This is a genomic window from Acrocarpospora catenulata, assembly GCF_018476525.1.
GTDB classification, from domain to species: domain Bacteria; phylum Actinomycetota; class Actinomycetes; order Streptosporangiales; family Streptosporangiaceae; genus Acrocarpospora; species Acrocarpospora catenulata.
Genome location: NZ_JAHCST010000032.1, coordinates 1 through 53,728, shown reverse-complemented (window position 1 = coordinate 53,728; position 53,728 = coordinate 1). Strand labels below are relative to the sequence as shown.

The window sequence follows — 53,728 nt, the reverse complement described above, 5'->3', positions numbered from 1 at the left end:
CGGTCAGCCACAGGGCCGAGCAGCCGGCGTCCTCGAACGCGGCGGCTGCCGTGACCGCGTCGGCCTCTCCGCGCAGCCGGAGGCCTGAAGACCAGACTCCCCAGGTGCCCACGGGCAGCGTCATGCGTTTCCCTCCTCGGGAGAGAGCACCGATCCATGCGCCAGGTCGGCGATCCAGGACACGAAGCGCCAGCCTTCCGGTGTCCTGCGGAAGCGGCCGACGTAGGTGCCGATCACGATGTGGCTGCCGGCGTCACGGCGGTAGTAGGCGACTCCCTTGAACCGTCCGTCGGCGGTGTCGCCGTGGACCTGGATCTCGGTGTTCATGAACGTGTGGAAGATCCAGGGCATGGACGTCCGGAGGCGCAAGAACTGGGCTCGGATCTCCTCATGGCCCTGACATGGCGGCCTCGCGGCGTTGATGCTGTAGACGCCGTCGGGTACCCACAGGGCGACGAGTCCGTCGAGGTCCTCGTGGCTGGGGCCCGACCATCCGCCGTCGCAGAGCGAGTGGTAGCGGGCGGCGAGAGCCTCGATGTCCCGGACCGCCTCAAGCTCCGCGAGCCGCTGGACAAGGGCGTCGGACGTCATATGGCCCCCTCACGAGCGCTCGTGCGAACCGCGCGACAGGCCCAGGTGTCGCGCGTGCCTACCTTCCGTCGCGACGATAGTCCCAGCATCCTTGTCAAGCAAGTGCTTGATTTATTGCTCAGGCCGGTCCAAGCAGGTCCCAGCGGTTGCCGGCAATGTCCAGGAACACGGCGACCTGCCCGTACGGCTCCGTACGCGGTGAGGTCACGAACTCAACACCGGCAGCCACCATTCGTCTGTGGGCGGCGTCGAAGTCGCCCACCTGGAGGAAGAACCCCACCCGCCCGGCGACCTGGTTCCCGACGACGGTGGATTGATGCTCCCCGTCCGCACGAGCGAGCAGGATGCCCGTTTCGGCACCAGGCGGCCGGACGACAACCCACCGTTTGGGACGACCGTCGTTCGTCAACGACGGTGAGTCCTCAGCCAGATCGAAGCCGAGAGCGTCGACGAAGAATTCGATTGCCGCGTCGTAGTCGTCAACGACGATGGTGACCAGGTCAATTCGCATGACTGCTGAATATAGGTAGAAGTGCGCCCCGGCCGGTCGTACCGGCCGGGGCGAGGCGCTCAGGTTGGGTTGATGAAGGCGTTGAAGTCGGGGATGAACAGAGGGGTGAGGTCGACCTCGCGTGGGAGGAGGCCGGCCTTGACGAAGGTGGGGACCTGGGACTGTTCCTGCTTGAGGAACTCGGCGTCCTGCGGGATGAGCTTGGTCGAGCCGCGGGCGTAGCCGGTCTTGATGGCGGCTTCGGAGAAGCCGAGTTTGGGAGAGAGCAGTCTGGCCTGTTCGTCGGGGTTGGCGTGGATCCAGGGGATGGTCTTGGCGACCTCGCCGATGACGGCGCCGATGGCGGCGGCCTTCTCGGCCACGGCCTTCTTGGTGGCGGTGTAGACGTAGTAGTTGTTCTGGTAGCCCTCGCCGTCGAGCAGCAGCCGGGCGCCGCTGCGGTTCTGGACGTCGGCCATGTTGGGGTCGATGGTGTAGTACGCGTCGACCTGGTCGGTTTCGAAGGCCTTGTTGGCGTCGGGCCCGGCGATCTGGACGATCGTGAAGTCGGATTCCTTCAGACCCGCCTCCGCCACCTGCTTGAGGAACTGGGTGTAGGTGTTGGTGGTCTTCAAGAAGATGATCTTCTTGCCCTTCAGGTCGGCGAACGACTTGGCCGGGCTGTCCTTGGGCACCAGGAGGGGTTGTGCGGGTTCGGCTCGGTGGTCGCCACGGCCACCACCTGGCCGCCGTTGGCGTACGAGCTGATCGCGCCGACGTCGCCCACTTCGGTGAGGTCGATCTGGCCGGCGTTGAGCGCGGCCAGCATGTCGGAGAAGACCGGGAAGTACTTGTACTCGATGCGCACGCCGGGCACCTGCGTGTCACGCGCCCACAGGGTGCTGAGGTACCCGAAGTTGCGGGGCACGCCGACGGTCACGGTGATCGGGTTGGCCGGGTCGAGTCCTTTGGACAGGTCGGCCTTGGCGGGCGCGTCCGCGGCACCGGACCCGCCTCCGCAGGCGGCGACCGAGGCGAGCAGGACGGCGGTCAGGAGGGTGATCAGGGGTCTGCGGAGAACTCGGGAAGACATGGTGGAACCTCAGTCGTTTTCGATCAGTTCTTGGGCGCGGCGCAGCGGCTCGGGGTCGATCCACTCCCGCACGTCGAAGTCGGTGGTGATGAACCCGTTCCTGAGCAGGAAGTCCTTCTGGGACTCGACCGCGGCGATCAGGTCCTCGTCGAGGGACGGGGTGAGCCGGGAGTGCAGGTCCAGGGGGTGGCCGTGGTCCACCCACTCCTCGGCCGAGCCGACCTCGGCGGCGATGATGCGCCGCGTCTCGTCGGCGTGTTCCTCGGCCCAGCGGGCGGCGCGCAGCGTGCTGGCCACGTACCGGGCGACCAGGTCGGGGCGCTGGTCGAGCAGGCCGCCGCTGACCGTGAGCGTGGCGGGGGTGATGTTGTTGACGCGCTGCGCGCGGTCCGGCAGTGCCGCGATGTCCACCACCCGTACCGCACCGAGGAACGCCTCGAAGTCGGCGCCGCGCGAGCCGGACAGGTAGACGGCGTCCACCTCGCCGCGGAGCAGGGCGATGATCTCGGCGCGGTTCAGGGTGCGCTGGTTGCGCGCGCCGAAGAGCGACCCGGTGGGGGATCCCGCCTGGCCCAGGAACGTCTCCGGCACGGCGATGTCGACGAACTTCACCTCGTCCTCGGCCAGTCCGGCGAGCGCCAGCGCGGTGTGGTAGCCGCGCAGCGCGGTCGCCCTGGTGAAGTCGATCTGGTCGTTGACCCGGTGCGGCAGCGCGAGCCGCCGGCCGCGCAGGTCCTCGGGGCCGGTGATGCCGGACTCGGGCAGGGCGAGGATCGCCTGGTATTGCTCCGCCCAGGACAGGCCGATCAGCCGGAGGTCACGGCCTTTGGACCGGGACCAGATGGGCGGGATGTTGCCGCCCTGCCGGAAGGAGTCGGCCCTGGTGTGGTCGAAGTGCGACTCCCGTACGGCGGAGTCCGCCGATTCGAGCAGCGAGGAGACCTCGATGCCGTCGGGGGCGAACTCGGCGGCGAGCAGGCCCCGGCTGATCGCGATGCTGGAGGCGGTGGGGACGGGGCAGCGGGTGTACCAGAGGCGGGTGACGTCGGTGGGGGCCGGCGGGGAGATGGTCATGCTGTTCCTCTTCGTGGTGTGATTCGGCCTTCAGCCGCGTACGGGCTCCAGGAGCCGGACTCTGGGCAGGACTTCGGTGGCGAAACGGTCTAGTTCGGCCTCCAGCGGCTGGAACTGGAGCATGAACAGCTCCACCCCGGCGTCGGCGAAGGCCCTGAGCCGCCGGGCGACGGTGTCGTAGGAGCCGACCAGGCCGGCGGCGGTGCCGCCGTTGGTGCCCACCCGGGGGACGTTCTGGTTGACCTTGAACATGGCGGCCTTTGGGTCCACCCCGGCGGCCAGCGCGGACCGGTCGTCGAGGGTGGACAGTTCCAGTAGCCGTTGGTGTTCGGTCGTGGCCTCCTCGTCGGTCGGGCGGGCGATGACGAAGGCGGCCAGGCCGGCAGGGTCCGTAGGAGGCCCTTCGGCGTCACACCTTTCATGGTGACGCATGGCCATTGGGGATGTTTGCAGCCGTCCAGATCGGCCGTCTCCCGAATCCTTTTTTTGCGCTCTCTTGCGCAGGCACCTGGCGTATAGCGGCCTATGGACAGGTATCACCTAAGCCTGTACAGGAGCGGAAGAAAGGGGCGAGCGTGGCCGCGAAAAGGATCGACGCGGTCCCCGGATTTCCGGCTGCCCAGGCGGTCGCCGATGCGATTCTGTACGAGGGCTATCTGCTGTATCCGTACCGCCGTTCCTCGGTCAAGAACCGGGTTCGGTGGCAGTTCGGGGTCCTGCTGCCGGAGCCTTGGGCGAAGGCGCAGAGGCTGGACGAACTGGTGGGCACGGGTGTGGCGGGCTCGGCCGAGTCGTGGTGGCAGCAGACCGAATGCCTGGTCAAGGCCGGGACGGACGCCACGGTCCACTGCCGTCTCCGGTTCCTGCGGCTCCGCCGCCGGACGGTGGAGAAACGCCTCCCTGACGGAACCCACCGCGAGGTCGACCAGGTCGAGGCGGGCGACCGGATGCTGCTGGGCTTCGATGAGGCGGTCCCCAAGGAATTCGATTTCCAGGTCTCCATTGGCGAACTCCTCGAAGGGGAACGCCGATTCGACATACAGATCGCCGGCTCCGAGGAGATGGAGTCGTTCACGGAAGGCCGGATTCGACGGAAAGGGTGGCCGCTGAAAGCCTCCCTCGTCATTTCGGCGGTCATCTGTGATGCCCCGTCTCTGGTCAGACTTCGCGTACGAGTCGAAAACCTAGGTAAGCAAGCCGACACGACGCGGGACGAGGCGCTACGGCACGCGCTGATCGCGTCCCACCTGCTGCTGGCCGTACCGGACGGCTGCTTCGTCTCGCTCCTGGAGCCGCCCGACTGGGCGGAGGCGGCCGCCCGCGACTGCTCGAACGTGCGCACCTTCCCGGTACTGGCGGGTGAGGTGGTGCTCTCCTCCCCGATCCTGCTCTACGACCACCCGCAGGTAGCTCCGGAGAGCCCGGGCGACCTGCACGACGCGGCCGAGATCGACGAGATCCTGTCCCTGCGCACGCTGACCCTCACCGACGCCGAGAAACGGGAGGCCCGGGCGACCGACCAGCGTGCCGCCGCGATCCTCGACCGAGTCGAGACGATGCCGCCGGAGGTGCTCACCCGCCTGCACGGCGTCGCACGCACGGTGCAACCAGCCACGCTGACCGCACCGGCGTGGTGGAGTCCCGAGGCGGACGCGGCCGTCGCTCCAGAGCACAACAGCATCGTGGTCAGCGGGAAGCCGCTGCGCCGGGGCAGCAGGGTACGGCTCCGCCCCCGGCTACGGGGCAGCGACCCCCAGGACATGTTCCTCGACGGCAGGACGGCCCGGGTCGAGGCGGTGCTGCTCGACGTCGACGGCGCCTACCACCTGGCCGTGACCTTGGAGGACGACCCGGGAGCCGACCTGAACCAGTGGTACGGACGATTCCGCTACTTCGCACCGGACGAGGTGGAACCCCTGCCCGGGAACGACGAGACCGAAGGGGACCAGGAATGAAACGGGTGCTTGTGGCGGGGATCGGCAACGTCTTCCTGGGCGATGACGGTTTCGGTGTCGAAGTCGCCAGAAGAATGGACAGAAGCACCCTCCCCCCTACCGTCGATGTCGCCGATTACGGCATCCGCGGCGTGCACCTGGCGTACGAGCTGCTCGAGGGCCGCCACCACACCTTGATCATGGTCGACGCCGTCCCGATCGAAGGCCCCCCGGGCACCCTGGCCGTGATCGAGGTGGACATGAGCCTCGACGGCGAGGACCTGCCGGGGCCCGCCCCGGTGAACGGGCACGGCATGCATCCACAGGCCGTGCTCGACCTGCTCCGCGCGCTGGGCGGCGAGGTCGAGCGGGTGCTGGTCGTGGGCTGCCACCCCGGGGTGATCGACGAAGTCATGGGCCTGTCCGCTCCCGTGGCCGCCGCCGTCGGTGAGGCGGTCCGGCTGGTGACGGAGCTGGCCAGGGAGGCGGCGGACTTCGCCGCGCAGGGGATCCAACAAATCGACGCGGAGTGTGCTGATGCATGAGATGGGGATGTGCGACGCGATCGTCCAGGCGGTCCTGAACCGGGCCGAGGGCCGGCGCGTGAGGTCGGCCCGCGTCCGCGTGGGCGGGCACCTGGGCGGGCACGAGGTCGATCCCGCCCTCATCGACCAGGGTTTCCGGGTGGCCGCCGCCGGGACACCCGCCCAGGACGCCGAGATCGAGGTCGAGGTCGTCGCCGACGAGCTGTCCATCCGGTGCCGGGACTGCGGCAACCGGGGCGGCGCCGCGGACGCGACGATGCTGGTCGCCTGTCCCCGCTGCGGCGGTGTGGACATCGAGGTGACGGGCGGCGGTGAGGTCGAAGTGGAGTCGATCACCTTCGACGAGCGCGACAGATTCGACGATGCCCCGGCCGAGCAATACGGAGGTACGCGATGACCGTCCCATCCACCGGTTTCGACGAAATCCACATCCTGTGGATATCCGAGGGCATGAGCTGCGACGGTGACACCGTCTCGGTGACCGCGGCCAAGCAGCCCGCGATCGAGGACGTGGTCAACGGCCTCATCCCCGGCCTGCCCAAGGTCCACCTGCACAACAAGGTGCTCTCGCCCAGCCTCGGCGGCGAGGACTTCCTCGCCCCGTACCGAGCCGCCGCCGGCGGCGCACTGGAGCCCTTCATCTTCGTGGTGGAGGGCTCCATCCCCAACGAGAACATCAACGGCGACGGGTACTGGACCTCGTTCGGCAACGACCCGGCCACCGGCCAGCCGATGACGCTGAACACCTGGATCGACCTGCTGGCCCCCCGGGCGTGGGCGGTGGTGGCGATCGGCACCTGCGCGACGTACGGCGGCATCCACGCCATGGCCGGCAACCCGACCGGGTGCATGGGCCTGGCCGACTACCTGGGCTGGGACTTCGTCTCGACCGGCGGCCTGCCGATCGTCAACGTGCCCGGCTGCCCGGTCCAGCCGGACAACTTCATGGAGACCCTGACCTGGGTGCTCTACCACGCCGCCGGGTCCGCGCCACCGCCCCCGCTGGACGAGCTGCTGCGCCCGCAGTGGCTGTTCGGCAAGACCGTGCACGAGGGCTGCGACCGGGGCTCCTACTACGAGCAGGGCGACTTCGCCAAGGACTACAACTCGCCCAAGTGCCAGGTGCGGGTGGGCTGCTGGGGCCCGGTCGTCAACTGCAACGTGCCCAAACGCGGCTGGATGGGCGGGCTCGGCGGCTGCCCGAACGTGGGCGGCATCTGCATCGGCTGCACCATGCCGGGCTTCCCCGACAAGTTCATGCCCTTCATGGACATGCCGCCCGGCGGCAGCCTCTCCACGATGCTCATCAAGCCGTACGGCGTGATCATCCGGCGGCTACGCGGCATCACCAACCACACGGCCAACAGAGAGCCCCGGTGGCGGCACAACCGTGAGGCGCTGACCAGCGGCTTCAACCCGCGCTGGCGTCCGTAGCGCAGTCCTCGCAGCGAGAGAAGGAGTTCGGGGGATGGCCATAGAGGAGCAGGAAGGCGTCGAGGAGGCCGCGCGCCTGGTCGAGATGTCGTGGGATCCGATCACCCGGATCATCGGCAACCTCGGCATCTACACGAAGATCGACTTCGCCAACCGGCGGGTCGTGGAGTGCCACAGCACGTCCTCGCTGTTCCGCGGCTATTCGGTGTTCATGAGGGGCAAGGACCCGCGGGACGCCGGATTCATCACCAGCCGGATCTGCGGCATCTGCGGGGACAACCACACCACCTGCTCGGTGTACGCCCAGAACATGGCGTACGGCATCAAGAGCCCCAAACTGGCGGATTGGATCATCAATCTCGGCGAGGCCGCCGAGTACATGTTCGACCACACCCTCTTCCAGGACAATCTCGTCTTCGTCGACTTCTGCGAGGCGATGGTCAGGGACACCAACCCCGGCCTGCTCAAACGGGCCAGGAACACCGAGGCGCCCAACGCCGCCATCCACGGCAAACGCACCATCGCCGACATCATGGAGGCGTTCAACCCCTTCGAGGGCGACATCTACAAGGAGGCGCTGAAGGTCAGCCGCACCACCAGGGAGATGTTCTGCCTGATGGAGGGCAGGCACGTGCACCCGTCGACCATCTACCCTGGCGGGGTCGGCACGATGCCGGGGCCGACGGTGTTCACCGACTACCTGTCCCGGCTGCTCGGCATCGTGGACTTCTTCAAGAAGGCCGTCGCGCTCAACGACGACGTCTTCGACTTCTTCTACGAGGCCCTGCCCGGATACGAGGAGGTCGGCCGCCGCCGCGTGCTGCTGGGCTGCTGGGGAGCCTTCCAGGACCCCGAGGTAGTGGACTACCGCTACGAGACGATGAACGAGTGGGGCAAGGCGATGTACGTCACCCCGGGCGTCGTCGTGGACGGCAAGCTGATCACCACCAACCTGGTCGACATCAACCTGGGCATCCGCATCCTGCTGGGCAGCTCCTACTACGACGACTGGGTGAAGGAGGAGCCCTTCGTCACCCACGACCCGCTCGGCAACCCGATCGACATCCGGCACCCCTGGAACCAGACCACCCTGCCCGCCCCGCAGCGGCGCGACTTCAACGGCAACTACAGCTGGGTGATGAGCCCACGCTGGCTGGACCAGCGCACCGGGGAGCACCTGGCGCTGGACACCGGCGGCGGCCCGTTCGCCCGGCTGTACACCACCGCGCTGGCCGGCGTGGTGGACACCCCGTACGTCAAGGCGACCGGCTCGGCGGTGCGGATCTCGCTGCCGAAGGGGGAGAGCCTGCCGGAGACCACGCTGGAGTGGCGCATCCCGCAGTGGTCCAACGCGATCGAGCGCAACCGTGCCCGGGTGTACTTCACGGCCTACGCCGCCGCCATGGCGGTGTACTTCATCGAGCAGGCGCTGGCCCGGGTACGCGGCGGGGACACCAAGGTCTTCCAGGACTTCGACGTGCCGGACGAGGCGATCGGCTGCGGCTTCCACGAGGCGGTGCGCGGGGTGCTCTCGCACCACCTGGTGATCAGGGACGGCAAGATCGCCAACTACCACCCGTACCCGCCCACGCCGTGGAACGCCAGCCCGCGTGACGAGTTCGGCACGCCGGGGCCGTACGAGGACGCGGTGCAGGACATGCCGATCTTCGAGGAGAACGGCCCGGACGACTTCAAGGGCGTGGACATCATGCGCGCGGTGCGCAGCTTCGACCCGTGCCTGCCCTGCGGGGTGCACATGTACCTCGGCAAGGGCCGCACGCTGAAGAAGCTGCACTCCCCGATGTTCGGAGCGGGGGCAGGCAATGTCTGACCGGACCCGCCTCGACGACCGGGACGTGGCCGGGCGGCTGGAGGTGCTGGACGAGCTGCTCGCGGAGCTGGAGGCGGCGCCCGTCGAGACCGCGCTGGACGCGGTGACCCTGCTCACCGAGGTGTACGGCGAGGCGCTCGCCCGCATGGTGGACCGTGCGGAGCCGGAGCTGCGCACCGCTCTGGCGGGGGACGTGCTGCTGGCGCACCTGTTCGCGCTGCACGGCATTGCGGCAGGGCAGCCCGCCACGGCCGGGCAGGCGTTCATCCCGGCCGACGCGCTGCTGCGCCGCCCGAGCTGAGGAGCGTCTGGTGCTGGAAAGGGTGATCAACCGGACGGTGACCCGCCGGCGGCGGGCGGCCGAGCCGTGCGAGCTGTGCGGCGCGCCGCTGGCGGACGCGCACTCCCACCTGCTCTCCGAGCGGGACGGGCAGCTGCTCTGCGCCTGCCGGGCGTGCAAGCTGCTGTTCGAGCGCGGCGGGGCCGGGCTGGGGCGATTCCAGCTGGTGCCCGACCGCCGGGTACGGCTGGCCGGTCCCCCACCCCAGGATCTGGGTATTCCCGTAGGTCTGGCGTACTTCGTGAAAAATCCGGACGACGTGGTTGTCGCGCACTATCCGAGCCCGGCGGGCCCCACCCGATGGGAGCTGGACCCCGCCACCTGGGAGCGCCTGACCGGCCAGTACGAGCCCCTTCGGGCGATGCGGCCACGCCTGGAGGCGTTCCTGGTGGCCGTGGTCCGGGGCATGGACGAACGGTGGCTGGTGCCCATCGACGACTGCCACCGGCTGGTCGCCCTGGTACGGGCGGAATGGAAGGGCATGTCCGGGGGCCAGGAGCTCTGGACCCGGCTCAGCACGTTCTTCGCCGAACTGGACAAGGACAAGGGAGGACGACATGGCACAGATCCGAGTGGGCAAGCCTGACGTGGCGCCCGACACCCCTTCACACACCAAGGGCGTACGCATGGGCAACGAGCGGCACGCCCGCTTCCCGCGCGGGCACCACAAGGACGGCACCGCCGACGCGCGCCGCTCCACGGGCGTGCGGCCCAAGAAGGAGAACCCGATCCTGTCCGTCATGCCGAACCTGCCCCCGGGCTGACCGATGCGAAAGGAGGTGACAGGAAACATGCGGCATCGCAAGAAGGTGCTGGGCATGCTCGCCGGCGCGGTGCTTCTCGCGCTGTTCTGGCGGGAGCTGCCGGCGATCAAGCGCTACATCAAGATCGAAAGAATGTGACACGACCATGTGCCTGGGCATTCCCGGCGAGATCATCGAACTCATCCCCGGACCGGCCGACCTGGCCACGGTGGACGTCGTGGGCGTCCGGCGGGCCATCAACATCGGCCTGCTCGGCGAAGGGGAAGTCCGCCCAGGCGACTGGGTGCTGGTCCACGTGGGCTTCGCGATGTCCAAGATCGACGAAGCGGAGGCGGCGGCCACGCTCGCCCTGCTGACCGGTCTTGGACAGGCCTACACCGACGAGCTCGAAGCGCTCGCAGAGTCAGACATCACCTGAAAGGCCGACATGCGGTTCATCGACGAATACCGCGACGCGGACAAAGCCCGGATGCTGGCCTCCCAGATCCGGGAGCTCTGTGAGCCGGGCCGCACCTACACGTTCATGGAGGTGTGCGGGGGCCACACGCACACCATCTACAAGCACGGTCTGGAGGACTATCTGCCGGAGGCCGTGACGCTGGTGCACGGCCCCGGCTGCCCGGTGTGCGTGATCCCGATGGGTCGGATCGACGACGCCATGGCCATCGCCCGCCGGCCCGAAGTGATCATGACCTCGTTCGGGGACATGATGCGGGTGCCCGGCGGGCAGGGCTCGTTCCTGGACGCCAAGGCCGCCGGCGCGGACATCCGTATGGTGTACTCGCCGCTGGACGCGTTGAAGATCGCGCGGACGAATCCGGACCGTGCCGTCGTCTTCATGGGCATCGGCTTCGAGACGACGGCGCCGTCCACGGCGATGACCGTGCTGCGGGCCGCCGCCGAGGGCATCGCCAACTTCTCCGTCTTCTGCAACCACGTGACCATCATTCCGGCCATCAAGGCCATCCTGGACTCGCCTGACCAGCGGCTGGACGGCTTCATCGGCCCCGGCCACGTGTCCACGGTGATCGGATGCCGGCCGTACGAGTTCATCGCCCGCGAGTACGGCAAGCCGCTGGTCTGCGCGGGCTTCGAACCGCTTGACGTGCTGCAGTCGATCTACCTGCTGCTCCGGCAGCTGGCCGAGGGCCGGGCCGAGGTGGAGAACCAGTACACCCGGGTGGTGCCGTGGGACGGCAACCGCCGGGCGCTTGAGGTGATCTCCCAGGTGATGGAGCCCCGGCCGTACTTCGAGTGGCGGGGGCTGGGGTTCATCTCGCACTCGGCGCTGCGCATGCGGGAGGCGTACGCGGCCTTCGACGCCGAACGGATCTTCGAGGTGCCCGGAGTCCGGGTGGCCGATCCCAAGGCGTGCCAGTGCGGGGAGGTACTCAAGGGCGTGCTCAAACCGTGGGAGTGCAAGGTCTTCGGTACGGCCTGCACGCCCGAGACGCCGATCGGCACCTGCATGGTCTCCTCGGAGGGGGCCTGCGCCGCGTACTACAACTTCGGCCGGTTCACCCGGCGCCGGATCAAGGAGACGAGCCGTACATGACCGTCAATGGGGCCGCGCATCCGTCCCGGGAGGAGCAGGTGCTGGCGCGGATCGAGCGCGCCCGCCGCCGCAGGCCCAAGGTCAGGGAGGAGCGGATCACGCTGGCCCACGGCGCGGGCGGCAAGGCGACCCGGGCGCTGGTCGAGGCCGTCTTCGTGGACGCCTTCCGCAACCCCGCGCTCGAGCCGCTGGCCGACGGCGCCGTGCTCGACGTCAAGGGCGGGCGCGTGGTGTTCACCACGGACTCCTTCGTGGTGAACCCGCTGTTCTTCCCCGGCGGGAACATCGGCGACCTCGCGGTGAACGGGACGGTCAACGATCTCGCGGTCTGCGGGGCGCGCCCGCTCCACCTGTCGGCCGGGTTCATCCTGGAGGAGGGCTTCCCCGTCGCCGAGCTGCGCCGGATCGCCGAGTCCATGGCGGAGGCGGCCGCGCTCGCGGGCGTGCAGGTGGTGACCGGGGACACCAAGGTGGTGCAGCGCGGCAAGGGCGACGGCTGCTACGTGACCACCTCGGGGATCGGGGTGCTGGAGCGGGAGATCACGCTGGGCGAGCCGACGGTACGGCCCGGCGACGTGGTGATCGTCTCCGGGCCGATCGGCGAACACGGGATCACGGTCATGGTGGCCCGCGGCGAACTGGACATCGAGGCGGACCTCGCCTCGGACACCGCGGCCGTGCACGACCTGGTGGCGACGCTGCTGGACGCCGTGCCGGTCCGGGTGATGCGGGACGCCACGCGCGGCGGGGTGGCGACCGTGCTCAACGAGATCGCCCAGGCCGCCGGGCTGACCGTCGTGGTCGACGAGGCGGCGGTGCCGGTGCGTCCCGTCGTGACCGGGGCCTGCGAGCTGCTCGGCCTGGATCCGCTGTACGTCGCCTGCGAGGGCAGGTTCGTGGCCGTGGTGGACGGTGAGTACGCCGACGCCGCCGTGGACGCGCTGCGCGGGCACACCCTCGGCGAGGGGGCCGCCGTGGTGGGCGTGGTGGAGGAGGATCCCGCCGGGCTGGTGCTGCTCAGGACCGCGTTCGGGGGGACCCGGATCGTGGACATGCTGGTGGGGGATCCGCTGCCCCGGATCTGCTGACGGCGGCGGCGACCACCGCCTGACCAAGGGAGATGCCGCCATCCCCCGGCGGCACCCTTGAGTGCACGAGCACCCGCAGGCCGTGCTGTTCCAGTCCGGACACCGTGCGTTCCAGCAGCAGGACGTTCTGGAAGACGCCGCCAGAGAGCGCGATCGTGGTCAGGCCGGTCCGTTCGCTCAGCGTTCGTACCGCGCGGACGACCGCGGCGGCCAAGCCGTTGTGGAACCTCGCGGCGATCTGCCCGACAGGGACCCCCTTCAGCACATCCTCGGCCGCGGCCTGGACCAGATCGCTTCCCGCGATGATCAGCTCGTCCACCCGTGCCGGGTAGGCGCCCGATTCGCCGAGGTCCACCCGTGCTTCCAGATCGGCCGCCGCCTGGCCTTCATAAGAGATGGTGTCGCGCACACCCGCGACCGCTGCCACGGCGTCGAACAGGCGGCCGGCGCTGGAGGTGAGCGGGGAATTCATCCCGGTTCGCGCAAGGGTGACCACCGCCGCCCATCGATCGCGATTCCGCCGCACGACCGGCAGTTCCGGCACGGCGTCCCCGTAGATCTGGTCCAGGTAGGCGGCGGCCATGCGCCAGGGCTGGCGGATCGCCGCGGTCCCGCCCGGCATGGGTACCGCCGCCAGATGACCCGCCCGGTGGTAGCTCGTGAGATCGGCGACGAGCAGTTCCCCGCCCCACAGCGTGCCGTCCTCGCCGTAGCCGAGGCCGTCGAAGGCCACACCGATCACCTGGCCGTCGTACCCGTTGTCGGCCAGGCAGGCCGCGATGTGGGCGTGATGGTGCTGGACTGCCACCAGGTCTTCCTGCCGTTCCCGGGCATACTTCGTGGACAGGTACTCCGGATGCAGGTCGTGGGCGATCACCGCCGGGCGTACGCCGAAGAGCCGGCAGAAGTGCTCGATGCCCTCGGTGAACGACCGCAGGGTCTCGTAGTTCTCCAGGTCGCCGATGTGGTGGGACAGGAACGCCCGCGTCCCCTTGGCCACGCAGAAGGTGTTCTTCAGCTCGGCCCCGCAGGCCAGCACCGGCCTCGGGAACGGCCACGGCACGGTGACCGGGGACGGGACGTACCCACGGGAACGGCGGATGGGCAGCTCCCTGCCACGGAAGACCCGCACCAGCGAGTCGTCGGCGCGCACCTGGATGCGCCGGTCGTGCACCAGGAACCCGTCGGCGACCCCCGACAGCCGCTTCCTGGCGTCCACGTCCTCGAAGACGACCGGTTCGTCCGAGAGATTGCCGCTGGTCAACACGAACGGCCGGGCCAGCTGATCGGCGAGCAGGTGGTGCAGCGGCGTGTACGGCAACATCACCCCCAACTCCCGGCTACCCGGGGCCACCCCCGCGGCCAGTACCGCGTCGGTACGGCGGGCGGCCAGCACGATGGGACGGCGGACGCTCGTGAGCAGCCGTTCCGCCGCCGGTTCGAGGTGGACCAGTTTCCTGGCCTCCGCCAGATCAGGCGCCATCACGGCGAACGGCCGGTCCTCCCGGCGTTTACGTCCCCGCAGCCTGGCCACCGCCCGTTCGTCGTCGGCGAGTACAGCCAGGTGATAGCCGCCCAGCCCTTTCACCGCCAGGACGCGCCCTTCCCGCAGCCAGGCCGCCGCGGTGGTGATCGCATCCCCCGGCAGGGCCACCCCATCGGCTCCCACCAGGCGCAACACCGGCCCACAGGCCGGGCAGCAGACCGGTTGCGCGTGGAACCGCCGGTCTCCCGGATCGTGGTACTCCGCCGCGCAGTCGGCACACATCGCGAACTCCCCCATCGTCGTGGTGTGCCGGTCATACGGAACGCCGGTGACGATGGTGAAACGCGGCCCGCAGTTCGTGCAGTTGGTGAACGGATGGCGGTAACGGCGGCAACCGGGATCGGCGACCTCGGCCAGGCACTCGGCACAGGTCGCCGTATCGGGGGCGACCAGAACCTCACGGACGGCTCCCGGCTCGCTGCCGACGATACGGAACCCCGTCTCCCCGATCGGTTCCCTCACCTCGACGGCCACCTCGGCCACCACGGCCAGGGGTGGCGCCTGCCGCCGCAGGTCCGACACGAAACCGTCCAGCGCCGGGCGCGGCCCCTCGGCCTCGATGAACACGCCCCCGGCGTCGTTGCCGACGAAACCCACCAGGTGGTACGCGCTCGCGAGGCCGTACACGAAGGGGCGGAACCCCACCCCCTGGACCAGCCCGTGGACCCGCACCCGGATTCGCTCCGGGTGGGTCATTCCGTCAGCGCCTGCTGCGTCAGCTCCCACAGCACGTGATAAAGCGTGATCTGTGCCTCCTGGATCCGGTGCACCGACGCGGACGGCACCACGAACAGATGCTCAACCCGCCCGTCCCGCGCCATCTTGCCGCCGTCATAGCCCACCAGACCGACGGTGATCATGCCTCGCCGGCGTGCCTCCTCCAAGGCGTTGAGCACGTTGGGCGACCCGCCGCTGGTCGACAACCCGACCGCGATGTCCCCCGGGCGGCCGAGCGCGGCCAGTTGCCGGGCGAACACCAGGTCGTAGCCGACGTCGTTGGAGAGCGCCGTGAGCACGGCCACGTCCTGCGCGAGCGCCAGCGCCGGAACCGGCTGCCCGGCCGCCGGAGGACGGGCGAAGGTCTGCGCGAGATCCTGGGCGTCCGTGCTGCTGCCCCCGTTGCCGAACGCGAACAGCCGCGCGCCCGCTCCGAACGCCGCGGCCATCGCCTTGGCGCAGGCCGCCAGGCCTTCCCCGTGCAGCGCGGCCATCGACCGGCGCAGCGCGACGATCTCGGCGATCTTCTCCTCGGTGGACGCGCGGGCCTGCGCGAGCACGTCCGCGCCGTTGGCGGTGCCGTACAGGAAGGGGTAGAGCATGGCGAAGTCACTGGTCATCGCAGTGCGCCCCCGTGACCGCGATGGCCTCCTTGGCGTGTACGAGCACGACGTCACCTGGCCGGGCGTCCACCAGGGCCACGCTGACCTCCTCCGTCCCGCACCCGGTCTCGACCTCGGCCAGGCCGTCCCCCAGCAGCCGCAGCACGCGCGCCGGCACCGCCTGGTCGGAGCAGGTGAGGCAGACCTCGGGCTGCTCGGTCATCGGGCGCCCTCCGGTTCCGGCTGCTCCAGGAAGACATGCGTCAGCTCCCACAGCAGGTGATAGATCGTCATATGAACCTCCTTGACGACCAGCGGATCGTCGGACCGCACGACCAGCAGGTGATCCACCGGCTCCGCCGGAACATCCCGCTCGCCGCGAAGCCCCACGGTGAGCAGGCCCGACTCCCTCGCCACCGCCAGGCCGCGCAGCACGCCGGCGCACTGCCCGAACCCCATGGCGATGTCCTCCGGGGAAGCCAGCAACCTTAGCTGACCGGCGAAGATGTCATCCAACCCCGTCGAACCGGCGATACCCGTCACGATCGCCACATCGTTGGTCAACGAGACAGCCGGAAGCGCCTGCTTCCCGACGATGACCGGATGAACGAACTCCACCGCCACATGCTGGGCATCGGTAACGGCCCCACCGCTACCGAACACGATCAGTTTGCCGCCCCGCCGGAACCGCACCGCCATGTCCTGGCAAGCCCGCAGCACCTGATCCACGTCCTCGACCAGCACACTCCCAGGCCCCACCCGCCGCTCCAAGGCGGCAGCAACCTCGTCCATTTCCCGTCCTATGAGCCGCACTGCCAAGGACGGTAGGTGCCTCGACGTCGGAACGGACGGCGCACGCGCGGCAATTACGAAAGCATCGGCTGACAGGGGTGCAAAATTGCCGAGAGATCTCCGCCACCCGAGTCCTGGGGCGCTAGTGTCCGCCTCATGGAGCGGTCTCCGCGTATCACACACATCTCCTGGGGCCGGATGGAAGTGGAAGGCCTGGGGGAGGGCAAGGACTTCAAGCTCTATCCCGGTGGAGGGCGGCCCTGGGACTGGAATGAGACGGGAACCCGGCATGCTCCGGGTATTCAGCCCGCTGACGTGGCCGAGTTGCTGGAGCACGGCAGCAAGGTGATCGTGTTGTCCCGGGGGATGGATCTGGCGTTGCTCACCTGCCCTGAAACGCTGGATCTCCTCCAGGAGAGGGGCGTCGAGGTCCTTATCGAAGAGACGAAGGCGGCCGTGGAGAGGTACAACGCCCTGACCGAGACGACCGCGGTCGGCGGCTTGTTCCATTCCACCTGCTGATTCCGGAGGGCCGACCATTGGATCGACTGCGCTTACGGGTCACCTTCGACGAGGACGCCGGACTGTACGACCGGGCACGGCCCGGCTACCCGGCGGCGCTCTTCGCGGATCTGGCGGAGTTGGCCGGGGCCGGGCCGGGGTGCCGGGTGCTGGAGATCGGGTGTGGGACCGGGAAGGCGACCGTTCCGCTGGCCGAGCGCGGCTGTCGCGTCACCGCCGTGGAACTTGGTCCGGCGCTGGCCGGGGTGGCCCGGCGGCGGCTGGCGGCCTTCCCGGAGGCCGAGGTCGTGACCGCCGATTTCGAACATTGGCCGTTGCCGGCGGAGCCGTACGACCTGGTGGTGGCGGCGACGTCGTTCCACTGGCTGGATCCCGCCATGCGGGTGGCCAAGTCGGCCGCCGCCCTGCGGCCCGGGGGGAAGCTGGCGATCGTCCGGACCCACCACGTCAGAGGGGGGACGAGCGAGTTCTTCGCGCAAGCGCAGGAGTGCTACCTGCGCTTCGATCCCGACACACCGCCTGACCTGCGGCTGGAGGAAGCCGACGAGATCCCCAGGGACAGCGCAGAGGTGGACGGTTCCGGCTTTTTCGCACCCGCCCTGTTCCGCCGGTACGAATGGGAGCTCACCTACACCGCGGCGACATACCGGGACCTGCTGATGACCTACTCGAACCACCGCGCCCTCGACTCCGAGGCCCGGGAGGGGCTCCTGGCCTGCATCCGCCACCTGATCGACTCGGCCTACGACGGCCGCATCACCAAGCGGTTCCTCACTGAACTCCAGCTCTCGGAGAAGCTCACCGAGCGGTGACGCGGGCGAGGGTGTCGGTGGCCAGCAGCCGGCCCACCAGGAGCCAGTAGGCGCCCACGACCAGCCCGCCGCCGAACTGAGCATTCCGAGGGATATATCTAGATAGTTTCATGGGTGGTGGCACGTACCTCGGGAAGCTGAGGCGGGTACTCCAGCTGGCTGACGACTCCGGCCAGGGCGGGCAGTACCTTCGGGACGTGGATCCCCTCGCGCAACTGGCCCAGGCGCCCCGGCGGCCACCCCGGTCGGATGTCGCGCTCGCGGGCGCGCTCGCCCTCTGGGGCGTGGCCGAGGCGATCCCGAGCTGGCCCGGCGCGGTGTTCGCCGTGGTGACCTCGGCTCCCCTGGTGGTACGGCGCCGCCTGCCGCTGCCCGTGCTGGCGGTCATCGTGGCGGCGCTGCTGATCCGGGCGGTGACCGTGGACGGCCCCCCGGCCACGGTGGCGCCCTTCCCGGCGATCCTGGTGGCGGCCTTCTCGGCGGCGCTGCACCTGCGACGGCTCTGGCTGGCGGCCGGGGCGTGGGCGGTGGCCGTGGGCGGCATGGTGGGCGCGATCGCGCTGCGGTTCTACGACGACCGGCCGGACCCGGGCTCGGCGCTGGTCATGGTCTTCTTCGTGACGGGGGCGTGGACGGCGGGGCGGCTGCTGCGCCGCCGGGAGGTGCAGTTGCGCCACGCCGAGGAGCGGACGAAGGAGCGGGCCAGGGAGGCGGTGGCCGCCGAGCGGCTCAGGATCGCGCGGGAGCTCCACGACGTGGTCGCCCACTCGCTGTCCATCATCGCGGTGAACGCGGGCGCGGCCAGGGAGCTGAGCACACTCGACCCGGACCGGGCGCGGGATCACATGGACGCGGTCGCCGGCACCGCACGGGAGGCGCTCATCGAGATGCGCCACCTGCTGGAGGCGCTCCGCGACGAGGAGGACGACCCGCTCGCCCCGCAACCCACCCTGGACCGGCTCCCCGACCTGATCGACCAGGTCCGTACGGCCGGCCTGCCGGTCCGCCTCACCGAGCACGGCGACCGGCGGTCCTTCCCCGCGGGCTTGGAGCTGACCGCCTACCGCATCGTGCAGGAGGCCCTGACCAACGTCCGCCGCCACGCCGGTCCAGCGGACACGGAGGTGCGCGTGACCTACCACCCCGCCGAACTCGGCATCGAGGTGATCAACGGTTCGCCCCAGGCCGGACCGGACCTGGCGGGCGTGGGAGCAGGCCACGGCCTGGCGGGCATGCGGGAACGGGCCCGCCTCTACGGCGGCTCCCTGGACGCCGGCCACTCCGGCGACGGCGGGTACGCGGTCCGCCTCCGGCTGCCGGCGGGCACCCCGTGATCCGGGTCCTGGTCGCCGACGACCACGCGCTGGCCCGGTCGGGACTGGCCGCGATGCTCGGCGTGCAGTCGGACATCGAGGTGGTGGGCATGGCCGCCGACGGCGTGGAGGCGGTGGCCGAGGCCCGGCGGCACCGTCCCGACCTGGTGCTGATGGACATCCGCATGCCCCGGCTGGACGGCATCGAGGCCACCCGCCGCATCCGGGCCGAGGCCGCCGCCCCGGCCGTCCTGGTGCTGACCACCTTCGACCTCGACCAGTACGTCTACGAGGCGCTCCGCGCGGGCGCCGGCGGCTTCCTGCTGAAGGACGCCCCGCCGGGCCAGCTGGCCGAGGCGGTGCGGACGGTCGCCGCGGGGCAGGCGCTGCTCGCCCCGGCCGTCACCCGGCGGCTGATCGAACGGTTCCTCAGCGTGCCCCCGGAGTCGGGCACCGCCCTGGAGGGCCTGACCGAGCGGGAGCGGGAGGTGCTCGTCCAGATCGGCAGGGGCCGTTCCAACGCGGAGATCGCGGCGGCGCTGCATTTGTCCGAGGCCACGGTGAAGACGCACCTGTCGCGGGTGCTGACCAAGATGGGCCTGCGTGACCGGGTGGCGGCGGTGGTGTTCGCGTACGAGCAGGGGCTGGTCCGGCCGGGACAGGCCGAAGGTCAGTAGCTGAAGGTGGTCGCGCCCTCGTCGCCGATCCACTGCCACATGGGGATGGTGCCGCCCATTTCAGCGCCCTCGATCAGCTGGGACTTGTCCAGCTTGCGGGCGTCGAAGCAGATCGGGCAGACCATGTACTTGCCGCCCGCCTTGGCGTACCGCTCCACCAGATCGGCCAGGGGCGGGCAGCCCTCACACGCGACGCCGGTGGCCACGCCGTCGAGGGCGAGGCGGGCGGCCTCCTTGGTGAGGAACATCAGGGTGGGGCGGCCTACCTCGGCGGCGCCGACGGCGACAAGGAAGGCCACGGTGACGCGCTCGGGGTCCTCCAGTCCGGTGGTCAAGCTGATGACGGCCTTACCGGCCATGGGTGTCTCCTTGATGGTCGTGAGATGGAACCTGTCATCAGAACCATCCGCCATCGTCGTGTGAGACCTCGTGTGACCCGGCGCCGGGTGCGGCGCCGGGTCATCCGGTCGCGGCCCGTACTACGCCAGAACCGTGCCGCGACGCCGCAAGCGCAGCGTGGCCATACCCGCGACAGTGGCGCCGGCCAGGCCGAGGCCCAGGTAGAGGCCCGCACTGGAGTCAAGCGGAACCGGTGGCGGCGCGTCCAGGTCGGCGGGGCCGCACCGCGCCTGACCGGCGATCACTTCGCCCGTGCCGCCGACGGTGGTGATGTGGATGCCCTGCACGGTGAGTCGGTCACCGTCGGCGACCTGCCGGTTCAGGGTGACCGTGAGCGCCGGCAGCAGCGCCGGAAAGGAGATCGTCGTGTTCGGCGCCGGATCGCTCGCCAGCGGCGTGCCGGCCAGGTTGCCGCCGGTGATCGTGGTGGAGCCGGTGGAGGTTGCGCCGCCGGCCGCGTCACACTGCACGTCCACCGAGGTGGCGGTGAGCCCGATGCCCGCGATGGTGGCGCCCAGGTTGGCCACGGTGGCCTCGGCGTGCTCGGTGCCGGCGGCGGTGTCCTGGTTGATGTCGGCGGTGGCCACGCCGGTGCTGATCTGGTTCGCCCCGGACCCCGCGCGGATGCTCGGTGTCGAGGCCGACGGCGTGCCGAGGTTGGCCAAGCGGGCCGGTCCCACGGTCAGCACGGCCAGCGTGGCCTGGACTCCGAAGGCTTCGATGTCAGCCGCCGCCGAGGCACGGCCGGCCGGCATGAGCACGCACAGGACGCTGGTGAGTGACACGGTGAACGCACTTTTTGCAAGCGTTGTCATCCATTCCCCCTGGGGTGTTTACGCCGCAAGTCGCCTGTTCCCAGAGGTTATGTCGGAAGCGGAATGGCAACGACACATATTCCATCGTTACTCACCCTACGGAGTGACCAATACTTGATTATTCACTCCAGGGGATGAGTGTTATTCCGGGTCCGGACCGGGCGCCGCACTACATTGATGACCGGGTCAGCCTCCCAGGTCATTTTGACGGTTGTGCGGTGAAAGGCTGAAAGGGGTCTCCTTTGGTTACCGACACAAGGACGCAGGAATACCGTGTTGTCCTGGTAGATGAATCAAAACTCACCCATATCGCGCTGCATGCGGTCTTCGCCAAGTCGGGACGCTTCCGCCTGGCCGCCGCCGCCACCTCCGTGCACGAGGCGCGGAACCTGGTGCTCCGACAGCGGCCGGACCTGGTGCTCTGCGAGGCGGAGGTGGCCGGTGAGAGCGGCCTGGAACTCTGTGCGTGGATCCGTCTGGCCAGCCCCGCCACCGTGCCCGTGGTGCTCAGCGGCGTGAACGACGACACGCTGGCCGCCTCGGCGGTCGGCTGGGGCGCCGCCGGATACCTGTTGAAGATCTCACCTCCCGAGGACTTGATCTTCTATTTGTCCGGGGTGCTGGCCGGTCAGCAGGTCATCGACGACCGGCTGACCACCCGCTCCTGGCGCCCCGGCGAGGAGAACCCGCTCTCCCGGTTCGGCCTGAGCGCCCGCGAGCGCGAGGTCCTGGAAGAGGTCCTGCTCGGCTACGACAACCGGTCGATCGCGGTCCGGCTGCGCATCTCCATCGACACCGTGAAAAGCCATATCAAGGCGATCCTCCGCAAGACCGGCGCCCGGGACCGGGGTCACGTGATCGCCATGGCCCTGGGCCGCGGCCGGGCCGACTCCCCCATCCCGGTGCAGAAGCGCCAGAGGGGGGGAAGCGTTGCCTAGGCGGCGGATCGCGACCGTGGTCGGGACCCGGCCGGAGGCGATCAAGCTGGGCGTGGTGGTGGCGGCGCTCCGCGACCGGCCCTGGGCGGAGGTGGTCGTGGTCGGCACCGGCCAGCACGGCGCCGTGGTGGACGAGGCGCTCGGCGGGTTCGGCGTCGCGGTGGACCACCGGGTGGCCGAGCGGGCCGCCGACGGCCTGGCCGGGCTGGCCGGCGGGCTGCTCTCCGGCCTGGGCGCGGAGTTCGACCGGCTCCGGCCCGACCTGGTGCTGGTCCAGGGGGACAGCACCTCCGCGCTGGCGGGGGCGCTGGCCGCATACCTGGCCGGGATCCCGGTCGCACACGTGGAAGCGGGGCTGCGCAGCCACGACCGGCTGCCGTTCCCCGAGGAGGCCAACCGGCGGCTGATCGCACCGCTCGCCGACCTGCACCTGGCGCCCACCCCCGAGGCGCGGGGGAACCTGGTGGCCGAGCGCATCCCGGCTGAGCGGGTCCTGGTGACCGGGAACACGGTGATCGACGCACTGTTCCAGGCGGCGGACGGCCCGGCCCCGGCGCCCCGGGAGCGCCCGCTGGTGGTGGTGACCGCGCACCGGCGGGAGTCGTGGGGGGAGCCGATGCGCCGGGTGGCCCGGGTGGTCACCCGGCTCGGCCGCGCCCACCCGGAGGTGGACGTGCTGGTCGCCACCCACATGAACCCGGCGGTCCAGGCGGTCTTCGCGGAGGAGACGGGCGGCCTGGCCAACCTGGAGTGCGCGCCGCCGCTCGGCTACCGGCGGTTCGTCCGCACGCTGATGGCGGCCGACCTGGTGATCACCGACTCCGGCGGCGTGCAGGAGGAGGCGGCGGCGCTCCGGCTGCCGTTGCTGATCACACGGGAGACCACCGAGCGCCGGGAGGCCCTGGCCGGTCCGCAGGTCCACCTGGTCGGCACCGACGAGGAACTCATCTTCAAGACCGCCGCCGGGGTGCTGGACCGGCTCGCCGCTCCCGGGGTGCGCCGCCCGCGCCCCTGCGTCTTCGGCGACGGCCGCGCGGCCGACCGTACGGCGCTGGCCTGCGGCTGGCACTTCGGCCACAACGACCGTCCCACGGAATTCCACCCCGAGGAGTTTCGCCCCGAGGAGTTTCACCCAATGGAGTGAGAGGCTCCAGGCCCGACGCTTGTTCGACCCGCTCCTTATCCGCTCGGTCCGGATGCGCAGGGCGCATAACGGAAAGGCCCAGACGAATTATCGTCTGGGCCTTCCTGCTTTTTCGTTCTCGGGTTTCACCCGTGGGTTGACGGGCCGCCTCTCACCCCGTGGGAGGAGGCCGGGGCGCGCCCCCGTTCCCCGCGTCGGCGGGCCAACTAGCGTTCGGCGACGTCTACTCGAAAGGGGGTACGGAATGCCGCTTCGCCACTGCCTGGCGGCACTGTTGCCGGCGCTCACCGCGTCCTGCGGGCTGGAGCACGCCACCGCCGTCGGGGTGCTGAGCGTGAGCGCGGAAGTGGGCTCCTGTCACCGGATGGCCAAGCCAGAGGAGCTCTACACCGGCAGCGACACCGCGCCGCCGGTACCGTGCACCGAACCCCACCAGAGCGAGACGTACCTGGTGACCGGGTTCACCGGCGAGCTGGCCGCGGCCAGTGAACGGCCCGGCCAGGAACAACTGCTCCCGGCCGTCACCAAGGCCTGCGACTGGCGGCCGATCCGGCGCTACCTGGGGGCCGACGACCGGGACATCCAGTGGGGGCTCCAGATCTGGGGCAAGTTCCCGACCCGGGCCGAGTGGGCGGCGGGGGACCGGACCATCCGGTGCGACCTGCTGGCCCCCACGGTCCAGGACGGGGCCGGGCCCGAGATCGCGGTGCCGCTCGCCGGGATCATGCGCCGCCCCTGGTCGGCCCTGGTCCGGCGGTGCCGGCTCGGCGCGCAGGACACCATCTGCGCCCGGCCGCACGACAGCGAGCTGATCGAGCCCCGGGTCTACCTGACCTGGCACAGGTTCCCGCAGGACGACCAGGCGCACCGGCGGGTCACCCGGCTCTGCCGGGACGCGGCCCGCGCCTACGCCAGAGGGCCGATCAAGGGCATGGGGGTGCGGTTCGACCCCGTCACCCGCGCCAACTGGCGCGACCGCCAGGTCAGCTGCTGGATCACCCATCCGGTCTCGACTACCACGCTGCGCGGAGGGCTGGCATGAAGACCGCATTCTGGACCGGCCTGACCTGGGCCGGCATCATGCTCATCCGGCTCTTCGCCGGCGGCACGGTCGGGCTCGCCGACCAGGGGGACGGCAACCGCCTGCTCTGCGGGTTCGGCGCGGCCGTGGACCGGCCGTGGCAGGCCAACGTGTGGGAGCACGTCTACCCGACCTGGCTGGCGCACTCCTGGTTCGGCGAGACCTGCGGCGTGGAGGGCACCGGCGAGGCGTACCGGTCCACCCAGCTCTGGCTGCTCTGGCTGGCCGGGAAGATCACCCCGCTGCTCGGGCTGCCCGGCGTGATCGATCTGCGGGCGCTCGGCGTGATCTGCGCCGTCCTGGTCGGGGTGGTGGTCGGGCTGCTGGCCTGGGTGCTTCCTGGCCAGTGGTGGGTGCGGACGCTGGCCGCCAGCGCGGTCGGCCTGGTCTACGCGGACGCGGCCTTCGCCGGGTTCTTCGTGTCGCCGTACGCCGAACCCGCCTCCCTTCTCGGGGTCGGGCTGTTGCTGGTGGCGTTGCTGACACTCTGGCGGATGGGCCGTGCCACCGTGCCCCGCGTGCTGTTCGTGTCCGCCGCCGCCCTGTTCGCCATCGGGTCGCAGATCCAGCTGGCCGCCCTCCTGGTGCCGGTCTGCCTCGCGCTGCTCTGGTTGCCGAATCGGCGGCTGTCCTGGTGGCGGCCGCGCTGGTTCGGCCGCACGCTGCGGCGGCTGCCCGCGATCGTGGTGTGCCTGGCGTTGCTGGCGGCCACCGGGTACCACCTGGCGCGGCAGCCGGAGCGGCAGCTGGAGGTGGCGCTCTACGACGCCGTGTTCGGCTCGATCCTGCACGACAACCCGGGGGCGGCCAAGGACCTGCAGGACCTCGGGTTCCCGCTGGCCATGGCCGAGGAGCTGGCCAAGGCGGCGGACACCACCCTGCTGTCGGACAACTCGGCCGCCGCGACACCGCTCTACACCGAGTTCCGCGCCCAGGTCACCCTGCCGAGCCTCATCGGGTTCTACGCGGGCCATCCCGCCCACCTGGTGCGGACCGTGGGCTGGGGGCTGGCCGCGATCGGCCGGCTGGCGCCCGACTACCTGGGCTCCTATCCGCCTGACGCCGGGCAGCCGTCGGGGGCGCGCGAGCACCGGATCGCCGTCTACAGCTGGCTCTGGGGGATCTTCCGGCTCGCGCCCGTGCTGCTGGTGCTGCTCTGGGTGGCCACCTTCGCCGTCGGCCTCTCGACGGTACGGCGCCGCCGCCTGAAAGCTCCGCGGAAGGCGGTCGGGATGCTGGCGGTCACGGTGCCGTTGATGATCGTGATCCAGTTCGGGGTGGCCATGCTCGGCGGCCGGGTGGACGCCGTGCGCCACCTGACCACGGTCAGCTTCCTCAGCGCGATCTGCCTCCCGTTGCTGGCGTTGACCCTGTGGGTACGGCTGCGCGGCGTCCGTCCTCGGGCACGGTTGCGCGAGGCCCCGGGCTTGCCCGCCGTGGCCGCCCCGGACCTCGCCCGGCGCTAATCCCCCGGCGCTAGTCCCCCCGGTGCCGGTCCCCCGGTGCTGGTCCCCCGGGCTGTTCCCGCCGGCTAGGTCAAGGTGAAGGCGGCGGTGGCCCGGGGCGTGCCGTTGACGATGATCTCCAGGGTGCGCGGGCCCGGGGGCTCGCTCCGGGTGGTCACCGGGCGGAACGAATGGGACTTGGTGAGGGTGAACCGCTGGCCGGGCGTCTCGGCCGAGCGCTCGCCCAGATGGAAGACGCGGCGGGAGCCGTCCCGGACGATCGCGTATTTCAGCACCAGCGGGCCGGGGTGGTCGGCGGCCAGGGTGACCGTGAAGTGGAGCCGGTCCCCCGTGGCCACCCGCTCGTCGTCGAGGGCGAGCAGGTCCACCGAGCCGCTGCCCGGGGTGGCGCCGAGCAGGGTCAGCGCACCCGGGTGACCGCTCCTGACCAGGCCGCGGGCCGCGTGGCGGAGCACCTTCTCGACGTGTGAGCCGCCCTCGGCCCGCCAGCGGGCGAGCAGCTCGACCGCGGTCTCCGGGTGGTCCTTGGCCAGGTCGTTGACGTGGTTGGCGACCGAACGGCGCACGTACTCACTGGGGTCCTCGCGCAGGGCCGCCAGGATGGGGAGGGTCGGGCCCGGCTCCATCAGCCAGCGGACCCTGGCACCCCACGGTAACCGGGGGCGGGAGCCCTCCGAGGCCAGCCGGCGCAGGTGCTCGTTCTCGTCGTGGGCCCAGCCGTACATGATGTCCAGCGCGCCCGACCGGTACCGCTCCAGGAACGGGCGCACCGCGAACTCGCCCGTCGCGAACGGCGTGAGCGTGGCGAGGGTGGTCATCGACTCCTCGAGGTGGTCCACCCCGTAGGTGCCCACGTGCTCGGTGGCTGGCCAGCCGCTCCACATGTCCAGCCGGACCTTTCCCGCGGCCTCCCTGAGCACCTCGGCGGCGGCGGGGAACGGCAGCGACAGGGAGACGTGCAGGGCGGCCGCCACCCGGCGGACCCGGTCCTTCAGCTCCAGACCGGCCAGACCGTCCAGCGCGGCGCGCACGAACCTGTCCCGCTGGAACGGCCGCCAGACGGCGGCGATCCCGTCGGCCAGCACCCCCACGGAGACGGCGTTGATCATGTCCTTCAACGGTTCAGCCACGCCGTACACCCTGCCATCCGCCACCGACAGTTTCCGGGGCGGTCAGGCCGGCCGTACCCCCGCGAACGGGCTCAGCAGCACCCAGCCGTCCAGCGCCTGCTCCAGCCACGGGGGCCCGGTCAGGAACGGGCCGATCGAGCCCAGCCCGCGGTGCCAGCGCACCAGCGACCCGGCGTCGGCGATGATCACGCCGTCCTCCGCGAAGCCGGGGTCGCGCAGGCAGACCTCGTTGCCCGACACGCTCAGCACCAGCCAGTACCGGTCGGAGCGGTCGGTGAGGTCGACGCGGACCACCACCCGGGGACGGGGCAGGAAGGCGGGTTCCACCAGCCGGGACAGGGTCCAGAGCACCAGGTGCGGGTCGTGGTGCTCCGGGCGGACCTCCCGCCAGCGGGCGCCCCAGGTGCCCAGGGCCAGGCAGACCTCGGTGAGCTCCCGGCCCGCCGGGGTGAGGTGATACTCGTTGTCCCTGTGCTCGATCACGCCGTCGTGTTCGAGGCTGCGCAGGCGCTGCGCGAGCACGCTGCGGGGCAGGCCGGGGGCGCCTTCCAGGATCGCGCTGAACCTGTGGCAGCCCACCATGAGATTGCGGAGAATGATCGGGGTCCAGCGCTCGGCGAAGATCTCGGCGCCCAAAGCGATCGGGCAGTACTGCCCGTATCCCTTCTTCACGCTGACACCATGCCAGGTGACAAGTCATCAGTTAGGGCAAACCCGAATACTTCTGATCACAAAGTAAGGCCAGACCCCTGTAAGGAATCTGGCCCTACTCCTTGCACTCTGACTACGCCTCGGCGACGATCTCCGCGACCCGGACCGGCACCGCGAAGTCCCCGGTGAGCTTGTTCTTGGTGACCGCCACCACCAGGCCGGTCGCGGTGTCGGCGTAGGCGTAGCTGCCGCCCGCCCCCGCCATGCCGAAGGCGGTCGGCGTGTCCGAGGAGGGGCCGCCGAGCGCGTACCCGAGACCCCAGGTGCTGGGCATGCCGAACACCTGGTCAGGCCCGCTGAAGGAGACCGCCGTCATCTCGCTGAGCCGCTCGGGGGAAACCAGCCGCACGCCGTCCATTTCGCCCAGCAGCGCCGCGTACATCCTGGCGATCGCGCGGGCGGAGGTCTTGCCGCCGGCCGGGATGTCGGCGGCCAGCACGTCGGTGCGGTTGCCCAGCGTGGCCGACGGGAACAGCGTCATCGGCCCCGCCCGGAACATCGGCAGGTCGGTGGGCATGTCGCCGAAGGCGTCGGCGGTCACCGGCTCGTCCTCCAGCACGGCCAGCCGCCCGTGCTCGGCCACCGGCATGCCGAAGTAGAGCTCCTCGCCCACGCCGAGCGGCCCCGCCACCTCCTCCAGCAGCACCTGCGAGATCGGCTTGCCGGTGGCCCTGCGGACCACCTCGCCGACGATGTAGCCGAAGCTGTAGGCGTGGTAGCCCATCTGGGTGCCCGGCTCCCACCAGGGCTCGGCGTCCGCGATGGCCGCGCACATCTTGTCCCAGTCGCAGATGTCCTCGACGGTGCTCTCCACCGGGATACCGGGCACCCCGGCGGTGTGGTTGAGCGCCTGCCGGATGGTGACGCCCTCCTTGCCGTGGGCGCCGAACTCGGGCCACAGCTCCGCGATCGGGGTGTCGTAGCCGAACAGACCACGCTCGGCCAGCACGTGGGCCACGGTCGCGGTGGCGCCCTTGCCGATCGAGAAGTTGTAGAAGAGGGTGCCGGAGGTCACCTCGCGGCCGGTCTCCGGATCGGCCACCCCGGCCACGGCGTCCACGATCTGCTCGCCGTTCCGGTAGACCGCGACCTGCACGCCACGCTCGGCCCCGGACTCCACCAGCTCGTCGATGGCGGCCTGCACGTTCTTCTGAATATCGCTCATGGGGTTCCTCGCAAGGGGATGCGGTGGCCGGTCCGGAACAGATCGGCCGGGTCGTAGGCACGTTTCACCTCGCCGAGCCGCCGGAAGTCCCCGCTGGTGTACGCGGTGGCCGTCCGGCTGGTGTCGGAGAGGAAGTTCAGGAAGGCGCCCCCGTTGGCGAACGGCGCGAGCGCCTCCGCCACGCCGGGGACCTGGGCGTTCACGATCACCGAGAACCGGGTGTCCCGGTGGCTCACCGGACCGCCGGGCAGGGCCAGCGCCCCACCCCAGTGGCGGACCTCCACGGTAGCCTGGCGGCCCGCCTGGACCAGCGCGGGGATCGCGGCGTCCGGCAGCTCCGGGAGCAGGTCCAGGTGCTGGGCCGCGGTGCCGCCCATCGCGGCGCGGCCGAACGGCATGGTGGTCAGGGTGTCGGTGATGGAGCTGGCCAACAGCTGGCGCACGGCGCGCTCCGCCGGGGCCGCGCACATCACTTTGACGGTCACGGCCTGCGGGGTCAGCACCAGCGCGGTGCTCACCTCGTCGGGGGCGCTCGCACACCAGTCGCGGTAGGCGGCCAGGGTCTCGGCCGCCCGCTCCACCGGGAAGGTGGCCGTGCCCGCGGTCACCTGGGCGACCGGGTGGAGCTGGAACTCCAGCGCGGTGACCACGCCGAAGCCGCCCCCGCCCCCGCGGATCGCCCAGAACAGGTCCTCATGCTCGTCCGGGGACACCGTGATCAGCCGTCCGTCGGCGGTGACCAGTTCGGCGCGGAGCACGCTGTCGGCGGCGAAGCCGTACCGGCGGGAGAGCCAGCCGAGGCCGCCGCCGAGGGTGTAGCCGGTCACGCCGACGTCGGGGTGCGATCCCGCGAGCGGGGCCAGGCCGTACGGGGCGGCGGCGGCGATCACCTGCCCCCAGCGCGCGCCGGGGCCCACCCGGGCGACCCGGCGCGCCGGATCGATATGGACCTCGTTCATCTCGGTCGTGGTGACGCGTAAGACATCGTCACCCAGGGTTTCGTGGCTGCCGTGGCCGGTGGCCCAGACGTTCAGCGCCAGACCGCGCTCCGCGGCCGTCCGGACCGCGCCGATCACCTCGGACGCGTGCCGGGCCTCCACCACGTAGTCAGCGAGCTGGATCATGTCGCGTACCTCCTCATCTCTACGTCGGACGGGACCCGACGTTTTCGACATTCATTCAGGCCGGTACGACAAAATCGCGACGCCGGTGGCCAGGACCTCGGTGGAGACCAGCTGGAAGGTGGCCTTCGTGCCCTCCGTGAAGAGCCGCTGCCCCTCGCCGACCACCACGGGGTGCACCCAGATGCGGTACTCGTCGAGCAGCCCGTGCTCGCGCAGCGCGTCGGTCAGCCGGCCGCAGCCGTAGATCAGGATGTCCCCGCCTGGCTGCTCCTTCAGCCGGGTCACCTCGGGGATCAGGTCCTGGCGCGGGATGATCGAGGTGTTCTGCCACTCCGCCTTCTCCAGGGTGGAGCTGACGACGTACTTCTCCATCGTGTTGATGCGGTGGGCGAACTCGTCGGCGTCCGCGCGGCCCGGCCAGGCGGCGGCGAAGCCGTCGTAGGTCACCCGGCCCATCAGCAGGATGTCGCTGGCGAACAGCTGGTCACGGGCGAAGACGCCGGCCTCCTCGTTCCAGTAGTTCAGCGACCACAGCTGCGGGTTGTCGATGAAGCCGTCGAGGGTGGCGTAGGTGGACGCGATGATCTTGCGCATGGGTCATCTCCAGTCGAATTTGTAGGGGCGCCGGGCGCGGGCGTCCCGCAGTGCGTGGGCCCACCAGGAGAGCTGCTCCAGGGTGGTCAGGACGGCGGCGTTGCAGGCCGCGGTGGGCTTGGGCCAGCTGCCGTCGGCGGCGAACTGCTCCCAGTAACAGGGCAGCGCGATCCCGTCCCTGATGGCCACCGCGTGCAGCTCGGCGAACACCTGGCGGAGCTGGTCGGTGGCGTGCCGGCCGCCGGACTCCCGGCCGTAGGAGACGAAGGCCACCGGTTTGGCCTGCCACTCCTCGTAGAACCAGTCGATGGCGGTCTTCAGCGAGGCGGGAAAGCTCCGGTTGTACTCAGGGGTGACGATCACGAAGGCGTCGGCGGCGGCCAGGCGCGGGGCGAGCAGCCGTACCGGCGGGGGTAAGGGCTCGTCCTGGTCCCCCAGCACACCCGGCAGGCCGGCGGCGGCCAGGTCGATCGTGTCGATCTCCCAGTCGGTACGGCGGCGTGCCCTGGCGACGAACCATTCGGCCACCGTGGGCCCGAACCGCCCGTTGCGGGTGCTGCCGACGATGACCGCCACCCGCAGCTTCTCCGCCATGTTCGCCTCCGTTCGCCGTGGTCCTCGCTGGCAGGTCCCACGGTGCCGGGGGTGGCTTACGGTCTTCTTCCGCTCCGCTTTCTGTCGGGCTTACCGGCTACCTTGGCGTCATGCGCTTTGGGGTGCTGGGCCCGCTGGCGGTGTGGACCGACGGCGGTGGCGTGGTCACGATCCCGGGTCTGAAGGTCCGGGCCCTCCTGGCCGACCTGCTCGTCCACGAGGGCCGCCCGGTCTCGGTGGACCGGCTGGTGGCCGACCTGTGGGGGGACGACGCCCCGGCCAACCCGGCGGGCGCCCTCCAGGTCAAGGTCTCCCAGCTCCGCCGCGCCCTGGAGGATGCCGAACCCGGCGCCAGGAACCTGGTCGTCTCCCGTCCGCCCGGTTACGCCCTGGAGGCCGCCCCCGACACGGTCGACGCCTGGCGGTTCACCGCACTCACCGCCCGCGCCCGCCAGACCCCCGACCCGCGCGCCGCGGCCACCCTGCTCGCCGACGCCCTCGCCCTCTGGCGCGGTGCGGCTTTCTCCGACTTCGCCGACGAGGAGTTCACCCAGCCGGTGCTCGCCCGCCTGGCGGAACAGCGGCTGACCGCCCTCGAACAGAGCGCCGAGGCCCGGCTGGAGCTGGGGGAGCACCACGCGCTCGCCGGGGAGCTGGCCGACCTGGCAGCGCGGCACCCGCTCCGTGAACGGCTGCGCGCCGCCCACATCCGCGCCCTCTACCTGGCAGGACGGCAGAGCGAGGCGCTGGCCGCCTACGCCGAACTCCGGGAGCGGCTGGCCGAGGAGCTCGGCCTGGACCCCAGCCCCGACCTGGCCGCCCTCCACCAGGCCATCCTGGCGCAGGACCCGTCGCTGAACACCGCGCCTCCCCCGGCCGTGCGCGGCAACCTGCCGGAGTCGCTGACCGAGCTGATCGGCCGGGAGCGGGCGGTCACCGAGATCCGCGCCCTGCTGGAGAAGAACCGGCTGGTCACCCTCACCGGGTCCGGCGGCGTCGGGAAGACCCGGCTGGCCCTGGAGACCGCGCGTGGCCTGGCCTACCCCGACGGCGTCTGGCTGGTGGAGCTCGCCGCGCTCAGCGGCCCCGGGCTGGCCGAAGCCGTGATGGCCATCCTGGACGTGCAGGACATCGGGGGCTCGGGCGAGCCGCTCGACCGGCTGGTCGGCGCCGTCCGGTCCCGAGAGCTGCTGCTGGTGCTGGACAACTGCGAGCACCTGGTGGACGAGGTGGCCAGGCTGGCCGACACCCTGCTCCGGGCCGCGCCCGGCCTGCGCGTCCTGGCCACCAGCCAGGAGGCACTGGCGCTGCCGGGGGAGTCGGTCTGGAGCGTGCCTCCGCTGGAGGTCCCCGACCTGGCCGCCGACCCGGCCACCCTGGAGCAGTCCAGCGCGGTCCGGCTCTTCGTGGCCAGGGCCAAGGCCGCGGCCAGGGACTTCACCCTCGACGCCGACACCGCCCCCGCCGTGGCCGTGCTATCTCGGCGGCTGGACGGCATCCCGCTCGCCCTCGAACTGGCCGCCACCCGGGTCCGGGCGCTCGGCGTACACGGGCTGGTCGCCCGCCTGGACGACCGCTTCCGGCTGCTGGCCACCGGCCACCGCGGCGCGCCGCCCCGGCAGCAGACGCTGACCGCGATGATCGACTGGAGCTGGGAGCTGCTCTCCGACCCGGAACGCGCCGTCCTCCGGCGGCTGGCCGTGCACGCCGACGGCTGCACGCTGGAGGCCGCAGAAGCCGTCTGCGGCGACGCGGACACCCTCGACCTGCTCGCCCGCCTGGTCGACCGCTCCCTGGTCGTGGTCGCCCACACCCCGGAGGGCCCGCGCTACCGGCTGCTGGAGTCCGTCGCCGCGTACTGTGTGGACCGCATGCGCGAGGCCGGCGAGCTCCGCGAGATCCAGCTCCGCCACCGCGACCACTACACCACGTTGGCCGAGCAGGCCCAGCCCTGCCTGTACGGCCCGGCCCAGCGCGAGTGGCTCCGGCGGCTGGACGCCGAGGCCGCCAACCTCCGGCTCGCCCTGGCCGCCTGCGAGACCGCCTCCGACGCGCTCCGGCTGGTGAACGCGCTCGCCTGGTACTGGTTCCTGCGCGGCCGCCTCACCGAGGCCCGGCGCGCCCTGGAGACCGCGCTCGCCCTGCCCGCCCGTGCCGAGCCGTCCGGTCGGCTGGCCGCCGGGCTGGCCTGGCAGGCGGGCATCGCCCTCCTCTACGGCGACACGACCGACCGCTACCGGCGCCGCGACGCCGCCCTGCACGCCTTCGACCGCGCCGGAGATCCGGCGGGCCGCGCCAGAGCCCAGTGGTTCCTCGCCTACGCCGGCACCGACACCGGCGACCTGACCGGCGCCGCCACCCTGCTGGACGAGGCCCTGGCCACCTTCCGGGAGACCGGCGACCGCTGGGGCGAGGCAGCCGTGCTCAGCACCCAGGCCAAGCTGGCGCACGTACGCGGCGACCTGGCCGCCCTCGGCGAGGGCGCCCGGCGCAGCGCCGCGATCTTCGGCGAGCTGGGGGACCGCTGGGGCCAGCTGGAGGCCACCGGCTGGCTGGGCGCCCTGGCCGAGCTCACCGGTGACTACGACCAGGCCGAACGCTGGCAGCGGGACGGCCTGGCCATGGCCGAGGAACTCGGCCTGTGGGTGGAGGTCTCCACCCGCCTGTCCTGGCTCGGCTGGATCGCCTTCCAACGCGGCCAGTACGGGGAGGCCCGCCGCTTCTGCGAACGCTCGCTCCGGCTGGCCGTCGAGCAAGCCCACCTGCCCGCCCTGGTCTTCGCCGAGATGACCCTCGGCTTCGCCGCGCGCAAGGAAGGGCTGCTCGACCTGGCCGAGACCCACCTGCGCAGCGTGCTGGAGCGCTCTGCCGAGGTGGACGAGTCGGCCCCGCCGCCGCATCTGCCCATGGTGCTGCGCGAACTCGGCTTCATCGCCGAACAGCGCGGCGCGGTGGCCGAGGCGGTCGTCCTGCACCGGCGGTCCTACGACCTCTCCCACGCCTTCGAAGTACCGCGCGACCACGCCATGGCCGCCGAAGGGCTGGCCGGGGCGCTGGCGCTGGCGGGGGAGCATGAGCAGGCAGCCAGGCTGCTGGGCGCGGCCGCACGGCTCCGTGCCGGCAAGGAGTTGCCGCTCGCGCCCGCCGAGCAGTTAGACGTGGAGCGCATCACCGCCGCCACCCGGGCCGCCCTGGGCGAGGAGCGGTTCGCCGCCGAGTTCGCGGCCTCCCCTGCTTTCTAACTGTTGCTTGAACGCGGGCCGCCGGCACCGCGTACCTCCAGGCAGGCGGAGAAGCACAGGAGGCTGCACACCATGGCAAGGGCACGGACATTCGCCGTGTTCCTGGCCCTGCTTCCAGCCCTGTTCCTGGCCTTGGGCTGCTCGGGCGCGGCCGATCTCGATGACCCGGATGTCCAGTTCTCCATGGAGATGATCCCCCACCACCGGCAGACCATCGAACTGGCCAACCTGGTCCCCGGCCGGAGCACCGACCCCTACGTCACCGGGCTGGCCCGGCAGATCAAGATCGATCAGGCCAACGAGATCGACATGATGTCGACCTGGCTCCAGAACTGGGGGCTCCCCCTCCCGCCCGCCAATGCCGCGCGTCAGCTGCCCGGCATGCTGAGCAACGTCGAGATCTCCGCCCTGAAGAGCAGGAAAGGCCGGGAATTCGACCGGATCTGGCTCACCACCCTGGCCAAGCATCTGGGCAACAGCGTCACGATGGCGCAGGTCGTCCTGGCCACCGGCGATCACCCACCCACCACCGGCCTGGCCCGGAGAGTGGTCGACAAGGAGCACGAGCAACTCGCCGAGATCGACCGCCATCTCGCCTGAATCCGGTGTGCTTCGTCCGCTCTGACGGGTAGAGGGGAGAAAGCACGGAAAGGTGGCGAGAAAGAGTGTCAGGAATCCTGCTGAGCCTGGAGTTCGATCAGAAAGCGATCACCGATATCCGCCATCTGGTGCGACGCACCGCCAGCGGGTACGGGCTGGCCGGAGACGCGCTGGACGACTATGTGCTGGCCGTCCACGAGGCGGTCACCAACGCCGTCAGGTACGGCAGGGCCCCGCACAGCATCGCGATCTGGGAGCAGTCCGGCGCCGTCTACTGCGAGGTCCAGGACAGCGGCCCCGGCATCCCCTACCGGATCCTGAAAAGAGACGAACTCGCCGAGCGGCTCCCGCTCGGCGGACGAGGGCTCTGGCTGATGCGCCGCCTCGCCCGCATCATCATCCACACCGGCGCCGACGGCACCACGGTCCGACTCGCCGCGATCCTGCCGTAGGGTTCGCTGAGAGCGGAGTGATCCTGGTACGGTGCCTGCCCCAAACCTGTCCGAGATCGGATGAGATGGACCGGTTATCGCCAGATATAACCTGGCTACGATGGCCTTGAACCCGGTTCACTATCGTCAGATTAGGTACAACCGGTTATCCGGCTATCCGGGGTGTCCGTCGATCCCTTGCTAGGCTTCAGGAAACCTGTTGGAACCGGGCGTTGTCTCACCCGGCTGGTGAGACCGTTGGGAAGTGGGGGTCACACCATGAAGAAGCTGCTCATTCTGGCTCTGGTGGCCATTGGGGGGCTGCTCGTCTGGCGTAAGGTGCAGTCCGATCGCGCCGAGCTGGACCTGTGGACCGAGGCAACTGGCAGCGAGAACTGACCGACCATCCGGAGATGGGTCTTGCTTGATCGTGGCGAAGGTGCGGGTATGACCCCCGTCAGGCTGGCCTGCCTGGACTTGGCGGGCACCACGATCGGCGACATCGCCATGGTCGAACGGGCGTTCGCCGAAGCGATCGCCACCCAGGGCATCGTTCCCGGGACCAGTGCGTACGCGCGCGCCATGGTTCACGTCCACCGGTCCCGGGGTTGTCCCAAGATCGATATCTTCCGGGGCATCTTCCCTGACAACGAGGCCCAGGCCCAGGCCGCCAACCTGACCTTCGAGCGCTCGTACGAGGGGGCCATCGAGCGCTCCGGCCTCGTCCCGCTCCCCGGGACCGTGGAGGCACTCGACAAGCTCCGCGCCGCCGACATCAAGATCGCCCTCATCACCGGCTTCAGCCGCGGCACCCTCGGCCGCGTACTGGCCGCCCTCGGCTGGGACGACAAGCTCAACCTCGCCCTCTGCCCCGAGGACGCCGGCCGCGGCCGCCCCTACCCCAACCTGGTCCTCACCGCCGTCCTCAAACTCGGCATCGAGGACGTGCGCCAGGTCGCCGTCGCTGGCGACTCCGACAACGACATGCTCTGCGCCCGCCGCGCCGGCGCCGGCATCGCGGCCGGCGTCCTCACCGGCGTCCACAGCCGCGAACGCCTCCTCAGCGGCGGCGCCACCCACATCCTCGACTCCATCGCCGACTTCCCCACCCTCCTCCTCGGCCACCCCCACGCCCTCCCCACCGCCGTCCGCTGACGTCCCCTTTCCAAGTGGCGCGAACCCCGCCCTGTTGCTACCGTGTACAAGCCAGACAGCAACCTTGATCCACGCTGTTCACGCACTTCAAACCGCTCACGGGGGCCTTAGCTCAGCTGGCAGAGCGCCTGCTTTGCAAGCAGGATGTCAGGAGTTCGAATCTCCTAGGCTCCACCTGCCAAAACGCCCCGCTCTCGATCATGAGAACGGGGCGTGAGTGTCTAACTGAGTGACTAAGCCTGCCGCTCGTCTCCGAACAGGTCATCCATGGCCGAGGCACCCTGCACTCCGTGAGAAGCGACAGACGCTGTAACAGCGCATACGCGCATTCGTATGGCCAGCGGTGGCCGTGACGCGTACGGCCTGGGCCAACGTGAGTGCCTTTGATTGTGGCTCCCCGACCATTGGACTCCATGGACTTCGAGCAGTTCGGGGGTCGGACTTGCCACCTTCGGGAGGGTTCCTACTCGGCAGTCGAAGAGCTCCCATCCTGGGGGTTCTGTCCCGAGGACGACAGTTCCTCTAGGAGCCGAGAAACCTCAAACGGCACACTGAAGTAGGACGCCTTGACCCCGTCGGGATAACTGGCGACGAAGATCGGTGAGACGTTCTCCGGGATTGCGCCTTCCTCCTGAAGGGCCGACGTCAACCTGCGGAAAGGCCGGGTGAAGCCACGCAGCATTCGGTCGTCAGCGTAGCCACCAAGCTCGTAGACCTTCTCACGGCTCACGCGACCACCCTGCGTCGGTGTAGCGAGTCGGAGAGCCGCAGCCTGAACCGGGGCTTCCCGGTCTAGGCGCTCCAAGAGCGCGGACAACGCCTCCAGCGTCCAGAGCTCGGTGATCGGCTCTTCCTCGCGCTCCGCGACTCGGACAGCGTCGGCGGGCGATGCCTGATCAACTTCGACCTCAAGAACGGAAGCGCGCGACAGCAGATCAGCCGGGCGTAAGAGGAACAGGCGTCTGCCAGTCAACTGGCGGTACTCATAGGTGAGCTCCGGGCGAGGTCCAAGGAAGTTCGATCGCTGGCGCCACCACCAGTCCTCCTTCTCATCGCGAGTCACGATTACCAAGTCGCGATCCCGTTCTTTCGCGTACCGGGTGGCCTGGTACCAGATCAGGTAGTCGCCAGCGCCGCCCTCAGGCGAGTCGCCGTCCTGCTTATCAGCGTCCTTGTATCCCGGAGGCTCCTCAGCTTCGATTCGGCGAGTGGCCTCCGCGAGGCATTGCGCCCACTCCTCCTCATTCGGTGCCGAAGTGACCCGTCCAGCGAGAAGCTCTTCCAACTGATTCAAGATTGGGTCTCCACTCCGCTCCGCATCTGAGTCATGCAGAAGCCGCTGGAGCTCATCCTTGAGTGCCGTGACAAAACCCTCTAGCCGAGCGATCAGGTCGGACTGCTCCTCCTCATCGACCCCGACCGCCTTCGCCCACGTGGCCAGGGCATCCCCCATGGATCGACCAGATTTGTCAAGCGCATCGCTAGCCGTCTTCGTGGCCCCATCGGGACTGCCGTGTGAACGCTGCCGATGACGCCAGAACTCGCGAACCGCCTGATGCGGGACTACTAGTCGATCGCCCAAGCCCTTGAGAGTCTTGATGAGGTCCCGGGACGTCTGAGGCCTGAACCTGTACAGATCCAGCAAGACGTTCGCGTCGATCGCAACGATGGCCTCGCGCAGAGCAGTGTCAAGCTCCTCCTGCGAAGCAATCTTGTAACCAACGAACTCTCCGTCATACAGCCCGTGCATGAGGAGATTCTGCCCGATCGACGACTGGTGCTGGATCAAGATGTGGTGACACCCGCCTTCTCTCTCGGCAGATGTCATCAAGATCTACTGACTATGGATCAGCAGCCCAGCATCCATTGCTGGGACGGCCGTGGCCAGAAGGACGCCCCGTTCTCGATCATGAGAACGGGGCGTGAGTCTCTACTGAGTGACTAAGCCTCCCGCTCGTCTCCGAACAGGTCATCCATGGCCGTGGCGCCCTCCTGCATCACGGGGCGAATCTGGAGACGGTAGACGGTCTCGGTGACCACGGTGTTGGCGTGGCCCACCAGGCGAGAGATGTGCTCGATGGGGACGCCGGAGTCAGAGAGCAGAGACACAAAGCTGTGGCGCATCTCTCGGGGTGTCCAGTCCTTGTCGATCAGACCGGCATCCTTGATGACCTTCCGGAAGTCGCGACGTACGTTACCAGCGCTCAATGCCGTCCCGTTCTTCGTGCAGAACACCAACCTGCCGACATCAGCGGTTCCTTCCTCGTCGTGCTCCCAGAGCAGCCGAAGCACGTCGACGCACCTTTGAGGCAACTTGAGGGTTCGCCGAGACTTGACGGTCTTCGTGTCGCCGCTACGCCGGACTGACCTCCAGACGTAGATCGCGTATTCAGTGTGATCCCAGCCCGCCTCGGCGACGGGAACCCACGCCTTGCGCGTCTCGTCGAATGCCACGAGGTGCGACCAATGCAGCTCCCGGAGTTCCTCGGTGCGTACTCCCGTGAGTAGTGACAGGACGACGTAGCAGCGCATACGCACGTTGGCTCGGTCGGCGGCGGCCATCACGTTCACGGCCTGGGCCAAAGTGAGTGCCTTTGACTTGCGACCCGATCGACCTTGCGGTACCTCACAAAGGTCCACGACGTTCCGCTTGACCTTGTCGCGGATCATGGCGTTCTTCACTGAACGGTTGAGGATGCCGTGAATCATCTTGAGAGTGCGCGTGCTGAGTCCCTGGGCTTTGTTCGCCAGCCACCGATCAACGTCTTCCACCGAGAGATCACGCAGCTTGCGCGCACCAAGCGCAGAGATGATGTGGTTCTCGGCGAACTCGGTGTAGAGGCTGACCGTGTTGTCTCCGCGCCCCTTCAGGCCATGCTGAAGCCAATACCTGACGGCATCAGCCACGGTGTAGCTACTCGGCTCGATGGCCAAGCCGTCTTCGTAGTCACGGATGAGCTTCTTGAGCTTGGTGTTGGCCTCAGTCTTGGTCTCCCCGCTGGCCTTCTTCACGATTCGCTTTCCGGCCGGGGTATAGCCGACAGTGAGCGAGGCGATCCACCGCTGACGATTCTCGTCCCAGTGCAGGCCGCCGTCTCCCCTGCTACGTCGCTTGGTCATCGGGCAGCCTTCCCTTCCTGTTCCAGCAGCGCGACGTAGTCGGTGATCGCCGACGCGGGGATGAGACGTACGCGACCTTCCTTGACCGAGCGAAGCCGCTTCCCGCGGATCAGCTCGTAGACCTTGCTCCGCCCCAAGCCGAGAACCTGGGTGGCCTCGGTAACGCGGTACATCTGGCGATTCATCGGCGTTAGACCTCCTCACGGGTGATCTCGAACCGGTCTGAGCCATCAGGCGAGACCAACGCGAGAGACGGGCAGGCGGGGGGCGGATCGTTGGGCGGGCCACTGGCGAGGCCGGAAGCCAAGGCGAATTCGCCGGGCGTGTAGCCCTGGCCCGCGAACTTCCAGTGCGCGAGAACGAGCGTGGTGTCAGGGTCGAACGCCCGCTCGTGGTTGGCCCGCTGGGTGAGGCGGTAGTCGGCACGGGCTTGGCGGAGGGCGCCCAAGGTTGTGGAGTACGCGCGGGACCGGGTCGAGAAGTGGCCTCGGAAACCGAGCATGTGAGCCCAGTCCCGCAGTCGGAGGTGGGCGAGGTCCGGCCGGGAGAGGGCGTTGCCGAGGTGCCAAGCCGTACGGATAAGCCGAACGGCATGGTCGGGGATGCCCATCGTGTGGAGCCGGGGTATCTCGTGAGCTCTGACGGCCCGGTCGAGGGTGCCCGATGTCTCGGCCGACTTGGTGGCGTACTTGGCTACGTATCCGGCCACGGCACGTTCACTGAGCGCGGTCCCGTGATCGAGCGCGCCGGGGCTGATCGTAGCGACGTCGATTTGCTGGCCCCAGGCGAGCGGCCCGTACTCGGGCGCATCGACGCGCACGGCGGCGACCGCCGACCTGATGGCATCGCTCAGCAACTCGACGGTGGCCCAGGGGGGCGGAGCGGCGAGCGAGGTGCCGCAGGACCTGCCGTCGAGGCGGATCACCGCGTGGAAGTGCACGACACCTCGGGCTTGATACTCGGCCACTTTGGCGAACGACAGACGTACAACCCCGTTGAACACCTTGCGGGTAAGCCCGGCAGCAGCGGCCATATGCCGCCGCAGGTAGATCGTGAAGCGCCGCCACAGGTCGCCCGCGTGGGCGTTCCACAGGACGTGTCCGGTGTAGTCGTACGTCTCTGGGTCCAGAGGTTGGCCGATACGCGGGTCGCCGGTCTTGTGCCAGGTGAAGCAAGCCGGGTCGGTCCGGCGCGGGTGGCAGACGATGGTCTTGCCGTCCTTGCCAGGGCCACGGTGGACCGGGCCAAAGGACGGCGCGGTGAGCGTGGCCAGGACACGCGGGTGCGTCCGCACGGTTTCCGGGACGCCCTTGTCCCCGCCGAGCAGGCCGGAGCGGATCAGGTGGAAGGTGTCGCGCCGGTAGGTCTCGGCGCAGGCCGGGCAGCGGGAGGCACGGCGGTTGCCGCAGCGGATCAGGAGCTGTCCGTGCGGTTCGGCCTTGGTGGTGTAGCGGCTGATCACCTCGCCGGTGCAGGTGTCGACGGTCGTGCTGTGGCCGGTCAGCCGGAGCGGTTCGCGGCATCCGCCAAGGCGGTGGACCTGGTCGAGCCAGCGGTTCAGGTCATGGCCGGAGCGCCGGGCCAGGTCGCGGATGACTGGGCCGACCAGGTCCCCGACCGGGATGGGGAGCTCGATCTCGTGAGTCATTGGGCCGCCGTTCCGGTGCCGTCGCAGCCGTGGCACTGGATGAGGACCAGGGTGCGGGTGCCGGGGTCCCGGGTGATCGCGGTGGCGTAGCCGTCGCATTCCGGGCAGGGCAATGCCAAGACAGGCGTGTTCATGGTGAATCTCCAGGTGAGCGATATGGGTTGCGGCCGGGCGAGGCGGGGAGCTGGCAGGCGAGTCCGCCTCGGACGGGCTTGGGTTCAGGAGGTGTGGCCGGTGCCGTCGCAGTCGGGGCATCGGGCCGCGTTGCTCTGGTCGTCGTTGACCAGGCCGGTGGCGCCGCAGGTGTAGCAGCGGTAGCCAATGATCAGGGGCGGCTGGTCTCCGGTCATGCGGTGTGGCCGGTGCCGTCGCAGTCGAAGCAGAACACCCAGGTGTCCATGCGGACGGCCTTCTTGCCGTGACCGATGATCAGGAAGTCTTCGGTCTGCCCCTCACCTCCGCAGGTCGAGCAGACCGGCGGCGCGGGCGGGGTCTTCTTGGGTCGGGCCATGATGGTTCTCCTTGATCAGACGTGGAGCTGGGTGAGGAGGTCGGCGGCGACGTCCGGCGCTACGCGAAGGCGTTTGCTGAGCACCTCGCGGGTGATCGGTCGTCCGTGTGTGGTGGCGTGTTCGCTGGCGATGTGCCTGGCGAACGCCAGGAGCGGATCGTCGGGCGGCTTCTGTCTGAGCGGTCGAGTGGCGGCCGGGGCTGCGGACGAAGTCGAGGTCTCGGGCAGGGCCGGAGTTCCGGGTGATGCCGATGGGTTGGGGACGTGGCCGGCGCGGCGTTCGAGCATCGAGACGGCGATGAGGAAGGCCACGGCCGGGGTTGCGGCGGTGATCCAGCCCCACGGGGAGGGTTCGGCCTGGGCAAGGTTGGCGGCCAGGGTCAAGACGATGCCGCCCGCCAGGACCAGTCCCGGCCAGGAGACCGGACTTCGCCGAGGGCGGCCGGTCCGCTTGTCGCGTTGCAGTTCACGAGCGGCCATCACACACATCAAGTCGATACAGACCGCGACGGCCCAGGCTTGCCAGCCATCTTGTCCGTGGTCGGCGGCCAGTTCGCTGATGTGGGTGAAGGAGCCGACGGCGGCGATCAGAGCGAGGATCACCACCGGGCCGGAATCCAGGGGCCGGAGACGTTGACGACGCATCAGGTGCTTCCTTCGCGGGGTCGGTGGACATGCCGGGAGGTGGGCATGGCGGGGTAGGGACGTGGCGTGATGTCGGCTCACGCCAGCCGGAGGAGCGGGAGATCAGGACGCGTCGGGCTCGTAGGCGGCGAACTCGGCATCGGTGACCGGTTCGACGCTGACGGTCGTGATCTGCTGCCAGGTCGCCCGCAGGTGCGCGTTCGAGGTCGCCGCGGCTTCGGCCTGGTCTTCGGGGACGTAGGCCGAGCGCGCCCGGTACCAGCGGCCATCGGACGCGGCGTAGACGGCGACGCCGGGCATGTCGGCGGGGATCAGCCGGGCCGCCTGGAGCGCGGCGGGGTCCATGTCGCCGAGGGTCATGTTGGCGGTCTCGGGATCGTTGACCCGGTGGCAGATCCGGCCGGATAGTTGGGCGCGCAGGGCGGTGACGCCTGGGCCGAGGTCGGAGCCGACCCGTTGCCCGCACACCAGCAGGTACAGCCCAAACGCCCGCCCGAGCTGCGCCAGCCGGATCAACTGCACGGCCGTCGCGGAGATCTCGTCCTTCTCTGACTTGTCGGCCATCAGGAACAGCTCGGCCACTTCGTCGATCAGGAGCACGACCGGCATGGGCCGCGCGTTCTCCGGGAGTTTCCAGATGTCGCGGACGCGGTGCGCCCGGCAGAGTGCCATCCGGAGTTTGATCTCGGTGACGAGCTTGCCCAGCACGGCCACGCAGTGACCGCGTTCGGTGGCGAGTTCGGTCAGCCGGGCCGCGTATGGGGTCAGTTCGACGCCGCCCTTCAGGTCGAACCCGATCAACGCGACCGGCTGTGCGGCCAGGCCGGTGATGAGCGCGTTGAGCAGGGTGGACTTGCCGGACTGGGTAGCGCCGGTGATGAGCCAGTGCGGGATCGTGGTGAAGTCGATGACCCAGGGCGTGGCGGTCTCCAGCATGCCCACCTGGACCCGCAGCAGTTCGTCTCCCGTGACGGGCGTGGTGATGCATGTGAGCGGGTCACGTACGGTGGCCTGCAAGCGGACCCGGCCCGGCTTCCAGTCCAGAATGCGGACCGCCTCAACGCGCCAGGCGTGGGCGAGGTTGTCGAGCTTGGCCCCGTAGTCGTTGGGGGTCTGGCCGTCGTCGAGCCGTACCGTCATCCGGAACCCGTTGGCCAGCGGCCGGATCCATCCCAGCCGAGGCGGAACGTCGACGGTGATCCGGCGCAGCTTGCGCGGGTGGTCGATGAGGTGGGTTGTGGCGATGGCCGCAGTGCCCAGGATGGGAAGGCCGTCGAGGGTGAACCGCCACCGCTTGCGCTTGCGGGCCAGTCCGCAACCCGTCGACACGTTGGCCCAGGTGAGATACACCGTGAGCGCCTTGTATGGGAAGCCTACCCCCAGCCAGAACGAGACCGGATGAAGCCGCTTCCACGTTGCCAGGGCGGCAACGAGAACGGTAAGGGCGCCCAGGTAAGGCGCGAGAAACAGGAGCAGGTCGGTCATACTGGTTGTCTCTCTTCGTGAGCGAAGGGAAGCCCCGGAAGCGGCGGAGCTGGCAGGCGATGAGGCCGCTCCCGGGGCGCTGATGTTCAGTTGGGTTAGGCGGTGGCGCGCGTCTGCGCCGGGACGATCGACTCGGCGCGAAAGCCGAGTCCCGCCCGTCCGTTCATCTGCCAGTAGAAGGCCGACAGCCCGACCGGGCGGACCTGGACCCCTTCCGGGATGGTCGGGAAGTTCTCGGACGGGAAGGTGACGACGATCACCGGATTGCGGCGGTCGTCGTTCGGCTTGGGCAGCAACGGGATCGTGTAGAGATCCCGGCCCTCGGCGTCCTTCTTGACCTCGCCGGTGGCACGGTCGACGATCTTCGGCTCCGGCTCACCGGCGACGGTGAAGGCCAGGGCGGACAGATCCACAGGGATGTTACGCATGGTCGAACTCCTTGAGTTGGCTATGTTGCCTAGGCAACTTCCGATGAGTTGATGTTGCCTGGGTTGGCTAGCCAAGTCAAGGATCTCGGAACAACTAGCCTAGCCAGCCTAGGTGCCCTAACCTGATTCGTATGAGTCTCGACCCAGATGACCCCCGGCCCCCGTACCAGCAGGTGGCCAACGCCCTCCGCGCGGCGATCCTCACCAAGAAGTTCGAGCCCGGCCAGAAACTCCCCTCCGGCGTCGAGCTCGCCAAGACCTACGGCGTGGCGCGAATGACGGTTCAGCAGGCCATCCGCATCCTGCGCGACGAAGGCCTCATCGTGTCCCGCCAGGGAAGCGGCGTCTACGTCCGCGAACGCACTGAACGCCCGGTCGAACTACGCCCCCACATCGAGCACGCCTTCGAAAGACCCAGCGTCGGCATCGACTTCGCGGGCTTCTCCGGCGAAACCCTCAACAGCATGCTCCAAGAACCCTTGGACAAGATCCGCATCGGACGGCTCACCCCCGAATCGATCACCATCCGCATCCTCGTCCCTGACATGACACAGCCGATGGCGCTTCCCGTCCGGGCCGAGGACGGCATCGACGACCCGGCCATTCGAGAACGCGCCCGCCGCATCCTGCGCCGCAGCGTCGGAACCATCCATGACGCCGTTCACGAGCTGGCCGACCTCGGCCTGGTGAAGTCCACGGCCGTCGAGGTACGCGCCTACCCCGGCACCCCGATGTTCAAGCTGTACGTGATCAACGCCGAACAGGTGTTCTTCGGCTTCTACCCCGTGGTTAAACACGCCGTACGGATCAAAGGCGAGCCCCAGGAGGTGTACGACGTGATGGGCAAGGATGCCGTCCTCTTCCATCACGCCATCAACGAGGACACCGGCTCGATGGCCTCACAGTTCGTTGACCAGGCGCGCATGTGGTTCGACAGCGTGTGGAACACCATCAGCTACGAGGTCGAGCTATGAACCTCAACGAACGGCTGATCGACCTGTTGGACGAGTCGAAGGCGCTGTTCCTCGACTTCGACGGCCCCGTGTGCGACATCTTCGCCGGGTTGCCGGCCCCTGTGGTGGCCGAGCGCCTCAAGTCCTTGCTCATAGGAGCGGGAGCGCAACTGCCGCCGGACGTGGCGGAATTGGACGACCCGCTCAAGGTCCTTCGCCGCACCCCAGACTTCGCGCCCGACCTCCTCGAAATGGTCGAACGCGCATTCATGATCCACGAGCTTGAAGCCGCCAAGACCGCCCGCATCACCCCAGGCGTGGATCAGGTCATCAAGGAATCGGCGGACAGCGGACGACCCGTCGTCATCGTGAGCAACAACTCCGAACCCGCCATCAAAACGGTGTGCGAACGCGCGGGCTTCGATGACAGGCTCAGCGGCATCGTGGGCCGCCCCATAGGCCACCCCCACCTGATGAAACCCCATCCGAGACCGATCCTGCTCGCCTGCGAGATCGTCAGGACCACCCCATCCGAGATCCTCCTCATCGGAGATTCGGATTTCGATATGCAGTCCGCGGCTGCGGCCGGTGCCCGTTCAATCGGCCTGGCCAAGTCACCCAACAAGGCCAAAGCCCTGAAGGCCGCCGGCGCCACTGAACTGATCAGCGACATGAACGAACTGCTCACGTCCCTCACCCAGGCGGCTGACTGGTAGCCGCACCGAACTACGCCCCTGGGCGTGGTTACAACCTCCTTTACGGGTTCAAGCCGCCGCCCTGGCGGGCGACGGCGGCGCGGCACGGCCGGACGCGGCCGGGCGTGCGGCCTCTTCGGGCCGGTCCCGGCCGCGCCGCCGCACACCGCGCCCAACCAGAACGACAGCCCGACCACAACAAAGCAAGCACCACGGCGTCCGCCAGCCCTGAGCACAGCTCGACGAGGAGCCGACAGTGCCGCCCGGCAGACAGCTGAGGTTCTCTTCTTCGCCTCCGGCGGGGGATTCCGGCACCGAGGTGATCGCCCCTGCAAAGCGCGCGGACCGTAGTGGGTGGCTGGGGCTGATCGCCTCGCCCACCGTCGCCCCAGGCAAGCCCAGCAGACCGACTCCTCCGGCTCAAGCCCAGCCCGTGCAGGCAGGACAACCAGCGCGCGAGGAAGGGCACCGGGCACAGGTACACGCAAGGCCGGGCTTGCCCCTCCGTCCCCGGCCCGCTGCCCCTCCGGGGTGGGACGACGGCGTACGAGGCGATCAGGGCTCAACCGTGCTGGCGCGCACCGGGACTCCCATCCCGCGCGCACCTGATCAGCACGAATCCAAGGTTCGAAACCAAGATCCGACCAACGCCGATAGTCAGGAAGCAGAACATGCCGAACACCCCCCATCAGACCCGGCCCGCCGAAGCGCGGGTCACCAAGCAGCCACTACTGACCTTGCCCTCGACAAGCAGGATGCTGGGCACCATCAAACTTCCCGGAATCCTCAGCGCGCCCTCCACCGCCCGCACGTTCGTCCACAGCCTGCTCACCGGCTGGGCAGACGACCGCCTCGACGACGCGATGATCCTTGTCACCGAACTGGTCTCCAACGCCGCCCGCCACTCCGACTCCGGCCGCGACCCGGACGGGACGATGACGCTCCAGGTCACCGTCGTGGACGGGTTCATCAACATCCAGGTGACCGACCAGGGCTCGGCACGCAGCGTCCCGTACCTGGTCCCCGACCCCGAGCAGCGGGAGAGCGGATTCGGGCTGCACATGGTGGACCACATCGCCTCCGAATGGGGACACGACTACGGCTACGAAGGCCGGCGCATCGTCTGGGGTGAACTGGCCCCGCCACCCGAAGACGACGACAACGCAGCCGGTCAGGCGCGGACCTGGACCGAGTTGATGTGCCAGCGCGTAGGCGACCGACTCGACCTCTACGTGAAGGCCGGGCTCATCGAACTACCTCCTGACACCTACCCGGCCCCTCCCGCCAAGCAGAGAAGGCCCCGCCAAAGCGAGCAGGCCGCACACCGCGAGCAGATCACAGAAATCCTGGTGAGCCAGATCGTCAGCGGTGAGCTCCCCGAAGGAACCCCGATCCCTACCGCCCACACTCTCATGGACACCTACGGCGTCTCGCCCTGGACGGCGATGCAGATCCACCACGCATTGAGGGAGCGCGGCCTGATCCGCAGGGTCCCGGGCCACGGCTACGTCGTCGGCGCCCCCGGCCCACCGCCCGACCCCGTACGCCCACCGGTGCGAGAACAGGTCGTCCACATCGCCGCCGTACTGATCAGAAAGATCCGACGCGGCCAGATCGCCCCCCACGCCCGCGTGGCCACCATCCCGGAACTCATGAAAGAACACGGCATATCCAAACGAACAGCCTGGGACGTACTGTGCCTGCTACGCGTCCGGGGCTACGCCTACTCCGCTACGCACACCAGAGCCGCCACCTTCGACAACTGGCCCCCCGAAGGAACATCCTTGGAGATGCTCGGCCCGCCCCCCAGCCACGTGCGCAAGTCCAGCCGCCGTAAGCCGCAACTGACACTTGTCCCCAACGCCCCGGAAACCGGAACGAACGACTGGACCGACAACGACGAACACGGCCACCACATCGAAGTCGGCACCTAGACCTTCAGCCCCATGAACTCCCTCCGCGAACGCCGATGCCCTCACGGTCGCCTCTCCCGTGATCGAGCACCGGCGTCCAGGCCCACTCTCAAGCGCGGGGCCTGTCGAACAGCGGAGGGACGGCGCGGTGGCCGAGCGTTGCCCTGTCCAACCTCGTGTCGCCGCGCCCCAATAAAATATCCACACCGCATTAAAATGGCGGAATCTCATCATCCAGCTGAAAAAAGGCGGTAAGCAATTCGTCATCGTCACTTCTGTCTACCCAGCGAACCCGCCTGATGTATTTGACCTCGTCTCCTGGCCATAAGAGCTTAAAGATCTTATCCATCCTCTGAGGTGGACGACTTCTACATATAAATATCATCCCCATCAATTGCCCCCGGGACGAAGTTTTGGCCAGTGAATAGATGTCGTGAGCTTGATGCAGTATATCGGCATTGTCGATCACTGGATTCACGATAACCAAAATGGACCTATTGTCGATTTTGTATTCAAAATCGACCCCCCGCCAACGCGACTCAGATAGTCTAGTTTCCGCCTTGTCGACATTGCGCATTATGGCGTTCTGGATATGATTCGTGTAATCACGAGCGGCCAACACTCGTGCCGCTACATCACCGGTTAAGTTCTTAATTTGCGGGTGTCCGGAAAGGCTCCAAGTCAATTCAAATCGCGGCGGCTCGGCTTCACCGAATTTTGCGTATTCCCACCCAAGTCGAATGCCTTCCACGAGAACTTCGTTGATTGCCTTCCGTCTTGCGGTTTCAGCTAGCTGTGTATTCACCAAAGTTGTAAGAGCGGGCTCAGGCCAAGAGTCATCGAACTCTTCTTCCGGCGTGTCCGCTTGTTCTGTGTCGATGATATCTTTGTCGTCGTCCTCGGAGGAAGTAACGGCTGGTTGTTGGCTAGCCTCAAGGGCCTCGTCGGCTCGGCGGAGAACTTCCTCTGCTTGATCGAACTCAACTTCCACGCCTGCGGCTCCTGCTTTTCTTATGCGTCCCACCAGGCCGCGAAGCGGTTGACGGAACACGACTGCTAAGCCCATGGCCACGATGGGCCAAATCAGGACTCGAACATAGTCGAGAACGAGGTTCCAGTTCACAAAGTCAGAGTATGTACTAGGAAGGCTGGCCTTGAGGCACATTCATCGGGCAGGTGTGCTAACCGTTAGCTGCTATGGCGGATCTTGATCTCAAGACGTTCATGATCATCCAGAAGGCAGGTGTTGGAGAGTCCCTGGAAACGGGCAAAAGCCCTGATGGGATCGAGAGAGCAAGGGAAAGCCGATCATGCCTCTACATGCGGGTCGAGTTCTCCGCCCTTCACAGCCCTTGACGAACGCTTCCCAGTCGTCTCGGGTGACGTGACTATGACTCGGGGCATGTTGGCGTCCCAGAGATGAACCTGGTTGCTCTGCCCGGCGGGGTTGTACCCGGCACGGACGACGAGGCGGTTGGTGTTGCTTTGACTGTGGACTGCCCTGGATCCTGTCGGTCCCCATCACTCGCCATCCCACTGCCGCCAGGTGCTTCCGCGCCCAGCTTTGCAGCGGGGGCAGCCTGAGAGTAGGTGCATAGCCTAGGCTTTGGCTCATGTCTCGCTATCTGGACAATCCTGCTGGGCGGCTACAGGCCATGCTTTCCGATCTTCGGGAGATTGGCCCCAACACCCCTGTTCGTCACGCCTGGGCGAAGGTGTTGGGGATCCGCGCGGACGACCTACCCGAATTCGTCCGTCGCTTCGGCTTGCTCGTTAGCCTGCCTGGGCAGATCCGTGCAGAAGTTGATGCCCTCGAAGACGTTGATCCTGACATGTTGTTACGGCATTTGCCCGACGTAGAGGCTGCGCTAGAGGAGTCTCTCGCATCACCGAACGCGGCACTTGGCAACGTCTTTGCCAAGTATGACTCGACTGCACTCTTCGCCCTGGAGGCATGCAGCGACTATCTACATCGTCGAAGAGCAGAGAGCGTCATCTCCGATGATGGCCTGAAAGAGATCGTCGAAAAGACCCGGGAACTCATCGATTACGTTCTGCAAAGCGATATTCCAGATGACCTCAAGACCTTCCTACTCACTCGCTTGAGGGAGATCGAACAGGCGGTCCAAGACATCCAGATCCGTGGTACGCAGGCCCTGGTTGACGTCCTGGAAAGGACGGCGGGAGCCTTGGCGATGAGACCAGGTCTGTATGAACGACTGAAGGTCCAGGAACCCGTATGGAGTATGTTCGCTGCTGTTCTGAGCATCATCGCTTCGATAGCACAAGTCACCGCGATCATGCTTACCCCGGGCCCTTCTTCATCTTCCGAGGAGGTCACGGGACCACCAGAAGCGCGGATCCAGTTGGTTTTGACTGGAGATGCCAATGCTGACATGGGTGAGTTGACCGCAGACGACAACGCCTGATCTTCAACTGAAGACGTGGCACCGTACGAGCATGAGAACTCCACCAGTCCGTGAACGTTTTTCATCCATATAAGACGGCCTGCTGATCACAGCATGATCGCGAACTCGGTGTTCGCCTGACGACGTAGAAAGCTCCTGGTAGACGGGTTGATCACCACAATCAGAACCGTCACAACCAGGAGCTCCGGTGCTGTTCTATCGTGCTGCCGTCGATTTGTCGCGTTCAACGCTCAACTACGTGGCCGGGCTGATCCGCAGGCGGCGCAAGGCGATCGGGTCGGTCTGGCGGCGGCTCAACCCTGGGCAACAGGCCCTTCTGGTCCTGGTCCACCTGCGCAAAGGCGAGACCTTCACCGAGCTCGGGACCGGTTTCGGGGTATCGGCGGCCACCGCGTGGCGGTATGTGGAGGAGACCGTCGCGCTGCTGTCGGCGCGCTCGCCCAAGCTCGCGGCGGCCTTACGCAAGGCCAAGCGGGACGGGCTGCACCATCTGGTGCTGGACGGCACCCTCATCCGCACCGACCGAGTGAAGGCCGACCGCCCGTACTACTCTGCCAAGCACCGGGTTCACGGCATGAACATCCAGGTCATCGCCGGTCCGGACGGCACCGTCATATGGACCTCCGGGGCGCTGCCGGGCAGCACGCACGACCTGACCGCCGCCCGTATCTGGGGCATCCTGCGCGCCCTGGACAAGGCCGGGATCATCACCCTGGCCGACAAGGGCTATCAGGGGGCGGAAGCCGAGATGGTGATCACCCCGTACAAGGGCAAGAACAAGCCCGACTCACAGAAGCGGGCCAACCGAGCGCACGCCAAGCTCCGCGGGCCGGGCGAGCGTGCGAACGCCCAGCTCAAAAGCTGGCGCATCCTCCGGAAACTCCGCTGCAGCCCCAGCAAGGCCGGCCACCTGGTCAAGGCCATCGCCGTCCTTCAAAACCATCGAGTCGCCCAAGGATGAAAAAGGCTCCGTGAAGAGTGCGCCTTGTGATTGGTCATGTCCGTTCGTTTGGCCAGTTAGGTGCGCTATGTCTACGCTCACCCGTTCGGGTACGACTCCGCTTCTCGGGTGGTGGACATCCTTTGCCACGCGGGTCCGGGTGGGATCGAGCACGAGCGCGTTCGGCAACTGCATGGGGACCCTTCGGACATAGTGGCGTCGCTGGCGGAGCCCCGACGGTGTTAAGACGTGCGCTGTTCCTCAGCGGTCGAGCATCTGAGTGACGAACTGGGTGACAACGAGGGCAGACACCGCTGGACTTGTGTGGATGTTGGCGGCCCGTTCTCGCAGCTCAGCGTATGCAAAACCTGGTACTGGCAAGCTGTGATCGTTGCTTTGCAAGCAGGATGTCAGGAGTTCGAATCTCCTAGGCTCCACCCCACGTCAAAGGCCACCTCCCTTGATCGGGAAGTGGCCTTTTCGATCTCGTACAGCAGCGATTTACAGCAACGTCTACGAATCGAGCTGATCACCGAGACGCCGAAGCGCCTTCCGCGTCTCCTCTGATGAGACCTCGCTGTAGATGTTCATCGTGACCGAGATCTGGCTGTGCCGAAGGATCTGCATAGCTACCCGTGGGTGAACATCGAGAGCGACGAGCAGGGACGCGCAGGTCTTCCGCGTCGCGTGAACGTGAACCCTTCGCACGTCAGCTTTGGCGCAGGCGTTGGCGAAGCTGCGCCGGAAGTTCGACGGCAAGTACTGATCCAAACAGCTGCTTGACCAGCCTCTACACTAGCGGCGAAGCCACGAGCGGACCTCTGCGACGAAAACGGGGGCTCCGCAGTTTTCTAGCGAGGCCAGTACGTCTTCAAGGGTCATCGAGCTATGAGGCGGCTTGCCAGTCGACGAAGCTTGTTCCCGCAACACATCGAGGATGACAGCCGGAGCTAGCTCCAGCTCATACAACAGAAACGTGTCCGGGTGCTGGACATCGATATCCCACGGCTCACAAGCAGCGCTCGGGAAGTCACGGAGATTGGAGGTAACGATCACATCAGCGTGCCCGCGAACTGCGGCAGCGAGAACATGCCGATCCTTGACATGGTTGCCCATCGAGTCCTCTAACGGTTCCCAGCCTTCCACCATGGCTTCGGGGAACGCGGCCCGCACAAAAGACAAGGTACGGTCTACGCTCAGCTCGGGAAGCCCGTTCCGTATCAGGGCTCCCCGAACTTCCGCCAGTATCCGCTCGCTCCATAAGGGCTGGTAGACGCCTGCCTCTGCGACTCGCAGAAGAGTGTCACGCAGGGCATTCGGGTACAGCACGCATGCGTCCAGCACGGCAGAGAATGGCACTAGACCAGCATAAGCCTCTCAGAATTCGTTAGCGGGCTTGTCGTACATGCCCGCACCTATAGATTCTGCGGTTAGCTCGTCTAGGAGCCGGCGCCGCTCAACACGACGCCTCTCTTTGTACGCCATGACGTCTTGCAGCTTCACTCGCCGGTGCGCCCCAGGGCGATCCGTTGCGCGCTGGTAGGGGATCTCATCGCTCTCAAGAAGCTTGACGAGAGTAGGTCGAGAAACTCCCAGCATTTCAGCGGCCTCGTAGGTTGACATGGTCATGTGCTGCGGTGCGACCGTAACGGCCAAGCCCAGCGATAGAGCTTCTGCCACCTGCAGCAAAGCCTCATAAACTGACAGTGGCAAAGGCAGCTGTGGAGAACCATCTGGACCTGTCAGGAGGGCAGGACAGTCAGCGACTGTTCGCCCTCTCTTGCGTAGCTCTGCGACTAGATCAACTATGGCAGCCTGGGTCTGAGGATCCTCTTCCGGTAGGAATGTCCTAGCGTCCGCGGCGGCCAACGACGTGTTGCCCATCCGAGTCCTCCGTCATGGCATGTACTTAGTGGAACTGTACCTCGAAACGAAACTAATGAAAACCTTCCTTGCTCAAAGGTTGTCCACCACTGCGCCAAGATCTCATGCCGGGTAGCCCTTGAGCTGGTGTTACGTGGCCAGGCAGCCTATAGACGATGTTAGCGAGTAGCCGCCAGAGTCCCCGACGTTCAGCGAGCGGGGGTGGCCATGCGATCAAGGCCGCCGACCCTGACGACTCCAGCTGGCAAAACCGATCAAGGCATCACGGCAGCACTTGATGCACTTGGTCTGGGCAGGCTTACGAACGGTCGCCGATTGCTACAATATTGTCACAATTTGGTTCAGAATCGGCTTTCATCGAGTTCACCGCGCTACGCTCCGTGACAACGTGTTGTCCAGCATAGCGACGGAGCGTAGCGCGGTGAACTCGGTGTAGATTGGGATCATCTTCACCCTGTGTGATACCAGGCAGGTAGCCTGTAGAGGGTCACGAGCATTGCAGTTGCGTTCTCGGCGCCTGCTAGTAGCAGGAGCACACTCGCTTCACGTCGTATCAGCTGGACGCCTGACGGGCACCGCCAATCACTTCCGTACAGCAGCTAAGTACAGCAACAGGGCCGCACAACACTTCACATCGGCCGTGCCGGCAGAGGTGTGGGAAGTCGCCTACGACGCCGACGGAGGCGTCCGGGACGGGGCGTGGGTGGCGGAGCTGACCGGACTGCTCGATTTGACCGGCTGGCCGAAGGGGATGCGGGTCATCGTCCG

At 68.3% G+C, this 53,728-nt stretch carries 64 protein-coding genes and 1 tRNA gene (1 of these 65 cut by a window edge); 31 read left to right on the top strand and 34 right to left on the bottom strand.

Translation table 11 applies throughout. The features are described from left to right. The 7 genes from KIP79_RS27810 to KIP79_RS27780 all read right to left on the bottom strand — a co-directional run. Nucleotides 1-124, bottom strand: partial view of a TIGR03620 family F420-dependent LLM class oxidoreductase gene (locus KIP79_RS27810; RefSeq protein WP_214107886.1) — the 5' portion only. Its footprint begins 767 nt before the window's first position; 124 of the gene's 891 nt are visible here — the first part of the coding sequence; its start codon is at nt 122-124; the stop codon falls past the left edge of the window. Then, nucleotides 121-591 carry a nuclear transport factor 2 family protein gene (locus KIP79_RS27805; RefSeq protein WP_214107885.1) on the bottom strand — a complete coding sequence of 157 codons (471 nt, stop codon included), beginning with the start codon at nt 589-591 and terminating at the stop codon, nt 121-123. Before KIP79_RS27805 ends, KIP79_RS27810 begins: the two co-directional genes overlap by 4 nt. Before the next feature lie 118 nt (nt 592-709). Then, nucleotides 710-1,102, bottom strand: coding sequence for a VOC family protein (locus tag KIP79_RS27800; protein ID WP_214107884.1), 393 nt, complete (start codon nt 1,100-1,102; stop codon nt 710-712). Between the two features lie 59 nt (nt 1,103-1,161). After that, nucleotides 1,162-1,776 (bottom strand): ABC transporter substrate-binding protein, encoded by a 615-nt coding sequence (locus KIP79_RS27795; protein ID WP_214107883.1) that lies wholly within the window; start codon nt 1,774-1,776, stop codon nt 1,162-1,164. Further along, entirely contained in the window at nt 1,737-2,174 is a 438-nt protein-coding gene (locus KIP79_RS27790) for a hypothetical protein (RefSeq protein WP_214107882.1), read from the bottom strand. Before KIP79_RS27790 ends, KIP79_RS27795 begins: the two co-directional genes overlap by 40 nt. A gap of 9 nt (nt 2,175-2,183) precedes the next feature. Then, a complete protein-coding gene (locus KIP79_RS27785; protein WP_214107881.1) occupies nt 2,184-3,248 on the bottom strand; it encodes an ABC transporter substrate-binding protein in 1,065 nt (354 codons plus the stop codon). A gap of 30 nt (nt 3,249-3,278) precedes the next feature. Further along, nucleotides 3,279-3,680 (bottom strand): hypothetical protein, encoded by a 402-nt coding sequence (locus KIP79_RS27780; RefSeq protein ID WP_250213938.1) that lies wholly within the window; start codon nt 3,678-3,680, stop codon nt 3,279-3,281. Nucleotides 3,681-3,823: 143 nt separating this feature from the next. Between KIP79_RS27780 and KIP79_RS27775 the strand changes: the two genes are divergently transcribed. The 12 genes from KIP79_RS27775 to hypE are packed head-to-tail and all read left to right on the top strand — an operon-like array spanning nt 3,824 to nt 12,739. After that, complete coding sequence (locus tag KIP79_RS27775) at nt 3,824-5,203, top strand: hypothetical protein (RefSeq protein WP_214107879.1); 1,380 nt, start codon at nt 3,824-3,826, stop codon at nt 5,201-5,203. Further along, entirely contained in the window at nt 5,200-5,727 is a 528-nt protein-coding gene (locus KIP79_RS27770) for a hydrogenase maturation protease (RefSeq protein ID WP_214107878.1), read from the top strand. The genes KIP79_RS27775 and KIP79_RS27770 overlap by 4 nt, the downstream gene beginning before the upstream one ends. After that, complete coding sequence (locus KIP79_RS27765) at nt 5,720-6,124, top strand: hydrogenase maturation nickel metallochaperone HypA/HybF (RefSeq protein ID WP_250213937.1); 405 nt, start codon at nt 5,720-5,722, stop codon at nt 6,122-6,124. The genes KIP79_RS27770 and KIP79_RS27765 overlap by 8 nt, the downstream gene beginning before the upstream one ends. Beyond that, nucleotides 6,121-7,161: an NADH-quinone oxidoreductase subunit B family protein gene (locus KIP79_RS27760; protein ID WP_214107877.1), complete on the top strand. Its 1,041-nt coding sequence runs from the start codon at nt 6,121-6,123 to the stop codon at nt 7,159-7,161. Before KIP79_RS27765 ends, KIP79_RS27760 begins: the two co-directional genes overlap by 4 nt. Nucleotides 7,162-7,195: 34 nt before the next feature. Next, nucleotides 7,196-8,992 (top strand): nickel-dependent hydrogenase large subunit, encoded by a 1,797-nt coding sequence (locus KIP79_RS27755; RefSeq protein WP_214107876.1) that lies wholly within the window; start codon nt 7,196-7,198, stop codon nt 8,990-8,992. Then, nucleotides 8,985-9,293, top strand: a complete 309-nt coding sequence (locus KIP79_RS27750) for a NifU-related iron-sulfur-binding protein (protein WP_214107875.1) — start codon at nt 8,985-8,987, stop codon at nt 9,291-9,293. Before KIP79_RS27755 ends, KIP79_RS27750 begins: the two co-directional genes overlap by 8 nt. 10 nt (nt 9,294-9,303) lie before the next feature. Next, complete coding sequence (locus KIP79_RS27745) at nt 9,304-9,918, top strand: DUF5947 family protein (RefSeq protein WP_214107874.1); 615 nt, start codon at nt 9,304-9,306, stop codon at nt 9,916-9,918. Continuing rightward, on the top strand, nt 9,890-10,096 hold the full coding sequence (locus KIP79_RS27740) for a hypothetical protein (protein ID WP_214107873.1): 207 nt from the start codon (nt 9,890-9,892) through the stop codon (nt 10,094-10,096). The genes KIP79_RS27745 and KIP79_RS27740 overlap by 29 nt, the downstream gene beginning before the upstream one ends. A gap of 15 nt (nt 10,097-10,111) precedes the next feature. After that, nucleotides 10,112-10,234 carry a DUF6893 family small protein gene (locus KIP79_RS48600; protein WP_256447496.1) on the top strand — a complete coding sequence of 41 codons (123 nt, stop codon included), beginning with the start codon at nt 10,112-10,114 and terminating at the stop codon, nt 10,232-10,234. Between the two features lie 7 nt (nt 10,235-10,241). Further along, the gene (locus KIP79_RS27735) at nt 10,242-10,514 is read left to right on the top strand and encodes a HypC/HybG/HupF family hydrogenase formation chaperone (protein WP_214107872.1); all 273 of its coding nucleotides are present in this window, start codon (nt 10,242-10,244) and stop codon (nt 10,512-10,514) included. Between the two features lie 9 nt (nt 10,515-10,523). Beyond that, nucleotides 10,524-11,651 (top strand): hydrogenase formation protein HypD, encoded by a 1,128-nt coding sequence (gene hypD / locus KIP79_RS27730; protein WP_214107871.1) that lies wholly within the window; start codon nt 10,524-10,526, stop codon nt 11,649-11,651. Next, nucleotides 11,648-12,739, top strand: coding sequence for a hydrogenase expression/formation protein HypE (gene hypE, locus KIP79_RS27725; RefSeq protein ID WP_214107870.1), 1,092 nt, complete (start codon nt 11,648-11,650; stop codon nt 12,737-12,739). Before hypD ends, hypE begins: the two co-directional genes overlap by 4 nt. Here the strand turns inward: hypE and hypF are convergent. From hypF to KIP79_RS27705, 4 genes are read right to left on the bottom strand one after another with little or no spacing between them, the layout of a single operon-like run. Then, complete coding sequence (gene hypF / locus KIP79_RS27720; protein ID WP_214107869.1) at nt 12,669-14,981, bottom strand: carbamoyltransferase HypF; 2,313 nt, start codon at nt 14,979-14,981, stop codon at nt 12,669-12,671. The genes hypE and hypF overlap by 71 nt on opposite strands. After that, nucleotides 14,978-15,622, bottom strand: coding sequence for a D-sedoheptulose-7-phosphate isomerase (locus KIP79_RS27715; protein ID WP_214107868.1), 645 nt, complete (start codon nt 15,620-15,622; stop codon nt 14,978-14,980). Before KIP79_RS27715 ends, hypF begins: the two co-directional genes overlap by 4 nt. Then, a complete protein-coding gene (locus tag KIP79_RS27710) occupies nt 15,612-15,827 on the bottom strand; it encodes a HypC/HybG/HupF family hydrogenase formation chaperone (protein WP_214107867.1) in 216 nt (71 codons plus the stop codon). The genes KIP79_RS27715 and KIP79_RS27710 overlap by 11 nt, the downstream gene beginning before the upstream one ends. After that, nucleotides 15,824-16,396 carry a D-sedoheptulose-7-phosphate isomerase gene (locus KIP79_RS27705; RefSeq protein ID WP_214107866.1) on the bottom strand — a complete coding sequence of 191 codons (573 nt, stop codon included), beginning with the start codon at nt 16,394-16,396 and terminating at the stop codon, nt 15,824-15,826. The genes KIP79_RS27710 and KIP79_RS27705 overlap by 4 nt, the downstream gene beginning before the upstream one ends. 156 nt (nt 16,397-16,552) lie before the next feature. On the opposite strand from KIP79_RS27705, the gene KIP79_RS27700 reads away from it, so the two are divergent. Together KIP79_RS27700 and KIP79_RS27695 are read left to right on the top strand one after the other, a co-directional pair. After that, nucleotides 16,553-16,918 (top strand): Mth938-like domain-containing protein, encoded by a 366-nt coding sequence (locus KIP79_RS27700; RefSeq protein WP_256447495.1) that lies wholly within the window; start codon nt 16,553-16,555, stop codon nt 16,916-16,918. A 17-nt stretch (nt 16,919-16,935) separates the two neighbouring features. Then, on the top strand, nt 16,936-17,730 hold the full coding sequence (locus tag KIP79_RS27695) for a class I SAM-dependent methyltransferase (RefSeq protein WP_214107864.1): 795 nt from the start codon (nt 16,936-16,938) through the stop codon (nt 17,728-17,730). Here the strand turns inward: KIP79_RS27695 and KIP79_RS48595 are convergent. Further along, nucleotides 17,717-17,842, bottom strand: coding sequence for a hypothetical protein (locus KIP79_RS48595; protein ID WP_256447494.1), 126 nt, complete (start codon nt 17,840-17,842; stop codon nt 17,717-17,719). The genes KIP79_RS27695 and KIP79_RS48595 overlap by 14 nt on opposite strands. Here KIP79_RS48595 and KIP79_RS27690 point away from each other — a divergent pair. Then, nucleotides 17,841-19,064, top strand: coding sequence for a sensor histidine kinase (locus tag KIP79_RS27690; protein ID WP_214107863.1), 1,224 nt, complete (start codon nt 17,841-17,843; stop codon nt 19,062-19,064). The two genes, KIP79_RS48595 and KIP79_RS27690, sit on opposite strands and share 2 nt — an antisense overlap. Continuing rightward, nucleotides 19,061-19,720 (top strand): response regulator, encoded by a 660-nt coding sequence (locus KIP79_RS27685; protein ID WP_214107862.1) that lies wholly within the window; start codon nt 19,061-19,063, stop codon nt 19,718-19,720. The genes KIP79_RS27690 and KIP79_RS27685 overlap by 4 nt, the downstream gene beginning before the upstream one ends. Here KIP79_RS27685 and KIP79_RS27680 read toward each other — a convergent pair. Together KIP79_RS27680 and KIP79_RS27675 are read right to left on the bottom strand one after the other, a co-directional pair. Then, entirely contained in the window at nt 19,714-20,079 is a 366-nt protein-coding gene (locus KIP79_RS27680) for a DsrE family protein (protein ID WP_214107861.1), read from the bottom strand. The two genes, KIP79_RS27685 and KIP79_RS27680, sit on opposite strands and share 7 nt — an antisense overlap. Nucleotides 20,080-20,199: 120 nt before the next feature. Then, nucleotides 20,200-20,934: a choice-of-anchor protein CoaP gene (locus tag KIP79_RS27675; protein WP_214107860.1), complete on the bottom strand. Its 735-nt coding sequence runs from the start codon at nt 20,932-20,934 to the stop codon at nt 20,200-20,202. Between the two features lie 242 nt (nt 20,935-21,176). Here KIP79_RS27675 and KIP79_RS27670 point away from each other — a divergent pair, with 242 nt between their 5' ends. The 4 genes from KIP79_RS27670 (at nt 21,177) to wsfD (ending at nt 25,563) form a co-directional block, all read left to right on the top strand. After that, the gene (locus KIP79_RS27670; protein WP_214107859.1) at nt 21,177-21,872 is read left to right on the top strand and encodes a LuxR C-terminal-related transcriptional regulator; all 696 of its coding nucleotides are present in this window, start codon (nt 21,177-21,179) and stop codon (nt 21,870-21,872) included. Beyond that, nucleotides 21,865-23,016 carry a non-hydrolyzing UDP-N-acetylglucosamine 2-epimerase gene (wecB, locus tag KIP79_RS27665; RefSeq protein ID WP_214107858.1) on the top strand — a complete coding sequence of 384 codons (1,152 nt, stop codon included), beginning with the start codon at nt 21,865-21,867 and terminating at the stop codon, nt 23,014-23,016. The genes KIP79_RS27670 and wecB overlap by 8 nt, the downstream gene beginning before the upstream one ends. A 244-nt stretch (nt 23,017-23,260) precedes the next feature. Beyond that, entirely contained in the window at nt 23,261-24,058 is a 798-nt protein-coding gene (locus tag KIP79_RS27660; protein ID WP_214107857.1) for a septum formation family protein, read from the top strand. Continuing rightward, a complete protein-coding gene (gene wsfD / locus KIP79_RS27655) occupies nt 24,055-25,563 on the top strand; it encodes a glycan biosynthesis hexose transferase WsfD (RefSeq protein WP_214107856.1) in 1,509 nt (502 codons plus the stop codon). The genes KIP79_RS27660 and wsfD overlap by 4 nt, the downstream gene beginning before the upstream one ends. A gap of 65 nt (nt 25,564-25,628) precedes the next feature. Here the strand turns inward: wsfD and KIP79_RS27650 are convergent, their stop codons facing one another. From KIP79_RS27650 to KIP79_RS27625, 6 genes are all read right to left on the bottom strand, one after another. Further along, nucleotides 25,629-26,693 (bottom strand): DNA alkylation repair protein, encoded by a 1,065-nt coding sequence (locus KIP79_RS27650; RefSeq protein WP_214107855.1) that lies wholly within the window; start codon nt 26,691-26,693, stop codon nt 25,629-25,631. A gap of 42 nt (nt 26,694-26,735) precedes the next feature. Then, entirely contained in the window at nt 26,736-27,365 is a 630-nt protein-coding gene (locus KIP79_RS27645; RefSeq protein WP_214107854.1) for a winged helix-turn-helix transcriptional regulator, read from the bottom strand. Between the two features lie 112 nt (nt 27,366-27,477). Continuing rightward, nucleotides 27,478-28,569: a serine hydrolase domain-containing protein gene (locus KIP79_RS27640; protein WP_214107853.1), complete on the bottom strand. Its 1,092-nt coding sequence runs from the start codon at nt 28,567-28,569 to the stop codon at nt 27,478-27,480. Then, nucleotides 28,566-29,693 (bottom strand): FAD-binding oxidoreductase, encoded by a 1,128-nt coding sequence (locus KIP79_RS27635; protein ID WP_250213936.1) that lies wholly within the window; start codon nt 29,691-29,693, stop codon nt 28,566-28,568. Before KIP79_RS27635 ends, KIP79_RS27640 begins: the two co-directional genes overlap by 4 nt. A 51-nt stretch (nt 29,694-29,744) precedes the next feature. Then, the gene (locus KIP79_RS27630) at nt 29,745-30,287 is read right to left on the bottom strand and encodes a dihydrofolate reductase family protein (protein ID WP_214107851.1); all 543 of its coding nucleotides are present in this window, start codon (nt 30,285-30,287) and stop codon (nt 29,745-29,747) included. A 3-nt stretch (nt 30,288-30,290) separates the two neighbouring features. Next, nucleotides 30,291-30,881 (bottom strand): NADPH-dependent FMN reductase, encoded by a 591-nt coding sequence (locus KIP79_RS27625; RefSeq protein WP_214107850.1) that lies wholly within the window; start codon nt 30,879-30,881, stop codon nt 30,291-30,293. Between the two features lie 110 nt (nt 30,882-30,991). Here KIP79_RS27625 and KIP79_RS49020 point away from each other — a divergent pair, with 110 nt between their 5' ends. The 6 genes from KIP79_RS49020 (at nt 30,992) to KIP79_RS27595 (ending at nt 36,483) form a co-directional block, all read left to right on the top strand. Beyond that, on the top strand, nt 30,992-34,123 hold the full coding sequence (locus tag KIP79_RS49020; protein WP_214107849.1) for an AfsR/SARP family transcriptional regulator: 3,132 nt from the start codon (nt 30,992-30,994) through the stop codon (nt 34,121-34,123). Between the two features lie 72 nt (nt 34,124-34,195). After that, nucleotides 34,196-34,723: a DUF305 domain-containing protein gene (locus tag KIP79_RS27615; protein WP_214107848.1), complete on the top strand. Its 528-nt coding sequence runs from the start codon at nt 34,196-34,198 to the stop codon at nt 34,721-34,723. Between the two features lie 65 nt (nt 34,724-34,788). Beyond that, nucleotides 34,789-35,175 carry an ATP-binding protein gene (locus KIP79_RS27610; protein ID WP_214107847.1) on the top strand — a complete coding sequence of 129 codons (387 nt, stop codon included), beginning with the start codon at nt 34,789-34,791 and terminating at the stop codon, nt 35,173-35,175. A 258-nt stretch (nt 35,176-35,433) separates the two neighbouring features. After that, nucleotides 35,434-35,553, top strand: a complete 120-nt coding sequence (locus KIP79_RS27605; protein WP_214107846.1) for a DLW-39 family protein — start codon at nt 35,434-35,436, stop codon at nt 35,551-35,553. 48 nt (nt 35,554-35,601) lie between these two features. Then, nucleotides 35,602-36,309 (top strand): HAD family hydrolase, encoded by a 708-nt coding sequence (locus KIP79_RS27600; RefSeq protein ID WP_214107845.1) that lies wholly within the window; start codon nt 35,602-35,604, stop codon nt 36,307-36,309. 101 nt (nt 36,310-36,410) lie between these two features. Beyond that, nucleotides 36,411-36,483 (top strand) — tRNA-Ala (locus KIP79_RS27595). A gap of 289 nt (nt 36,484-36,772) precedes the next feature. Here KIP79_RS27595 and KIP79_RS27590 read toward each other — a convergent pair. The 10 genes from KIP79_RS27590 to KIP79_RS27550 all read right to left on the bottom strand — a co-directional run bounded on the left by KIP79_RS27590 (nt 36,773) and on the right by KIP79_RS27550 (nt 44,146). Continuing rightward, nucleotides 36,773-38,137, bottom strand: coding sequence for a PIN-like domain-containing protein (locus KIP79_RS27590; protein WP_214107844.1), 1,365 nt, complete (start codon nt 38,135-38,137; stop codon nt 36,773-36,775). Between the two features lie 113 nt (nt 38,138-38,250). Beyond that, entirely contained in the window at nt 38,251-39,429 is a 1,179-nt protein-coding gene (locus KIP79_RS27585; protein WP_214107843.1) for a site-specific integrase, read from the bottom strand. Beyond that, a complete protein-coding gene (locus tag KIP79_RS27580; RefSeq protein WP_214107842.1) occupies nt 39,426-39,614 on the bottom strand; it encodes a helix-turn-helix domain-containing protein in 189 nt (62 codons plus the stop codon). Before KIP79_RS27580 ends, KIP79_RS27585 begins: the two co-directional genes overlap by 4 nt. A gap of 5 nt (nt 39,615-39,619) precedes the next feature. Then, complete coding sequence (locus tag KIP79_RS27575; RefSeq protein WP_214107841.1) at nt 39,620-41,077, bottom strand: replication initiator; 1,458 nt, start codon at nt 41,075-41,077, stop codon at nt 39,620-39,622. Continuing rightward, the gene (locus tag KIP79_RS27570) at nt 41,074-41,211 is read right to left on the bottom strand and encodes a hypothetical protein (protein ID WP_214107840.1); all 138 of its coding nucleotides are present in this window, start codon (nt 41,209-41,211) and stop codon (nt 41,074-41,076) included. Before KIP79_RS27570 ends, KIP79_RS27575 begins: the two co-directional genes overlap by 4 nt. 84 nt (nt 41,212-41,295) lie before the next feature. Further along, a complete protein-coding gene (locus tag KIP79_RS48590; RefSeq protein WP_256447493.1) occupies nt 41,296-41,427 on the bottom strand; it encodes a hypothetical protein in 132 nt (43 codons plus the stop codon). Next, nucleotides 41,424-41,588, bottom strand: coding sequence for a hypothetical protein (locus KIP79_RS27565; RefSeq protein WP_214107839.1), 165 nt, complete (start codon nt 41,586-41,588; stop codon nt 41,424-41,426). The genes KIP79_RS48590 and KIP79_RS27565 overlap by 4 nt, the downstream gene beginning before the upstream one ends. Before the next feature lie 15 nt (nt 41,589-41,603). After that, nucleotides 41,604-42,233 (bottom strand): DUF2637 domain-containing protein, encoded by a 630-nt coding sequence (locus KIP79_RS27560; protein WP_214107838.1) that lies wholly within the window; start codon nt 42,231-42,233, stop codon nt 41,604-41,606. Between the two features lie 102 nt (nt 42,234-42,335). Next, the gene (locus tag KIP79_RS27555; protein ID WP_214107837.1) at nt 42,336-43,718 is read right to left on the bottom strand and encodes an FtsK/SpoIIIE domain-containing protein; all 1,383 of its coding nucleotides are present in this window, start codon (nt 43,716-43,718) and stop codon (nt 42,336-42,338) included. A 95-nt stretch (nt 43,719-43,813) separates the two neighbouring features. Beyond that, nucleotides 43,814-44,146: an SCO3933 family regulatory protein gene (locus KIP79_RS27550; protein ID WP_214107836.1), complete on the bottom strand. Its 333-nt coding sequence runs from the start codon at nt 44,144-44,146 to the stop codon at nt 43,814-43,816. Nucleotides 44,147-44,277: 131 nt separating this feature from the next. Between KIP79_RS27550 and KIP79_RS27545 the strand changes: the two genes are divergently transcribed. The 3 genes from KIP79_RS27545 to KIP79_RS27535 all read left to right on the top strand — a co-directional run bounded on the left by KIP79_RS27545 (nt 44,278) and on the right by KIP79_RS27535 (nt 47,728). After that, entirely contained in the window at nt 44,278-45,120 is an 843-nt protein-coding gene (locus tag KIP79_RS27545; RefSeq protein WP_214107835.1) for a GntR family transcriptional regulator, read from the top strand. Then, the gene (locus KIP79_RS27540; protein WP_214107834.1) at nt 45,117-45,815 is read left to right on the top strand and encodes an HAD family hydrolase; all 699 of its coding nucleotides are present in this window, start codon (nt 45,117-45,119) and stop codon (nt 45,813-45,815) included. The genes KIP79_RS27545 and KIP79_RS27540 overlap by 4 nt, the downstream gene beginning before the upstream one ends. 650 nt (nt 45,816-46,465) lie before the next feature. Next, nucleotides 46,466-47,728 carry a GntR family transcriptional regulator gene (locus KIP79_RS27535; protein WP_214107833.1) on the top strand — a complete coding sequence of 421 codons (1,263 nt, stop codon included), beginning with the start codon at nt 46,466-46,468 and terminating at the stop codon, nt 47,726-47,728. Between the two features lie 190 nt (nt 47,729-47,918). On the opposite strand, the gene KIP79_RS27530 is transcribed toward KIP79_RS27535, so the two are convergent. Next, nucleotides 47,919-48,830, bottom strand: a complete 912-nt coding sequence (locus tag KIP79_RS27530) for a hypothetical protein (RefSeq protein WP_214107832.1) — start codon at nt 48,828-48,830, stop codon at nt 47,919-47,921. A 490-nt stretch (nt 48,831-49,320) separates the two neighbouring features. Between KIP79_RS27530 and KIP79_RS27525 the strand changes: the two genes are divergently transcribed. Then, complete coding sequence (locus KIP79_RS27525; protein WP_214107831.1) at nt 49,321-50,136, top strand: hypothetical protein; 816 nt, start codon at nt 49,321-49,323, stop codon at nt 50,134-50,136. Between the two features lie 187 nt (nt 50,137-50,323). Further along, entirely contained in the window at nt 50,324-51,097 is a 774-nt protein-coding gene (locus tag KIP79_RS27520; RefSeq protein WP_214107830.1) for a transposase family protein, read from the top strand. A 492-nt stretch (nt 51,098-51,589) separates the two neighbouring features. On the opposite strand, the gene KIP79_RS27515 is transcribed toward KIP79_RS27520, so the two are convergent. From KIP79_RS27515 to KIP79_RS50175, 3 genes are read right to left on the bottom strand one after another with little or no spacing between them, the layout of a single operon-like run. Further along, entirely contained in the window at nt 51,590-51,835 is a 246-nt protein-coding gene (locus KIP79_RS27515) for a tyrosine-type recombinase/integrase (RefSeq protein ID WP_250213935.1), read from the bottom strand. A 36-nt stretch (nt 51,836-51,871) separates the two neighbouring features. Beyond that, nucleotides 51,872-52,435: a PIN domain-containing protein gene (locus KIP79_RS27510; RefSeq protein WP_214107829.1), complete on the bottom strand. Its 564-nt coding sequence runs from the start codon at nt 52,433-52,435 to the stop codon at nt 51,872-51,874. 18 nt (nt 52,436-52,453) lie between these two features. Next, the gene (locus tag KIP79_RS50175; protein ID WP_372453682.1) at nt 52,454-52,699 is read right to left on the bottom strand and encodes an excisionase family DNA-binding protein; all 246 of its coding nucleotides are present in this window, start codon (nt 52,697-52,699) and stop codon (nt 52,454-52,456) included. Nucleotides 52,700-53,728: the final 1,029 nt, after the last annotated feature.

What these genes read in the sequence shown, in the direction of transcription:
- KIP79_RS27805 (WP_214107885.1), bottom strand. Translation starts at nt 591, where the DNA reads ATGACGTCCGACGCCCTTGTCCAGCGGCTCGCGGAGCTTGAGGCGGTC.
- KIP79_RS27800 (WP_214107884.1), bottom strand. Translation starts at nt 1,102, where the DNA reads ATGCGAATTGACCTGGTCACCATCGTCGTTGACGACTACGACGCGGCA.
- KIP79_RS27790 (WP_214107882.1), bottom strand. Translation starts at nt 2,174, where the DNA reads ATGTCTTCCCGAGTTCTCCGCAGACCCCTGATCACCCTCCTGACCGCC.
- KIP79_RS27785 (WP_214107881.1), bottom strand. Translation starts at nt 3,248, where the DNA reads ATGACCATCTCCCCGCCGGCCCCCACCGACGTCACCCGCCTCTGGTAC.
- KIP79_RS27780 (WP_250213938.1), bottom strand. Translation starts at nt 3,680, where the DNA reads ATGCGTCACCATGAAAGGTGTGACGCCGAAGGGCCTCCTACGGACCCT.
- KIP79_RS27770 (WP_214107878.1), top strand. Translation starts at nt 5,200, where the DNA reads ATGAAACGGGTGCTTGTGGCGGGGATCGGCAACGTCTTCCTGGGCGAT.
- KIP79_RS27765 (WP_250213937.1), top strand. Translation starts at nt 5,720, where the DNA reads ATGCATGAGATGGGGATGTGCGACGCGATCGTCCAGGCGGTCCTGAAC.
- KIP79_RS27760 (WP_214107877.1), top strand. Translation starts at nt 6,121, where the DNA reads ATGACCGTCCCATCCACCGGTTTCGACGAAATCCACATCCTGTGGATA.
- KIP79_RS27755 (WP_214107876.1), top strand. Translation starts at nt 7,196, where the DNA reads ATGGCCATAGAGGAGCAGGAAGGCGTCGAGGAGGCCGCGCGCCTGGTC.
- KIP79_RS27750 (WP_214107875.1), top strand. Translation starts at nt 8,985, where the DNA reads ATGTCTGACCGGACCCGCCTCGACGACCGGGACGTGGCCGGGCGGCTG.
- KIP79_RS27740 (WP_214107873.1), top strand. Translation starts at nt 9,890, where the DNA reads ATGGCACAGATCCGAGTGGGCAAGCCTGACGTGGCGCCCGACACCCCT.
- KIP79_RS27735 (WP_214107872.1), top strand. Translation starts at nt 10,242, where the DNA reads ATGTGCCTGGGCATTCCCGGCGAGATCATCGAACTCATCCCCGGACCG.
- hypD (WP_214107871.1), top strand. Translation starts at nt 10,524, where the DNA reads ATGCGGTTCATCGACGAATACCGCGACGCGGACAAAGCCCGGATGCTG.
- hypE (WP_214107870.1), top strand. Translation starts at nt 11,648, where the DNA reads ATGACCGTCAATGGGGCCGCGCATCCGTCCCGGGAGGAGCAGGTGCTG.
- hypF (WP_214107869.1), bottom strand. Translation starts at nt 14,981, where the DNA reads ATGACCCACCCGGAGCGAATCCGGGTGCGGGTCCACGGGCTGGTCCAG.
- KIP79_RS27715 (WP_214107868.1), bottom strand. Translation starts at nt 15,622, where the DNA reads ATGACCAGTGACTTCGCCATGCTCTACCCCTTCCTGTACGGCACCGCC.
- KIP79_RS27710 (WP_214107867.1), bottom strand. Translation starts at nt 15,827, where the DNA reads ATGACCGAGCAGCCCGAGGTCTGCCTCACCTGCTCCGACCAGGCGGTG.
- KIP79_RS27705 (WP_214107866.1), bottom strand. Translation starts at nt 16,396, where the DNA reads ATGGACGAGGTTGCTGCCGCCTTGGAGCGGCGGGTGGGGCCTGGGAGT.
- KIP79_RS27700 (WP_256447495.1), top strand. Translation starts at nt 16,553, where the DNA reads ATGGAGCGGTCTCCGCGTATCACACACATCTCCTGGGGCCGGATGGAA.
- KIP79_RS27690 (WP_214107863.1), top strand. Translation starts at nt 17,841, where the DNA reads ATGGGTGGTGGCACGTACCTCGGGAAGCTGAGGCGGGTACTCCAGCTG.
- KIP79_RS48595 (WP_256447494.1), bottom strand. Translation starts at nt 17,842, where the DNA reads ATGAAACTATCTAGATATATCCCTCGGAATGCTCAGTTCGGCGGCGGG.
- KIP79_RS27680 (WP_214107861.1), bottom strand. Translation starts at nt 20,079, where the DNA reads ATGGCCGGTAAGGCCGTCATCAGCTTGACCACCGGACTGGAGGACCCC.
- KIP79_RS27675 (WP_214107860.1), bottom strand. Translation starts at nt 20,934, where the DNA reads ATGACAACGCTTGCAAAAAGTGCGTTCACCGTGTCACTCACCAGCGTC.
- KIP79_RS27660 (WP_214107857.1), top strand. Translation starts at nt 23,261, where the DNA reads ATGCCGCTTCGCCACTGCCTGGCGGCACTGTTGCCGGCGCTCACCGCG.
- wsfD (WP_214107856.1), top strand. Translation starts at nt 24,055, where the DNA reads ATGAAGACCGCATTCTGGACCGGCCTGACCTGGGCCGGCATCATGCTC.
- KIP79_RS27640 (WP_214107853.1), bottom strand. Translation starts at nt 28,569, where the DNA reads ATGAGCGATATTCAGAAGAACGTGCAGGCCGCCATCGACGAGCTGGTG.
- KIP79_RS27635 (WP_250213936.1), bottom strand. Translation starts at nt 29,693, where the DNA reads ATGATCCAGCTCGCTGACTACGTGGTGGAGGCCCGGCACGCGTCCGAG.
- KIP79_RS27630 (WP_214107851.1), bottom strand. Translation starts at nt 30,287, where the DNA reads ATGCGCAAGATCATCGCGTCCACCTACGCCACCCTCGACGGCTTCATC.
- KIP79_RS27625 (WP_214107850.1), bottom strand. Translation starts at nt 30,881, where the DNA reads ATGGCGGAGAAGCTGCGGGTGGCGGTCATCGTCGGCAGCACCCGCAAC.
- KIP79_RS49020 (WP_214107849.1), top strand. Translation starts at nt 30,992, where the DNA reads ATGCGCTTTGGGGTGCTGGGCCCGCTGGCGGTGTGGACCGACGGCGGT.
- KIP79_RS27615 (WP_214107848.1), top strand. Translation starts at nt 34,196, where the DNA reads ATGGCAAGGGCACGGACATTCGCCGTGTTCCTGGCCCTGCTTCCAGCC.
- KIP79_RS27605 (WP_214107846.1), top strand. Translation starts at nt 35,434, where the DNA reads ATGAAGAAGCTGCTCATTCTGGCTCTGGTGGCCATTGGGGGGCTGCTC.
- KIP79_RS27600 (WP_214107845.1), top strand. Translation starts at nt 35,602, where the DNA reads ATGACCCCCGTCAGGCTGGCCTGCCTGGACTTGGCGGGCACCACGATC.
- KIP79_RS27590 (WP_214107844.1), bottom strand. Translation starts at nt 38,137, where the DNA reads ATGACATCTGCCGAGAGAGAAGGCGGGTGTCACCACATCTTGATCCAG.
- KIP79_RS27585 (WP_214107843.1), bottom strand. Translation starts at nt 39,429, where the DNA reads ATGACCAAGCGACGTAGCAGGGGAGACGGCGGCCTGCACTGGGACGAG.
- KIP79_RS27580 (WP_214107842.1), bottom strand. Translation starts at nt 39,614, where the DNA reads ATGAATCGCCAGATGTACCGCGTTACCGAGGCCACCCAGGTTCTCGGC.
- KIP79_RS27575 (WP_214107841.1), bottom strand. Translation starts at nt 41,077, where the DNA reads ATGACTCACGAGATCGAGCTCCCCATCCCGGTCGGGGACCTGGTCGGC.
- KIP79_RS27570 (WP_214107840.1), bottom strand. Translation starts at nt 41,211, where the DNA reads ATGAACACGCCTGTCTTGGCATTGCCCTGCCCGGAATGCGACGGCTAC.
- KIP79_RS48590 (WP_256447493.1), bottom strand. Translation starts at nt 41,427, where the DNA reads ATGACCGGAGACCAGCCGCCCCTGATCATTGGCTACCGCTGCTACACC.
- KIP79_RS27565 (WP_214107839.1), bottom strand. Translation starts at nt 41,588, where the DNA reads ATGGCCCGACCCAAGAAGACCCCGCCCGCGCCGCCGGTCTGCTCGACC.
- KIP79_RS27560 (WP_214107838.1), bottom strand. Translation starts at nt 42,233, where the DNA reads ATGCGTCGTCAACGTCTCCGGCCCCTGGATTCCGGCCCGGTGGTGATC.
- KIP79_RS27555 (WP_214107837.1), bottom strand. Translation starts at nt 43,718, where the DNA reads ATGACCGACCTGCTCCTGTTTCTCGCGCCTTACCTGGGCGCCCTTACC.
- KIP79_RS27550 (WP_214107836.1), bottom strand. Translation starts at nt 44,146, where the DNA reads ATGCGTAACATCCCTGTGGATCTGTCCGCCCTGGCCTTCACCGTCGCC.
- KIP79_RS27545 (WP_214107835.1), top strand. Translation starts at nt 44,278, where the DNA reads ATGAGTCTCGACCCAGATGACCCCCGGCCCCCGTACCAGCAGGTGGCC.
- KIP79_RS27540 (WP_214107834.1), top strand. Translation starts at nt 45,117, where the DNA reads ATGAACCTCAACGAACGGCTGATCGACCTGTTGGACGAGTCGAAGGCG.
- KIP79_RS27535 (WP_214107833.1), top strand. Translation starts at nt 46,466, where the DNA reads ATGCCGAACACCCCCCATCAGACCCGGCCCGCCGAAGCGCGGGTCACC.
- KIP79_RS27525 (WP_214107831.1), top strand. Translation starts at nt 49,321, where the DNA reads ATGTCTCGCTATCTGGACAATCCTGCTGGGCGGCTACAGGCCATGCTT.
- KIP79_RS50175 (WP_372453682.1), bottom strand. Translation starts at nt 52,699, where the DNA reads ATGTCAACCTACGAGGCCGCTGAAATGCTGGGAGTTTCTCGACCTACT.